This is a genomic window from Myxococcus sp. MH1 (assembly GCF_059738865.1).
On sequence record NZ_AP026947.1, the window covers coordinates 2,512,062 to 2,569,732 of the forward strand.

The window sequence follows — 57,671 nt, forward strand, 5'->3', positions numbered from 1 at the left end:
GGGGCTCGTGGTGCTGGTGCTCGAGCGGTTCGACTCGCCGCCCACGTCGCTCAAGCGCCGCATGGAGCTGGAGGCGGAGGGGAAGACGTGCACGTTGGACCTGGAGTTCGAGGACTGGCGGCCGCTGAGCCAGTCCCTGGCGGCGCAGGAGGACTCGCGGCGGCTGCGCTGGTTCCTCTCGAAGGGGCTCACCCGGGGCATCCACGTCGGAGGCGCGCGGCTGCCCGTGGAGACGTGCGCGCTGCCCGCGACGGGCACGGCGTCACTGAAGGCGGGGCAGGGCAGCGGTGAGAACCTGGAGCGCATCGAGGTGTCGCTCAAGGACGTGCGGGACGCCCGCGACACGTGGAACCGCAACCCCACGGGCATCCAGCGCTGGGAGCGCGAGCGCTTCAAGCAGCGGCTGGTGGGGACGCAGTCGCGCGAGGAGGAGGAGCGGTGGCGCACGTCCTTCGGCAAGGCCCGGGCGCGCGTCGCCCGCTTCGAGGAGGAGCGCACGCGCCTGCGGCAGGACGAGGCCTCGGGCAAGCCCGTGGCCCGGCGCCAGCAGGAGGTGGAGGCGGAGCTGAAGCTGGCGAGCCAGCAGCTCTCCGAGCTGGAGCGCTACGCCACCGAGAAGAACGTGCCCGCGGAATGGCGGCGTTAGCGCGCCGCTCCGCGCGGGGGGCCGCGGAAACCTGACACAGGGCTGTCGGCGCCGAGGACCATGAATACGGTGACTCCGACACATCGACGTGTCGGCCATTCCAGGAGGTGGAGCGTGGAGAGTCCCGTGGAGGTGGTGGAGGCGTACTTCGAGGCCTGGACGACGAAGGACGAGGCGAAGCTGCGTGGGACGCTCGCCTCCGAGGTGAGCTTCGTCGGCGCGCTCGGCACGGCGCAGGGTGCCGAGGCCTGTGTGAAGGGGCTCGTCAACGGCATGTGGAAGGTGTCCCCCCGCATGCGCGTGCTGCACCGCTTCGTGGACGGCCCGGAGGTGCTGACCTGGTTCGAGATTCATCCGTACGACGGAGCGCCCACGCCCGTGGCCAACTGGTGCCACGTGGAGGAGGGACGCATCACCCACATCCGCGTCACGTTCGATCCACGCTCGATTCTCGAGAAGCGTTGACGCGAAGGTCTGGCGGGATGGGAATTCCCGGTGGCTGTCTTCCGGGGCCCTGGGAGGCCATGGTTTGCGGGAACCCATCCATGGGATAAGGGCCCTGCTTCCCACAGACCATGGCCACGACCTCTTCCGTCTCCGGTGTCCTGCGCGGTTATGTCTTGCCCGCGCTCCTGCTGTTCGCCCTTCCCGTGTTCGGGCTCTGGTTCACGGGCTACGCCAGCAACTGGTTCGACGAGCGCATCCGCTCCGCCATCTCGCAGCAGGTGATGCAGGACCGGGAGCTCGACGAGGTCCAGCGCAAGGAGGTGTTGGAGGCGTACAGCACCTTCTCCGCGGTGGAGGCGTGCATGAGCACGGACGAGGAGCGGGCGGGGTTTCGCGCGAGCTTCGGTGACGGGTGCACGGACGCGATGCAGTTCGGCTGGGCGTACCGCGGGGCGTTGGGGTTGGTGTTGTTGGGGCTCGCCTCCGCGTTGATTGCGCTGATGTGCGGGCTGGCGGCTTTCATCTCCCGGCCCATCCAGTACCTGAGCTTCGTGGTGGGCTGGAACCTGCTGCGCATCGCGACCGCGCTCCAGGTCATCGGCCAGGGGGCGCTGGCGGTGTGGCTGTCGTACTGGGTGACGGCGGTGCTGACGCAGCGCTACTCGGTGAAGCTCATCCTGGCGGTGGGGCTGATGGCGGCGGGTGCGGCGTTCCTGGTGGTGGTGGCCATCTTCAAGCGTCCGCCGATGGACTTCGAGGTGGAGGCGGAGGTCGTCGAGGAGTCGAAGGCGCCGGAGCTCTGGGCGCACGTGCGAAAGCTGTGTCAGCGACTGCAGACGCTGCCGCCGGACCACCTGCTGGCGGGCATCGACGCGAACTTCTTCGTCACCGAGGGCGACATCCGCGTGGGAGAGCGGACGCTGCGGGGGCGCACGCTGTTCGTGAGCCTGTCGCTGCTGCGGCAGCTGGAGCGGCGCGAGGCGGAGGCGGTGCTGGCGCACGAGATGGGGCACCTGCTGGGCGGCGACACGGGACATGGCAAGCGGTTGGCGCCGATGCTGGCGCGGTTCGGCCAGTACCTGGAGGCGCTCCACGAGGGCGGGCTGACCCGGCCGGTCTACTACTTCATGCTGTCCTATCGGGGGCTGTTCGAACTGTCGTTGGGGCGCAGCCGGCGCGCCAGTGAGTTCGCGGCGGACCGGCTCGCGGCGAGCGTCACCTCGGGGCGGGACGTGGCGCACTCGCTGGTGAAGGTGGTCGCGTACGCCAACTTCCGGGACCGCGTGGAGGCGGCGCTGTTCAACCGTGACGAGCAGCACCAGAGCGTGGCCATCGCGCAGCGGGTGGCGCATGGCTTCGCGGAGTACGCGCAGTCGGAGGCGCTGCAGGGCGATTTGAATGGCTCGGTGACGCCGCACCCGTTCGATTCGCACCCGCCGCTGTCGGCGCGGCTGGAGAACGTGGGCGTGAAGCTGTCGCCGGAGGACATGGGGCAGATGCTGGTGGAGCCGGTGACGTCCTCGTGGGCGGAGGCGTTCGAGGACGCGGACGGCATCGAGGCGCGGCTGTGGCGCGCGTACGAGTCGCGCTTCTCGAAGGCGCATGACGTGGCGCTGGCGTACCGGTACGCGCCGTCCAACGACGAGGAGCGGGAGCACGTGGAGCGGTACTTCCCGCCGATGACGTTCGAGGCGAAGGAGGAGGGCCACGAGGTCCGGCTGAGCTTCGCGGAGGTGTACTGCGAGGAGTGGGCGGCGCCGGTGCACCTGGACGAGGTGACAACGGCGACCACCGAGGACCGCATGTTCAAGAAGTACCTGGACCTGCTCCTGAACGGGACGGGGGCCACGCAGGGCAAGGTGTCCATCTGCTTGAACAAGCTGAAGGACTCGGAGGCCCTGCTCGCCGCGTTCGGTCACTACCTGGGCCGCCACCGCGCCAGCAAGGACCACCAACAGAGCGCCGAGCGCGACGCGGCGTGAGGTCCCAGGGCGCCCGCCGTCGCGGCGCCAGGGTGTCAGTTCCGGAGGGGGATTTTCGTCCCATCGCGGCCTCGATGTCCGCAGGCCGCGATGCGGGGGCTCGGTGGGCTCGAAGCCCATGAACCTGGCGGCGATTCCCTTCGAGGTAGACCTTGGCCACTCAGCAGCGCCCGCGGTTGTCACTGGAGCAGCGTGACGCCGCGCTCGCGGACCTCCTCGCCTCCGAGCGGGCGCGCATCATCCCCGCGGCGAACCTCCTCGCGTCGGATCCATCCACCCTGCCCCGACTGCTCGAGTTTCTTGCGCTCGAGCGACGCGCGGACAATCGCCAGGGGATTCTCTTCGCGCTCACCTGGCATGCGGAGCCCGACGCCCTGTGGGACCTCATGATTCGGGTCCTGTCCGACCCGACGGAGGGCGAGAAGGTTCGAGGACATGCCTCGGAGGGGCTCGCCTACATGTTCCCGCAGGTCGAGGTGGGCTCCTCGCGGTTCGAGGCCGGAGTCCAGACCCTGCTGGCGGCACTGAAGGACTCATCGCCTGAGGTCCGCTACTGCGCGCTCTTCGCGCTCGGCGCGACAGCGCATCCGCCGCTCGTCCCCGCGATGGAAGCGATGCTCGTGGACGAGACGCCCGTGCCCGGTTGGGTCGGCACGGTGGCCACCTCGGCGGCGAATGCGCTCGAACACCTCAAGGGCAAGTCCGCGTCCCCGCACCGCGAGGGGCCGTAGGCGGAAGGCTCCTGCTGACCTTGGCGGCTCGGCTCCTCCACCTTCGCATCGCGGCGACTTCAGCGCGGAGGACGGCCGAGCTGCTGGCGCAGGTGCCCCTCCTCCACCAGCCCCCAGCGCTCGACCAACCTCCCCTCGGGGGAGAAGCGCAGCAGGTCCAGCAGCGTGTAGCTCACCGGCAGCCCGGTCGCGGCGAAGCCCATGAAAGGCCCCCGGTGGGTGGCCCGGGCGGTGATTCGACAGGCGACCTTGTCCCCCTCGGCGACCAGGTCCTCGAGCTCGAAGCGGATGTCCGGGAACGCGGCCCGCAGGCCGGCGAAGCCCTGCTTGATGCCCTCGCGCCCCGGCATCATGTCCGGGTCCGGATGGTGGTCGACGGCGTCCTGCTGGATGACGTCATCGACGACGTCGAAGTCGCCGGAGTGGATGGCCTCTTCGAGTCGGCGATAGAGCCTGCGCGCGGCGTCCTTGATGGAGAAGGTCATGGGCTGAGGATGGGCACGTCTCCGCCGCGCGCCTTGAACGAATCGGACATCGGCCGCGTGGCATGCTCCGTCCGATGACCCCTCCATTCCGCATCGAGTGTGGCCCCTGTGTCCTGCGTCCCTGGCGGCGCGGGGACGAGGCCTCCCTGGTCCATCACGCCAACGACCGCGAGGTGTGGCGCAACCTCCGCGACCGGTTTCCCCACCCCTACACCGCCCAGGACGCGGCGGGCTGGGTGGGCTGCGCGGGCGCGGTGTCCCCGCCTCGTGACTTCGCCATCGAGGTGGCCGGCGAGGCCGTGGGCTCCATGGGGATGATTCCCGGCACCGACATCGAGCGCCATTCCGCGGAGGTGGGGTACTGGCTCGGCCGCTCGCTGTGGGGGCGGGGCATCGTCAGCGCGGGCCTCGACGCCTTCTGCGGCTGGACCTTCGCGAACACGGACCTCCTTCGGCTCTTCGCGCTGCCCTTCGCCGACAACGCGGCGTCCTGTCGGGTGCTGGAGAAGGCGGGCTTCCAGCGCGAGGGCGTGCTGCGGCGCAGCGCCGTCAAGGACGGCGTCGTGCACGACCAGGCGCTCTATGCACGCCTGCGTCCCTCAGGGCCTTGAGCCACCGTGCGAGGCAGGGGGAATGGCATACGTCCCCACCGCGTGGGCCACGGGCTCCGGCAGGCCCTCCGAGTACAGCGACACCTCGCCCACCGCGAGGCTCCGCCCCACCTTGAGCAACGTGCACACGCCGATGATGCGGCGGTCCGCGGAGGGCTTGCGCATGAAGTTGAAGCTCAGGCTCGTCGTCACGGCGAGCGGGACGAGGCCAATCTCGCCCAGCAGGGCCACGTAGAGCGCCACGTCCGCGGTGGCCATCAGCACCGGGCCGGACACCGTGCCGCCGGGCCGAAGCTCACCGGGGCCCACCTCGTGCGCGACGGTGGCGCTCCGGTGGCCCACCTCCAGGATTCGCACGCGCGTCTGGGGGAATTCGGCGGTGATGAAGTCCGACAGCTCACGCAGGGTCGCCATGTCGCGAGTGTGAGCGAAACCCGCGCGCGTGAGTAGCGGTGCTGACGTGGCCGCACGGCGCGTGGCGCACGGGGCCTTATGCTTGGCCCATGTTCGACGAATTCCTGCGCCGCTGGTCCCTGACACCGGAGGGCGGGCCCATCGTCACCCCGGGTGCGCGGCTGCTCCCGGTGCGCTGGCGGCAAACGCCCGCGATGCTCAAGCTCGCGCTGGACGCGGAGGAGCAACACGGCGCCCGGGTGATGACGTGGTGGGCGGGAGACGGCGCCGCGCGCGTGTTCGCGGCGGAGGGCCACGCGCTGCTGCTGGAGCGCGCGGAGGGCGCCCGTTCACTCACCCAGATGGCGCGGGGTGGCGAGGATGACGAGGCGTGCCGCATCCTCTGCGCGGTCGCGGACAGGCTGCATGCGCCTCGTTCGACGCCGCCTCCGGAGGACCTGGTTCCGCTGCCGCGCTGGTTCGAACCCCTGGCGCTCGCCGCTGCCACGCACGGGGGTGCGTTCACCCGCTCGGCCCAGGCCGCGCGCGAGGTGCTCGCGACGCCGGCGCCATCCGTCGTGCTGCATGGCGACCTGCACCACGACAACGTCCTGGACTTCGGCGCACGAGGCTGGCTGGCCATCGACCCGAAGCGGCTGCTGGGTGCGCGAGGCTTCGACTTCGCCAACATCTTCACCAACCCGGACATGGCCAACCCCGAGCTGCCCCTGGCGGTCCTCCCGGAGGTCTTCCAGCGCCGCGTCCAGGGGGTGTCCGAGGCCTCGGGGATGGAGCGCGGGCTGTTGCTGCGCTGGGTGCTCGCGTGGACGGGGCTGTCCGCGGCCTGGCTGGTGGAGGAGGGAGCGGACGCGACCGTGGACCTGCGCGTCGCGGCGCTGGCGGCGGCCGCGCTGGGGCGTTGACGGCGTGGTATGTCATTGCGCCATGAACCTCTCACGGTGGTTGTTGGCGGGCATGGGCATGGCGGTCCTGGCGTCCGGCTGCGGCGGGCGTCGCAGCCACCCCAAGGTGGACTTCGCCCAGATGGGGCCGTCCCTGAACGCGAAGCGCTACGCGAACCTGGAGAAGCTCGCGGCGAAGGACCTCAAGTGCGCCGAGGAGCTGACGCCCACCTACCTCGGGGAGAACCAGTACCAGATGTCCGGCTGCAACGCGGAGGGCGTCTACGAGCTGCGCTGCCGCGTCGGGCAGTGCGGCTGGGTTCCCGACGTGCGGGCCCGCGCGGAGTTCGACCTGGGCTGTCCGCGCTCGCAGCTGAGCGCCACGAGAATCGACGACGCCACCGCGGGCGTCACGGGCTGTGGCAAGCGCGCCACCTACAGGGCCCTGGGAAGGACATATGGCGTCAACTGGGTGTTGAACTCGGCGGTGACCGAGGACTCGAGCCCCGCCGCGGACACCGCGGGCGCCGCCGCGCCGCTCTGATTCACAGCGCCGCCCAGGACCGCTCGGCCCTGGCGACGACGTTGTCCTCGTCGAACTGCGCGGTGAAGTACCCCAGCCAGCGCGCCCGCTCGGACGCGTCGCCGCCTTCGCCCAGGAGCAGGTCGCTCAGCTCCAGCAGGTCGACGACGATTCGCTCGTGGCGACAGGCGCACAGCCGCCGCCGGTCCACCGGGACGTCCCCGTAGCCGGCCATGAACGCGGCCACCTCCTCGTCGCGGGTGCCAATCCCTCCCACACCCGCGCCGATGAACATGAGGTCCACCTCCCGGGGCCCTCGCGTCGCGGAGTCCCAGTCGACGACGGTGAGCGCGTCATCGCCCACGAGCAGGTTCCCCGCGTGCAGGTCCGCGTGGCACGGCACGGCCTGCTCCGCGGAGCCGCGGACGCTCCCCGCGAGCACGGCCGCGCGCTGGAGCACCGTCGCGATGCGGCCCGCGTGTCGGGTCCACGCGTCGACCAGCGGCGCCGTGGCCGCCGTGGTGAGCGCACCGCGGAGCATCGCCTCGTGCCGGGCCCGCGCGGCCTCGAGCGGCGGGGCGTCCGGCTCCGGGAGCGCCGCGTGCAGCTCCGGCGGCAGGCGCGCCTCGTGGACGCGCCGCAGGGCCTGGCCCAGGCGCTGCCAGTGCTCGGTGGTGGGCGGCCGCTCGAAGCCGCTCGGCGCGTCGATGAAGGGGTAGAGCGTCCAGCCCACGTCCTCGGCGCGCGGCGCGAGCTCCCCGCTCAGCGAGGACATCGGGGCGGACACCTCCCGCACGCCTTCCCGATGGTGGAGATGCCACGCCAGTCGGAGCCGCGCGTCCGACCACCTCCGCCGCAGCTTGAGGAGCCAGGGCGCGCCCCGCCGGGTGGTGACCTTCAGCACCCGCGCGTCCGAATCCAGGCCCGCCGTGAGCGGCTCGAGCGCCGAGATTTCCAGGCCGTGGTGCTCGTGGAGCACCCGGGCGCAGCGTTCCTCGTCGGGCCAGGCGGTCATCGGATGAGTGTCGCAAAGCCCCGCGAGCCGCCGTGGCCTCATCGCAACCAGTGTTCATCAGCACGCCCGTGGACAGGGGAGGGGACCGCCCGCGCGCGGACTTTTCCAGCCCGCCTGGACGCCCTGGGAGCACTGTTGGAAGGGCCCGAAGAGACCGAAGCCCCCACCCCACCCCGGAGGAAGAGATGAACACGCCCGTCGTCCACAAGAGCTTCCCCCCTCGAGCGCATGTACCCCGCCAACGCCGCGCGCGTCTTCAATGAGGGCACCCGCGAGCTGCCGAGGCGCTGGCCCGCGAGCTCGGGCAGCACGACTGATTTGACGTGGCGTTCAGGTCACCGGGCCTCGAGCTCGACCTCGCTCGGCCCGAGTCATGACTCCAGGTCAGGAACACGCGTGGCCTTTCGCGGCGCCTTGTTGCCTGCCCGCCAAATACTGCTCATGCGCAATCACATCCAATCGGAGGTCGAGAGTCAGTTGTAGCTTGCGAGGCTACAGCGCTGGAACTGCTCCAGAATGGCTCGGTTCGAGCCCTCCGGGATGGCTCGCCGGACCCACCTGGAGAGTCCCGTCCACGGGGGCTTGTCAGAGGGGCGTTGCATGGTGTCGCCCTCGAGGATGGCGACCGGGTGCTCGCGGGAAATCTCAGGGGGTCCTGAGGAAGAAAAGGGCCCTCGTGCGTTCAGGGTGGCGCGGAATTCATGCGTGAATTTCTCGCAACGAGGACTCCCTGATTCCTTCGGAAGATTCGCCCAATCCGCTGTCACTGGAAGATCTGAAAGCATGATTTGAATCCGAATAGGACATGCTACTGTGTGTTTGGGGAACACGCGCTTCATCAGGGGCTGAAGTCGATGGATACAGGGGGCCAGGAGTTGCAAGGCATTGCCTTGATTGGCATGGCAGGGCGCTTTCCGGGGGCAGAGAGCGCTCTTCAACTGTGGGAGAATCTCATCGGTGGTGTCGACTCCATCTCGCGGTTTCGCGATGAGGAGTTGTTGGCCGCGGGCGTGCCGGCGGAGGTGTTGCGCAATCCGGCCTACGTGCGCGCCAAGGGCGTCATCGCGGACGCGGACTGCTTCGACGCGGGCTTCTTCGACTTCAGCCCGAGGGAGGCGCAGCTGCTGGACCCGCAGCAGCGGGTGTTCCTGGAGAGTGCGTGGGCCGCGTTCGAGGACGCGGGCTATGACCCGACCCGTCTGACGGGGATGCCGGTGGGCGTCTTCGGTGGGGTGGGGCTCAACAGCTACCTCTATACGCACCTGGCGCGTCCTGGCGTGCCGGTGCCGCTCGAGGAGTTCTTCGCGGCCTTCATCTCCAACGACAAGGACTTCCTGTCCACGCGGGTCTCCTACAAGTTGAACCTGCGGGGTCCGAGCCTCACGGTGCAGACGGCGTGCTCCACGTCGCTGGTGGCCGTGCACCTGGCGTGTCAGAGCCTGTTGAGCTTCGAGTCGGACATGGCGCTCGCGGGCGGGGCGGCCGTCACGCTGCCCTTGCGCACCGGCTACCTGCACAACCCGAACTTCATCCTGTCCAAGGACGGCGCCACGCGGACGTTCGACGCGCGGGCGGGCGGCACCGTCTTCAGCCATGGCGTGGGCTGTGTGGTGCTCAAGCGGCTGGAGGACGCCGTGCGGGACGGCGACGCCATCTACGCGGTCATCAAGGGCAGCGCCGTCAACAACGATGGCGCCTCGAAGGTGGGCTACACCGCGCCGAGCGTGGACTCGCAGGCGGAGGTGATTCGCACCGCGTACACGCTGGCGGACGTGGACCCCGCGAGCGTGGCGTACGTGGAGGCGCACGGCACCGCCACGCCCATGGGAGACCCCATCGAGGTCGCCGCGCTGACGCGGGCCTTCGCCTCGGAGGGGCCCCGAGAGACGCCGTTCCTGTTGGGCTCGGTGAAGTCGAACCTGGGCCACACCGACGCGGCGGCGGGGGTCGCCGGGTTGATGAAGGTGGCGCTCTCGCTGCGCCACGGCGCCATCCCTCCGTCGCTGCACTTCGAGAAGCCCAACCCGCACCTGGACCTGGAGTCGGGCAACTTCCGCGTCGTCACCCAGCCCACGCCCTGGCCCGAGCTGGGCGCGCCCCGGCGCGCCGGCGTGAGCGCGTTCGGCATCGGCGGCACCAACGCCCACGTGGTGCTGGAGGAGGCTCCGGCCCAGGAGTCCATGCCGGCGAGCCAGGGCGAGCAGTTGCTGGTGTTGTCCGCGCGGACGCCCGAGGCGCTGGAGCGCGCCCGGCTGCGGCTGGCCGAGCACCTGCGCCGGGAGCCCTCGGTGGACCTGGGGGACGTGGCCTTCACGCTGGCGATGGGGCGCAAGCTCCTGCCATACCGCGCCTCGCTGGTCGCGGCGGACGTGGCCCAGGCGGCCGGGGCGCTGGAGGCGAGGCTCCCGGTGGAGCCGGTGGCGGCCCGACAGACGCCGGTGGCGTTCCTGTTCCCGGGGCAGGGCTCGCAGTACGCGTCCATGGGGCGCGGGTTGTACGAGACGGAGCCGGAGTACCGCGACACGGTGGACCGTTGCGCGGCGCTGCTCCGGCCGCACCTGGGGCTGGATCTGCGCGAGGTGCTCCACGCGGAGGCCAGCGACGCGGCGACGGAGCGGCTGGCGCGCACGGAGCTGACGCAGCCCTCGCTCTTCGTCGTCGAGTACGCGCTGGCGCGGCTGCTCATGTCCCGGGGCGTGGAGCCCTCGGCGATGCTCGGCCACAGCGTGGGGGAGTGGGTGGCCGCGTGCCTCGCGGGCGTCTTCCCGCTGGAGGACGGGCTGCGGCTCATCGCGCTGCGCGGCAAGCTGATGCAGGCGCTGCCGCCGGGGAAGATGCTCTCGGTGCCGCTGCCTCGCGAGGAGGTGCGGAGCCTGCTGAACGAGCGGCTGTCGCTGGCCGCGGTGAACGGCCCGGCCTCCTGCGTGGTGGCGGGTCATCCCGAGGCGGTGGACGCGCTGGCGGCGACGCTGTCGGGCCGGGGCGTCCAGGCGCGCGCGCTGCGCACCTCGCACGCGTTCCACTCGTACATGGTGGATGACGCGCTGGCGGCGTTCCGCCGGGTGGTGGAGCAGGTGACGCTGTCCGCGCCGCGCATCCCGTTCGTCTCCAACCTCACCGGGCGCTTCATCACCCCCGCGGAGGCCACGTCACCCGACTACTGGGTGCGCCACATGCGCGAGGCGGTGGAGTTCGCCCGGGGCGTGGGCACGCTCTTGCGCGAGGAGCGCGTGTTGCTGGAGGTGGGGCCGGGCAACGGGCTCGGCGCGCTGGCGCGGATGCTCCCCGAGAAGGGCGCCACGGCCACCATCCTGTCGACGATGCGCCACCCGAAGGCCGCGGCCCATGACGGCCGGGTGCTGCTGGAGACGCTGGGGCGGCTGTGGGAGGCCGGTGGCGCGCTGGACCTCGCGGCCCTGTGGCGCGAGGCGCCTCGTCGCCGCGTCCACCTGCCGACCTATCCCTTCGAGCGTCAGCGCCACTGGGTGGAGGCTCCCACGGAGGCGCCCGTCGCCGCCGCGCGCGATGCGCACGAGGGCCTGTTCCACGTCACCACGTGGGCCCCGCTGCCGCGTCCGTCGCCGCGCGCTCGCGTCGAGGGGGAGCGGTGGCTCTGGTTCCTGGACGACTCGGAGCTGGCGCGGGAGGCGCTCGCGAAGCTGGGCGTCGCGGCGGCCCTCGTCACGCGCGTGGAGTCGGGGGACGTGTTCGAGCGGCGGGAGGACGGGCTCTATCGCCTGCGCCCCGGCAGCCGCGAGGACCACCAGCGATTGGTGGAGGCGCTGGCGAAGGAAGGCCGGCTCCCGGACCGCGTGGTGCATGCCTGGAGCGTGACGGGGCCCTCGGAGGTCTCCCTCACGCCCTCGACGCTGGGACCCGCGCAGGAGCGGGGGCTCTACAGCCTGTTGTGGCTGGCGCAGGCGCTCGGTGAGCGTGGCGGTGGACGGCCCGTGGCGCTGGTGGCCGTGGCCGACGGTGTCCACGCGGTGGTGGAGGGTGAGCGCGAGCGGCCGGAGAAGGCGACGCTGCTGGGCGCGTGCCGGGGCATCTCGCTGGAGGTGCCGGGGCTGACGTGCCGGCTGGTGGATGTGGCCGCGACGCCCTCGGAGGGCCTGGCGCGGGCGCTCGTGGACGAGCTCTCCGCCGAGGAGACGGCGGGCGTGGTGGCCCTGCGTGGAGCGCAGCGCTGGGGGCCGCGCGTCTCGCCCGTGGCGTTGCCGGCGACGGAGGCCTCCGGAGCGGAGTCGCCGCTCCCCGGGCGCACGTGGCTCATCACCGGTGGGCTCGGCGGCATGGGGCTCGTCTTCGCGGAGCACCTGGCGCGCACGCGGCAGGCCCGGTTGGTGCTGCTGGGGCGCTCGGTGCCCCGGCGGGACTCGGGGGAGCTCCACGGTGAGGACCGGGAGCGGCTGGAGAAGCTCGAGGCCCTGGAGCGGCTGGGGGCCGAGGTGCTGCCCCTGGCGGTGGACGTGGGCGACGAGGCCCAGCTCGCCTCGGCGCTGGCGAGGGCCCGGGAGTGCTTCGGTCGCATCGAGGGCGTCCTCCACGCGGCGGGCGTGCCGGGGGGCGGCGCGCTCCAGCTCCAGACGCGCGAGCAGGTGGAGGCCGTGTTCCGGCCGAAGGTGCTCGGGGCGCTGCACCTGGGGCGGCTGTTGGCGGCCGACCCTCCGGACACCTTCGTCCTGTGCTCCTCCGTGACGAGCCTGCGCGGCGAGCCGGGGCAGGTGGCCTACGCGGCCGCGAACGCCTTCCTGGACGGCTACGCCCACCTGCTGCGCTCGACAGGGCTGCGCGCCGTGTCCGTCGGCTGGGACACGTGGGGCGAGGCGGGCATGGCCGTGGCGGCGCTGCGCGGCGCGGGCGCCCGTTCGACGCGGGGCCTGCTGCCGGGGCACCCGCTGCTGGGCATGCGCCGCGTGGAGGGCGAGGACCTCGTCTACACGCAGGTGATGGCGCCCGAGCTGCAGTGGGTGCTCGATGAGCACCGGGTGCTCGGTCAGCCGTTGATGCCCGGCACGGGCTACCTGGAGATGGTCGTCTCCGCGCTGACGGCGGAGCGGCCGGGCATGGCGGTGGAGCTGAGCGACGTCGTCTTCGTGACGCCGCTCACGGTGATGCCGGGAGAGCGCCGCGAGGTGCGGCTGGTGCTGAGTCCTTCGGGCGAGCGCCTTCGCTTCCGCGTCCAGAGCCGCCCCGCCTCTTCGCGCGAGGACGTGTGGCAGGAGCACGTGCTGGGCACCGCGCGCTGGACGGAGGGCGCCGCTCGGGCCCACCCGCTGGCGCAGGCGGAGTCTCGGTGCACCGATGCCCTGGAGTCCGCGCAGTCGCTGATGGGGGACGCCGACGAGCACCACATCTTCTTCGGCCCGCGCTGGACGACGGTGGACTCGCGGCTGTTCTTCGGCGGGCGGGAGCTGCTGGCGACCTTCTCCCTGTCGGAGGCGTACCGGGAGGAGCTGGGCGTCTACCGGTTCCACCCCGCGCTGCTCGACGTGGTGACGGGGTACTCGCGGCTCCTGGAGCTGCGCGAGAAGGGCACGGCGGGCGCGGCGGCCCAGGGGCTCTTCCTGCCGCTGACCTACCGTCGGCTGACCGTGCACGGGCCCGTCCCCGCGCGCGTGCGGGTGCACACGCGGTGGCGGCATGACACCGAGGACGCGGCGTCGCTGCGCGTGTTCGACATCACCCTGATGGACGAGCAGGGCGGGGTGGTGGTGGACGTGGAGGGCTTCACCCTCAAGCGGCTCGACGACATGCACCAGACGTTCTCCGCGCCGACGGCGGAGGGGACTCCGGGTGTCGCTACGCCCGGGCGCCTCACGCTGCCCGGCGCGCTGAGCAACCAGGAGGGCGTGGAGGCCCTCACGCGCATCCTCGCGGGCTTCGAGGGCGCGCACGTCTACGTGTCCCGCGCGCCCCTCCAGGCCCGCGCCGCCCAGCGCCCCGAGAGCACCGCCTCCCGGAAGCAGGGCGCGAAGGCGCCGCGTCCCGCGCAGCGCACGGCCTACGTGGCGCCGCGCGACGAGGTGGAGACGCAGGTGTGCGAGGCGCTGGCGGAGCTGTTGGGCGTGGAGGCCGTGGGCATCCACGACAACTTCTACGACCTGGGCCTCAACTCGCTCCTGATGGTGCAGCTGAGCGCGCGGCTGCGGGAGCGGCTCGACGTGCAGCTGTCGCTCAACGCGCTGTTGGAGCACTCCTCCGCGGCGCAGATTGGGGCGCAGGTGTCCGCCACCCGGCCCTCGTCGACCTCCGCTCCGGCGGCGCCGAGCGAGCCCTCGCTGCCCGCTGGCGTGGTGCGCTTGCAGCGGGGCGTGCCCGGACGCACGCCGCTGTTCTGCATCCACCCCGCGGGCGGCTCGGTGTTCGGCTTCCTGCCCCTGGTGCGCCACCTGGACAAGGAGCAGCCGGTGTACGGCATCCAGGCGCGCGGCGTGGAGGGCGAGGTGCCGCCCGACACCCGCATCGAGGACATGGCGCTGCACTACCTGGAGCTGGTGCGGGGCCTCCAGCCCGAGGGCCCCTACCTGTTCTGCGGCTCCTCCATGGGCGGCACCGTGGCCTTCGACATGGCCCGCAGGCTGACGGCGCTGGGCCAGCGCGTGGACCTCCTGGCGATGCTCGACACGCCCTCGGATGACGGGGGCACGGTGCGCCACTCGGAGCCGGTGACGGACGACTTCGTCCTCGACTACGTGAAGAAGCTCTCGCCGGAGATGTCCGACGCCTTCGTCCGGATGAACCAGGAGAACGGCGGCAGCTTCCTGCGCCTGTGGCGCGCGCACAACGAGGCCCTGCTGCGCTACGCGGCCCAGCCGGTCGACACCCGCATCCTCTACTTCCGGGCCAGTGTCCGGGACCACCTCATCCCCCACCATCCGGAGTACGGCTGGATTGGGAAGGCCCGAGGCGGCATCGAAATCCACGAGGTGGAAGGCAATCACCTCACCATGAGTCTGGAGCCTCACGTCGCGAGACTCGCCTCGCTGCTTCGCGAGCGCCTCGCGTCCTGAGCGTCCACAGCCTCCCGAATCCATTGCTCGCCGTCGGCGAGGAGAGCCGAGTCATGTCTCGAGACACCGAATCGATGTCCCTGGAGGAGAAGAAGCAGCTGCTGAAGCGCCTCTTGGCGCGACAGGACGCGGCCCCGCGGGTGGCGGCGGTGCAGGAGCCCTTCGCCCTCTCCTACGGCCAGGCCGCGCTGTTCCACCTGCACCAGTCCGACCCGGACAACCACGCGTACCACACGCTGTTCTCCTTCCGCGTGCACGGCCCGCTGGACGTGGAGGCCCTGCGCCGCGCGGCCGAGGCGCTGGTGGAGCGGCACGAGGTGCTGCGCACCACCTACGGCGTCAGCGATGACGGACGGCTGCTCCAGCGCGTCCAGGAGAAGGGCACGCTCCCCTTCACCCTGAATGACTCGCGCGGCGTGTCCCCGGCGGAGGTGCGCCGCCGCCTCATCGAGGAGGTGCGCAAGCCCTTCGACTTGACGACGGGGCCGGTGGCCCGGCTGAGCGTCACCCGCGTGGACGGCGGCGAGCACCTGGTGGTCTTCACCCAGCACCACGTCTCCAACGACGCGCGGGCGCTGCAGGTGCTCCAGCGGGAGCTGCTCGAGCTCTACGGTCAGCTCGTCACCGGGGGCACGGCGAGCCTGCCGGCGCCTCGCGCGCAGTACCGCCAGTTCGTGGAGTGGGAGCAGGCGCTGCTCGGCGGTCCTCGGGGCGAGGTGCTGGAGCGATACTGGACGGAGCGCCTCGCGGGCGCGCCTCCCGCGCTGGAGCTGCCCACGGACAAGCCCCGGCCCGCGGAGCAGGGCTGCCACGGTGACACCGTCATCCACGAGCTGGACCGGGGGCTGGTGCGCCGCGCGGAGGCCCGGGCGCGTGAGCAGGGCGTGACGCTGTACACCTTCCTGCTCGCGTGCTTCCACGTGCTGCTGTCGCGGCACACCGGCCAGCGCGACGTGCTGGTGGGGACGCCCACCAACACGCTCATGTCCGCGGAGGACGCGGCGCTGCAGGAGGTCGTCGGCTACGCCGTCAACCCCGTGGTGGTGCGCTCCTCGGTGGACGAGGGGCTGGGCTTCGGCGCCTTCGCGCGCGAGCTGCAGAAGCGGGTGCTGGAGGCGCTGGAGCACCAGGCGTACCCGTTCCCGCAGCTGGTGGCGAAGCTGGGCGGGCCCCGGGACGCGTCGCGCCCGCCGGTCTTCCAGGTGATGTTCAACTACCTGCCGGTCAGCGACCGCGACCCGCTGGCGATGCTCGGCCTGTCCGTGGACGAGGGCCGCACGTTCCAGGTGCACGGGCTGACGGTGTCGCCGTACGTGCTGCCGCAGCAGGAGGCCCAGTTCGACGTGGGCATGGAGTGCCTGAAGCTGGGCGAGCGGCTGGTTCTGGCGCTGCACTACAACGCGGACCTCTTCCTGGCGCGGACCGCGCGCCGGCTGCTGGAGCGCTTCGAGTGCCTGCTGGCGGACGCGGTGGAGCGCCCGTCGGCCACGTGTGACGCGCTGGAGGTGGTGTCCGCGTCCGAGCGCGAGGAGCTGCTGCTGGGCTTGAACCCCCGGCCGATGGACTGGGTGGACGGGCCTTCCATGGTGGACCTGGTGGAGGAGCAGGTGCGCCGCACGCCGGACGCCGTGGCGCTGTCGGTGGGGGACACGCACCTGACGTACCGCGAGCTGAACGCGCGGGCCAACCGGCTGGCGCACTACCTGCGCGCGCACCATGGGGCCGGCCCGGACGTGCTGGTGGGGCTGATGGTGGACCGCACCGAGTGGCTGCTCATCGGCACGCTCGGCATCCTCAAGTCCGGCGCGGCCTACGTGCCCATCGACCCGGCGTACCCGGCCGAGCGCGTGCGCTACCTGCTGCAGGACAGCAGCAGCCGCGTCCTGCTCACCGAGCCGCAGCTCCTGGAGACGGCGCGCCAGGGCTCGCCCGCGGGGTGCGTGGACATCACCACCGCGCGGGGGGACTCGGACGAGGACATGGCGCACCGTCCCGGCTGCGAGGACCTGGCGTACGTCATCTACACGTCCGGCTCCACGGGCCGGCCCAAGGGGACGCTCATCGAGCACCACAGCGCGGTGTCCTTCCTGCGCTGGTGCCAGACAGAGTTCCGCGCCACGGACTTCGACGTCACCTTCTTCGGCACGTCGTACTGCTTCGACCTGTCCATCTTCGAGATGTTCTACACGCTGTCGGTGGGGCGGCGGGTCCGCCTGCTGCGCAACAGCCTGCAGATCTCCGAGTACCTGGACAGCGAGTCGCGCATCCTCGTGAACACGGTGCCCTCCGTGGTGAAGGAGCTGCTCGCGGCGGGTGCGGACCTGGGCAACGTCACCGTGCTGAACATGGCGGGCGAGCCCATCCCGCAGAGCGTGATGTCCCAGCTGGAGGGCCTGCCCATCCAGGTGCGCAACCTGTACGGCCCCAGCGAGGACACGACGTACAGCACCTGCTACCGCTTCCCGGGCGACGACCCGAAGGTGCTCATCGGCAAGCCGCTGGCGAACACGCGCGTCTACATCCTCGACAAGGACCTGCGGCTGGTGCCCCGGGGCGTGCCCGGCGAGCTGTGCCTGTCGGGGGATGGCCTGGCGCGTGGGTACCTGGACCGGCCGGACCTGACGGCCGAGCGCTTCGTGCCGGACCCGTTCATGCCCGGTCGGCGCATGTACCGCACGGGTGACGTGGCGCAGTGGCGCGCGGATGGGAACCTCGACTACCTGGGCCGGCGCGATGACCAGGTGAAGCTCAACGGCTACCGCATCGAGCTGGGTGAAATCGAGGTGGCGCTGTCGAAGCACCCCGCCACGCGCGAGGTGCTGGTGCTGGCCAGGCCCGGGCCCTCGCGGGACATGGAGCTGGTGGCCTGGCTGGTGTGCTCCGAGAAGGTGGAGCCGCGCGAGCTGCGGGCGTTCCTGGAGCAGCGCCTGCCGCGCTTCATGGTGCCGGGGCACTTCGTGTTCCTGGACGCGTTCCCGCTCACGCCGAACGGGAAGATCGACAAGAAGGCGCTGGCGGCGCCGGTGGCCGCGGCCTCCCGGAGCGCGATGCCTCCCGTCGCGCCTCGCAGCGAGCTGGAGCGCGCGCTGCACGAGCTGTGGGGGCACGCGCTGCGCGGCGCGCACTTCGGCATCGACGACAACTTCTTCGACGTGGGCGGCAGCTCGCTGCACCTGACGCAGATCCACATGTCGTTGCAGCGGCGGCTGGGCCGGAAGATGCCGATGACGGAGCTGTACCGCTTCCCGACCATCCGCGCGCTGGCCGAGTACCTGGACCGGGGTCCCGAGAAGCAGGCCGAGCCGTCGAACGACGAGCGGGCCGAGCGCCTGCGCAAGCAGGAGCAGTTCTTCCGGGCGCGCAAGGCGCGTCGGAGCTGAGTCACCCCGAGGCACGGGCCGACGAGGCCCGACGTGAAGGTTCATGGCCCCGGCGTGGGCGGAAGAGGCGTGGAGATGACGGCTGAAAGTTCGATGTCGGAGCAGGCCATCCAGGCGTGGCTCGTCGCGCGAGTCACCGCGCTGCTGGGCCTGGAGACGCTGGACCCCCAGGAGCGGCTGAGCCGCTACGGGCTGGACTCCGTGAAGGTCGTGGCCTTGATGACGGAGCTGTCCGGCGTGCTGGGCCGCCCCGTGTCGCCCCTGCTGTTCTGGCGGCACCCGTCGATTCACGCGCTGGCGGCGGCGCTGTCGGGCCGCGCGGAGACGGAGGCCCGGCCGGTGGCGACGACGTCGGCCTCGCGTCCGGTGGATGAGCCCATCGCGGTGGTGGGCCTTGCGTGCCGCATGCCGGGGGCGCCGGACGTGGCCTCGTTCTGGCGACGGCTGTGCGAGGGCTACGACGCCATGCGCGAGGTGCCGGCGGAGCGCTGGGACATCGACGCGTACCACGACACCGAGCTCCAGGCCCCGGGGAAGATGGTGGCGCGCCGGGCGTCCTTCGTGGACGGCGTGCAGGGCTTCGACCCGCTCTTCTTCGGCATCTCCCCGCGCGAGGCGGCGGAGATGGACCCGCAGCAGCGGCTGATGCTGGAGCTGGCGTGGGAGGTGTTGGAGGACGCGGGCGTGCCGGCGACGGGGCTGCGTGACTCGAGCACCGGCGTCTTCGTGGGCGCCATCTGGCACGACTACGCGGTGCTGCACCAGAACGCCTGCGCGGCCGTCACGCCGCACACCGCGACGGGACAGGCGCTCAACATCGTGGCCAACCGCATCTCCTACGCGCTGGGCCTGCGCGGGCCGAGCGTCACGCTGGACACGGCGTGCTCGTCGTCGCTGGTGGCCGCGCACCTGGCCTGTCAGAGCCTGCGTGCGGGGGAGTGCCGGCTGGCGCTGGTGGGCGGCGTCAACCTGCTGCTCGCGCCGGAGACCAGCGTGGCGCTCACCAAGTTCGGTGGGCTGTCGCCGGATGGCGCGAGCAAGGCCTTCGCCGCGGACGCCAACGGCTTCGCGCGCGGCGAGGGCGCGGGCATGGTGGCGCTGATGCCGCTGTCGACGGCGCAGGCGGCCGGTGTTCCCATCTACTGCGTCATCCGCGGTGGCGCGGTGAACAACAACGGCTTCGGCAACGGCCTGACGGCGCCCAGCGCGGCGGCCCAGGAGTCGCTGCTGCGTGACGCGTACGCGCGCGCCGGGGTGACGCCCAGCCGCGTGCACTACGTGGAGACGCACGGCCCCGGCACGGCGCTGGGCGACCCCATCGAGGCGGGGGCCCTGGGCACGGTGCTGGGCGAGGGGCGGGACGCGGAGCGCGCGCTGCTCATCGGCTCGGTGAAGACGAACATCGGTCACCTGGAGGGCGCGGCGGGCATCGCCGGTCTGCTCAAGGTGGTGCTGGCGCTGTCGCACCGCCGCGTGCCGCCCAACCTGCACTTCGACGCGCCCAATCCGCTCATCGACTTCGGGACGCTGCGCCTGAAGGTCCCCGAGCGGCTGTCGCCCTGGCCCGCGGAGGACGAGAAGGCGCTCGCGGGCGTGAGCGCCTTCGGGTGGGGCGGGACGAACTGTCACCTGGTGCTGGAGGAGGCCCCGGGCTCGCGCGCGGAGCTCCTGCCGCTGGCGGCGTCGGATGCGGCGAGCCTGCGCGCCGAGGTCGAGAAGGTGGCGGCCCGCGCGTCTGACGCCGCGTCCCTCGAGACGCTGGCGGAGCTGTGCCAGCCGTGGGCGCGCGACGTGGGCGAGGGCTCGCACCGGGTGGCCTTCACGGCCCGCTCGCGCGCCGAGCTCGTGGAAGAGGCCCGGGCCTTCCTGGCGGGACAGGAGCGCGTCGGGCTGGTGGTGGGCAGGGGGGAGCGGCCTTCGCCGCGCATCGCCTTCGTGTGCACGCCCCAGGGCTCCCAGTGGGACGGCATGGGACGCGAACTGCTGCACCGCGAGCCGGTGTTCCGTGCGAAGGTGGAGGCGCTGGACGCGGCCTTCCGGCCCCTGGCGGGCTGGTCGCTGGTGGAGGCGCTGGTGACGCCGCATCCGCGCGCCGAGGACGCGGACGTGGTGCAGCCGCTGCTCTTCGCGGTGCAGGTGGGGCTCGCGGCCTTGTGGCGCTCGTGGGGCGTGGAGCCGGAGGTGGTGGTGGGCCACAGCCTGGGCGAGGTGGTGGCCGCCTGCATCACCGGCGCGCTCGGCACCGAGGACTCCGTCTGGCTGGTGCACCACTACAGCCGGTTGCAGCAGCGCACCGCGGGCCGCAGCGGCATGGCGCTGGTGGGCCTGCCGGGCGTCGAGGTGGAGGTGCTGCTGACGCCCCTGGAGGGGCGGGTGGTGGTGGCGGGCTTCAACGACCCGTCGACGACGGTGGTGTCCGGTGAGGCGGGGGCGCTCGACGCGCTGCTCGCGGACCTGTCCTCGCACGGCGTGTTCTGCTCGCGCATCCCCGTCAACGTGGCCGCGCACAGCCCGGAGATGGACGCCATCCGAGAGGACCTGGACGCGGCCTTCGCGCGGATGAAGCCCCGGATGAGCGCTCCGCGCTGGGTGTCCACGGTGACGGGAGAGGACCTGGAGGGCGCGTCGCTGGAGGCGTCCTACTGGAGCCGCAACCTCCGTCAGCCGGTGCGCTTCACGCAGGCGGTGGAGAAGCTGGCGGCGGAGGGCATCGACACCTTCGTGGAGCTGAGCGCGCACCCGGTGATGCGTCGCTCGCTCGAGCAGGCGCTGGCCCGGACGGAGCGGAAGGCGCTGACGGTGGCCTCGATGCGGCGCGACGACGCGCGCGGGGGCCTGCTGGATGCGCTGGGCGCGCTGTACGCCTGGGGCGTGTCGGTCTGCTGGCCGGGGACGCCGACGGTGGACGGCGCGGTGCTGCTGCCGTTGTCCGCCCGGACGCCGCGGGCGCTGACGGACCTGGCGCGCTCGCTGGTGCCGCATTGCGACCCCGCGTCGTCGACGTCGCTCGCGGATATCGCCGCGACGCTGGCGCTGCACCGCTCCTCGCTGGACCAGCGACTGGCGCTCGTGGCGAGGGACCTGGCGGGCGCGCGCGAGGGACTGGAGGCCTTCCTGCGGCAGGAGCCGCGTCCGGGGCTCGTGGTGGGACAGGGGCCCGCGTCCTCGCGGACGCCCGTGGTGTTCGTGTTCCCCGGCCAGGGCTCCCAGTGGGTGGGCATGGGGCGTGAGCTGCTCCGGAGCGAGCCCGTCTTCCGCGCGGCGATGGAGGACTGCGACGCGGCGCTGAAGGCCTTCGTGGACTGGTCGCTGCTCGAGGTGCTGGCGTCGAGTGATGCGGGCTGGCTGGAGCGCATCGACGTGGTGCAGCCAGCGCTCTTCTCCATGCAGGTGGGGCTCGCGCGGCTGTGGCGCTCGTGGGGCATCACCCCGGACGCGGTGGTGGGGCACAGCATGGGCGAGGTGGCCGCGGCGCACGTGGCCGGCGCCCTGACGCTGGAGGACGCGGCGCGCATCATCTGCCGCCGCAGCCGGCTGCTCCTTCGCACCAGCGGCCAGGGCGCCATGGCGGTGACGGAGCTGTCGCTCGACGAGGCGCGCGAGGTGCTGCGCGGCGTGGAGGACCGGCTCTCGGTGGCCGCGAGCAACAGCCCTCGCTCCACGGTGCTCTCCGGAGACCCCCAGGCGCTCCAGCAGGTGATGGAGACGCTGACGCAGCGTCAGGTCTTCTGCCGGCCGGTGAAGGTCAACGTGGCCTCGCACAGCCCGCAGATGGAGCCGCTGCGCGCGGAGTTGTTGGAGCTGCTCGACGGGCTCTCCCCGCGCGCGAGCGAGGTGGCGCTGCACTCGACGGTGCTCGGGCGCGTGGCGGAGGGGACGGAGCTGACGCCCGCGTACTGGGTGCGCAACCTGAGAGAGCCGGTGCTGCTGTCGCAGGTGGTGGAGTCCCTGGTGGCCGCGGGCCACGGGCTGTTCGTCGAGGTGAGCGCGCACCCGGTGCTGCTGCCCTCCATCGAGCAGACGCTCGCGCACCTGGGCAAGCCGGGCACGGTGCTGCCGACCTTGCGGCGCGAGCAGCCCGAGCGGGTGGTGATGCTGGAGTCGCTCGGCCGCCTCTACACCGAGGGGCGCGAGGTCTCCTGGCGCGCGGTGACACCCGCGGAGGGCCGTCAGGTGTCGCTGCCCACGTACCCGTGGCAGCGGGACCGGTACTGGTTCCAGCCGGGCGCGGCGGGGGCTTCGAGGAGCGCGGGACAGGGACACGCGGTGCTCGGGGTGTCGCGCCGCTCCTCGCTCCGGCCCGGGGCGCGGTTCTGGGACGTGGATGTGGCGGTGGAGAAGCTGCCGTACCTGAAGGACCACCGCGTGCAGGGCACCGTGGTGCTCCCGGCGGCGGCCTATCTGGACTGGGCGCTGGCCGCGGCGCGCGAGGGACTGGGCGAGGGGACGTGGGCCCTGGAGGACGTGCGCATCGACGAGGCGCTGGCGCTGCCCGAGGAGGGCTCGCGGCCGACCCAGCTCGTGCTGACGTCGGAGTCGGCGCAGGGCGCGTCGTTCAAGGTCTCCAGCTTCGTGCCCGTGTCGGGCGAGAGCGCGGAGGTGTGGACGGTGCACGCGTCCGGCACCGTGAGACCGCTGGCCATGGAGGCCACGCCGCCCGCTGTGTCGTTGGACGAGGTGCGACGTCGGTGCACGCAGGTCCGCGAGGGCTCCGCGCACTACGGCGAGATGGAGGAGCGCGGCCTGAGCTACGGCCCGACGTTCCAGGGGCTGCGCGAGGTGTGGCGTCGCGACGGTGAGGCGCTGGGGCGGCTGGAGGTGCCCGAGGCGCTGGGCGCCGTGCGAGGGCTGCACCCGGCGATGCTCGACGCGAGCCTGCAGGTGCTCCTGGAGGCGTTCCCGTCGGGAGGTGGCACCCACGTCCCGGTGCGCGTGCGCCGCTTCGCGGTGAGTCGCGCGGGCACGCCGGTGCGTTGGGCACACGCTCGCCTGTCGGAGCCCGCGGCAGGGGAGACGACTCGGCAGGGAGACGTGTGGCTCCTCGATGCGGAGGGCCTGCCGGTCGCCGAGGTGCGCGGCATGGTGCTGGCGCCCCTGGCGGGACAGCGGGACGCGCGTCTGGTGGCCCAGGACCGGGCGCTGTTCGAGATGGCGTGGCACCGCGTGGACGCGCCCGCGACGTCGCCGTCCGCCGAGGCGCCGTGGCTCGTGCTGATGGATGGCCAGGGGCATGGCGCCGCGCTCGTGAGCCAGCTCGAAGCGCGGGGCGGCACGTGCGTGAAGGTCGAGGCGGGGGCGGAGTTCCGCAAGCTCGGCGCCCGGCACTTCGCGGTGGCCCCCGGTTCGCGCGAGCACTTCCAGCGGCTGCTGACCGAGGCCTTCTCCGAGGGTGAGTCGTGCGGAGGCGTGGTGTACCTCTGGGCGCTCGAGGCCTCCGAGGTGGAGGTGTCCGGAGCGCGCGCCAGTGACGAGGCCGAGCGGCTGTGCGGCGGCGCGCTGCATCTGGTGCAGGAGCTGACCCGGGCGGGTTGGCGGACGGCGCCCCGGCTGTGGCTCGTGACGAAGGGCGCGCAGGCCGTGGGCGGAGAGCCCCGGGTGAACGCGGTGCAGGGCTCGCTGTGGGGCCTGGGCCGCGTGGTGTCGCACGAGCACCCGGAGCTGCGGTGCACCTGTGTCGATGTCGAGGCGCTGTCCCCGGACGCGGCGGCCTCGCTGCTGGCGGAGGAGGTGCTCGCGGGCGCGAAGGACGAGCAGGTCGCGCTGCGCACCCAGGGACGGCACGCGGCGCGACTGGCGCGGCGTCTCCCGGTGGATGCGTCGCGCGAGTCCGCCGAGCCGAGGCTCCCCGTCGAGGGACGGGCCTTCCGCGTGGAGATTCCCACGCCCGGTGTGCTGGACCGGCTGGTGGCGCGGGTGGCCGAGCGACGTCGTCCTGGCCAGGGCGAGGTGGAGGTCCAGGTGGAGGCGGCGGCCCTCAACTTCATCGACGTGATGAAGGCGATGGGCATCTATCCGGGCCTGCCTCCCGGGCCCGTCTCGCTGGGCGGTGAGTGCGCGGGCCGCGTGGTGTCCGTGGGTGAGGGCGTCACGGGGCTCTCTGTCGGACAGCGCGTGGTGGCGGTGGCCGGAGGCAGCCTGGGCTCGCACGTCATCGCGGACGCGCGCTTCGTGCGCCCGTGCCCCGAGGGCATGAGCGCCGAGGACGTGTCCACCGTGCCGCTCGTCTTCATGACGGCGTGGTACGCGCTGGAGCACCTGGGGCGGCTCCAGAAGGGGGAGCGAGTCCTCATCCACTCCGCGGCGGGCGGACTGGGACTCGCGGCGGTGCAGGTGGCCCAGGCCCGGGGCGCTGAAATCTTCGCCACCGCGGGCACGCCCGAGAAGCGCGAGTTCCTGCGCACCCTCGGCATCGCCCATGTCATGGACTCGCGCACGCTGGCCTTCGCCGACGAGGTGAAGCGCCTGACGAACGGCGAGGGCGTGGACGTGGTGCTCAACTCGCTCTCCGGTGACGCGATTCCGCGCGGCCTGGAGCTGCTCGGTCCGGAGGGGCGCTTCCTGGAGGTCGGCAAGCGCGACATCTACGACGGCCGCGCGCTGGAGCTCACGCCGTTCCGCAAGAGCATCTCGTACACGGCCATCGACCTGGCGGGACTCCAGGAGCGCAAGCCCGTGTTGTTCGCGCGGCTGCTCCAGGAGGTGATGGAGCAGGTGGAGTCGGGCGCGCTGCGGCCGCTGCCGTACCAGCGCTTCCCTGTCTCGCGGGTGGCGGACGCCTTCCGCGAGATGGCGCAGGGTCGGCACACCGGCAAGCTCGTCATCGGCATGGAGGACCCCACGCTGAAGGTGGCCCCCGCGCGCTCGGGCTTCCGCGTGCGAGCGGACGGCACGTATCTGGTGACGGGTGGTCTGGGCGGACTGGGCCTCTCCGCGGCGAAGTGGCTGGTGGAGCACGGCGCGCGGAACCTCCTCCTGATGGGTCGCTCGTCTCCGTCGGAGACCGCGCGCAAGACGCTGACGGAGCTGGAGACGCAGGGCGCGCGAGTCGTCGTGGCCCAGGCCGACGTCGCGGACGCGGAGCAGCTGCGCGCCGCGCTGGCCAGGACGCGTGACGGAGCGCTGCCGCCCCTGCGCGGCGTGCTGCACTGCGCGGGCGTGCTGGAGGACGCCACCCTGGCGCGACTGACGCCGTCGCACCTGCGCACGGTGATGGCGCCCAAGGTGCGTGGCGCGTGGAACCTGCACGAGCTGACGCGAGGCGAGGTCCTGGACTTCTTCGTCCTCTATTCGTCCGTGGCGTCGCTGCTGGGCCTGCCGGGCCAGGGCAACTACGCGGCGGCGAACGCGGCGATGGACTCGCTGGCGCATCACCGGCGCGCGGTGGGGCTGCCCGCGACGAGCGTCAACTGGGGTCCGTTCTCCGACGTGGGCCTGGCCGCCGCGCAGTCCAACCGCGGCGAGCGCCTGGCGTACCAGGGCATGGCGAGCTTCGTCGCACGTGAAGGAGAGGAGCTGCTCCAGCGGCTGCTCGACGAGGGCGCCACGCAGGCCGCCGCGGTGCGCCTGGACGTGCGCCAGTGGCTGGAGTTCTTCCCGTCCGTGGCGCCGCTGCGCGTCTGGTCCGAGCTGAGCGCGGAGGGACGCGGTGAGGTGGCCCGTCCCGGCTCGGACTTCCTGGGCACGCTGAAGCAGGCGGAGCCGGGCGCGCGCCTGGAGCTGTTGGAATCACACCTGCGCGAGCGGATTGCCCAGGTTCTGCGACTGGAGCCCTCGCGCTTGGGCCGGGCGGACCCGTTCCGGGCGCTGGGCCTGGACTCGCTGATGAGCCTGGAGCTTCGCAACCGTGTCGAGGCGTCCCTGGGGCTCAAGCTCTCCGCGACGCTCCTGTGGACGCACTCCACGCTCGGCGCGCTGAGCGTCCACCTGCTCGAAAGACTCGAGCTCGCGCCGGTGTGCGAGCCCTCAACCCCTTCGCCGTCGAAGGCGAACCAGGAGCGTCCATCCGACGAGTCCGCCGCGGAGCTCGCGGCCCTCTCGGATGAGCACCTGCTGGACCTCTTCGACGATGCGCTGACCGCGCTGGAGAACGAATCGTGAGTGACGCGACCAAGGAGAACGAACTGAAGCAGCGCATGGCTCGCGCCGTGCTCGCGATGCAGAAGGTGCAGGCGAAGCTCGACACGCTCGAGAAGGCGCGCACCGAGCCCATCGCCATCGTCGGCATGGGGTGCCGCTTCCCGGGGGGCGCGGACTCGCCCGAGGCCTACTGGAAGCTGCTCGACGAGGGCCGGGACGCCGTGCGCCGTGAGCCGGCGTCGCGCCGCACGGACGCCGACACGGGCACGCCGCGCTGGGGCGGGTACCTGGACGAGGTGGACGGCTTCGACGCGGACTTCTTCGGCATCTCCCCGCGCGAGGCGGCGAGCCTGGACCCGCAGCAGCGGCTCCTGTTGGAGGTGAGCTGGGAGGCGCTGGAGGACGCGGGGCAGAACCCGGAGAAGCTCCTGGGCTCGTCCACGGGCGTCTTCGTGGGCATCACCGGCAACGACTATGAGCGCGTGCTGCCCATGGGCGCGGACCAGCTCGACGCGTACTACATCACGGGCAACGGGCACTGCTTCCCGCCCGGTCGCATCTCCTACGTGCTGGGCCTCCAGGGGCCGAGCCTCGCGGTGGACACGGCGTGCTCGTCGTCGCTCGTCGCGGTGCATCTGGCCTGTCAGAGCCTGCGGCTGGGCGAGTGCAACCTGGCGCTCGCGGGCGGCGTCAACCTCATCCTGGACTCGCTCAGCACGGAGATGATTGCCCGCACGCAGTCGCTGTCTCCGAACGGGCGGTGCAGCACCTTCGATGCGTGGGCCAACGGCTTCGTGCGCGGTGAGGGCTGCGGCGTCATCGTGCTCAAGCGCCTGTCGGACGCGCAGGCGGACGGGGACACCATCCTCGCCGTGGTGCGGGGCTCGGCCATCAACCAGGATGGCCGCTCGACGGGGCTGACGGCGCCGAACGTGCTCGCGCAGCAGGCGCTCCTGCGCCAGGCGCTGGCGAACGCGCGCGTGGAGCCCTCGGCCATCGGCTACATCGAGGCGCACGGCACGGGCACGTCGCTGGGTGACCCCATCGAGGTGGAGGCCCTGGCCGACGTGGTGGGCGCGCCGAGGGCGGATGGGAGCCAGTGCGCGCTGGCGTCCGTGAAGACGAACATGGGCCACCTGGAGTCCGCGGCGGGCATCGCGGGCCTGATGAAGGTGGTGCTGTCGATGCGCAACGAGCGCATCCCCAAGCACCTGAACTTCACCCGGCTCAACCCGCGCATCCGCATGGACGGCACGGCCTTCGTCATCCCGGCGGAGAGCGCGCTGCCGTGGGCCCGCTCGCAGAAGCCGAGGCTCGCGGGCGTCAGCTCGTTCGGCATGAGCGGGACCAACGCGCACGTCGTGCTGGAGGAGGCGCCCGTGCGCGCGGTGCCTTCGGCGGCGCCGAGCCGGCCCCCCTCGAACCTGCTGCTCCTGACGGCGAAGTCGGAGGACGCGCTCGCCGAGCAGGTCCGCCAGTACGCGAGCCACCTGTCCGCGCACCCGGAGCTGGACGCGGCGGACGTGTGCTTCACCGCGAACACCACGCGAGCACGCTTTGCTCACCGTCTGGCGGTGGTGGGCGGCTCGACGCAGGCGCTGGCCGAGGCGCTGCAGGGCTTCTCGAAGGGGGACGTCTCGGACGCCGTGGCCTCGGCGGAGGCCGCGCCCCAGGCCCCGCGGGTGGCCTTCCTGTTCACGGGGCAGGGCAGCCAGTACGTGGGCATGGGCCGCGAGCTGTACGCGACGTCGCCCGTGTTCCGTGAGGCGCTGGACCGGTGCGCCGCGCTGCTGAAGCCCCGCATGGAGCTGCTGTCGGTGCTCTTCCCGGCGGAGGGCGCGACGTCGCCCATCGACCAGACGGAGTACAGCCAGCCGGCGCTGTTCGCGCTGGAGTACGCGCTGGCGCAGGTGTGGAAGAGCTGGGGCGTGGTGCCGCACGCGGTGATGGGTCACAGCGTGGGCGAGTTCGCCGCCGCCGTCGTCGCGGGCCACCTGTCCCTGGAGGATGGCCTCGCGCTCATCGCGGAGCGCGGCCGGCTGATGCAGGCGCTGCCCTCGGGAGGCGCGATGCTCAGCGTCTTCGCCACCGAGGCCCAGGTGCAGCCGCTGCTGGAGCCGCACCGGGGCCAGGTGTCGCTGGCCTGCCTGAACGCTCCTGGCCAGGTGGTGTTGTCCGGCGCGGGAGAGGTGATTGCGCGGCTCGACCAGGAGCTCCAGGCGAAGGGCGTGCGCACCAAGGCGCTCGTCGTCTCGCACGCGTTCCACTCGCCGCTGATGGACCCGATGCTGGAGGCGCTGGAGTCCCAGGCGGCTCGCGTCAAGGTGCTGCCGGGGACGATTCCGCTCGTGTCGAACGTGACGGGCCGGCCCGTGGGCGCTGGCGAGCTGGGGGCGCCGGGGTACTGGCGTCGCCACGCGCGTGAGGCCGTGCGCTTCCAGGAGGGCATGGAGTCGCTGCGCGAGCTGGGCATCGACGTGTTCGTCGAGGTGGGGCCCACGGCCACGCTGCTGGGCCTGGGACGCGCGTGTCTGGGAGAGCAGCCGGCGTGGATTGCCTCGCTGCGCAAGGGGCGTCCCGACGCGGAGCAGCTGCTCGGCGCGCTGGGACGGCTGTTCCTCCGGGGCCAGGATGTGAACTGGCGCGCGGTGGACGCGGAGCCCTCGCGACAGAAGGTGGCCCTGCCCACCTACCCGTGGCGTCGTCAGCGTCACTGGCCGTCGGAGGCGCCTCGCCTCGCGACGGGGCGCTCCGAAAGCGCCACGGTGCACGGCGCGGTGACGGAGCTGGACGCGGGCTCGCTCTTCCAGGTGCGTTGGGAGGAGTCGACGGCGAGCGGGCAGGGCGTCCCGGGTGCCTGGATGCTGCTGTGCGACCAGGGCGGCGTGGGTGAGGCGCTGGCCGCGCGCTTCGAGCAGCAGGGCGTTCCGCACGTGAAGGTCTACGCGGGGGCCGCCTCCGCTCCGGGGGCCCTGGCCGTGGACCCCGCGGACGGCGTGGCGCTGGCGAAGCTGTGGAAGGAGGCCTTCCCGGCGAACCTGCCGCGCGCGGGCGTGGTGCACCTGTGGGGCCTGGATGCGTCGGGCGTGGAGTCGCCGGGCGCGCTGAGGACCAGCACCCGGGAGCGCTGCATCAGCGTGGTCTCCGCGCTGCGGGCGCTCGAGTCCTCGTCGGAGCTGACCGGCCGACTGTGGGTGGTGACGCGCGGGGCCTGCGCGGTGGAGTCCTCGGAGGTCGACCCGTCGCAGGCGCTCTTGTGGGGGCTGGGCCGCGTGGCGGCGCTGGAGCATCCGGAGCGCTGGGGCGGGCTGGTGGACGTGGAGAAGGCGGAGGGCGAGCCGCTGGCGGACGTCCTCATGCGCGGTGCGGGTGAGGGCGAGGAGCAGGTCGCGCTCCGGAACGGGCGTCGGTTCGTCCCCCGGCTGGAGTCGAAGCCGCTCCCCGCGGCGAAGGCCACGACGCTGGCCTCGGCGGCGACGTACCTCGTCACGGGCGGCCAGGGAGAGCTCGGGCTGCAGGTGGCGCGCTGGATGGTGAAGCAGGGTGCGCGGCACCTGGTGCTCACGGCGCGCAGCGCCTTCCCCGAGCGCTCCGAGTGGGAGGCCCTGGAGGCTCGTGGTGGTGACGTGGCCGTGCGCATCGCGGCGGTGAGGGAGATGGAGGCCGCGGGAGCGACGGTGGTGCTCGCGCGCGCGGACGTCTCCCGTCGTGAGCAGATGGTGGCGCTGCTGGAGAACGTGCGCGCGACGATGCCCGCGCTCAAGGGCGTGGTCCACGCGGCGGGTGTCTCCACGCACGCGCGGCTGCGGGAGCTGGATGCCTCCGCGCTGGATGCCGTGCTGGCGCCGAAGGTCGAGGGCGCGTGGCACCTGCATGCGCTGACGCAAGGGGACTCGCTGGACTTCTTCGTCCTCTTCTCGTCCATCTCGGCGGTCTGGGGCTCGGTGGGCTCCGGACACTACGCGGCGGGCAATGCGTTCCTGGATGCGCTCGCGCAGCACCGGCGCGCACAGGGGCTTGTCGCGACGAGCATCAACTGGGGCCCGTGGGCGGGCCGGGGCATGGCGTCGCCGGATGCGCAGCGGTGGCTCGCGAACATGGGCGTGGACTCCCTGGAGACCGAGGAGGGGGTCGCGTGGTTCGAGCGGCTGCTCGGCGCGGACGTCACGCAGGCCACGGTGGCGCGCGTGCGGTGGGAGCGCTTCAAGCCCATCTATGAAGCCCGTGGTCCTCGGCCGTTCCTGGCGGCGCTGGGGACGAAGGCCGTGGAGACCGCCGCCGCGCCGATGGCGCCCACCGCGCCCATGCTGGGGCGGGACGAGCTGGAGGCGGCGGTGCGCCAGCAGGTCGCGGGGGTACTCGGGCTGGACCCGAAGCGGCCGATTCCCGCGGGACGCGGCTTCGCGGACCTGGGGATGGACTCGCTGATGGCGGTGGAGCTGAAGGAGCGGCTCCAGCGCGTGGTGGGGCAGTCGTTGCCGGCGACGCTGGCCTTCAATCATCCCAATGTGCAGGCGCTCACCGAGCACCTGCTGAGCCTCGTGGAGGAGAAGAAGCCTCGCGCGGAGGCCCCCAAGGCCGTCGCTCGCACGGACGAGCCCATCGCCATCATCGGCATGGCTTGCCGCTTCCCGGGGGACGCGAACACGCCCGAGGCGTACTGGCGCCTGTTGCGCGACGGCGTGGATGCCACCTCGGAGGTGCCGGCGGACCGCTGGGATGTGGATGCGCTGTTCGACTCGGACCCGGAGGCGCCGGGGAAGATGTACATGCGCAAGGGCGGCTTCCTGCGCGACGTGGCGGGCTTCGAGCCGCAGTTCTTCGGCATCTCCCCGCGCGAGGCCGAGAGCATGGACCCGCAGCAGCGGCTGTTGCTGGAGGTCGGCTGGGAGGCGTTGGAGCGCTCGGGAATCAACGCGGACTCGCTGCGAGAGACGAACACGGGCGTCTTCGTGGGCGTCACCGCGTCGGATTACTCGCGCGTCATCCTCAATCAGGACGCGGCGGCGGTGGATGCGTACTTCGCCTCGGGCACCTCGCTGAACGTGGTCGCTGGTCGCCTGTCGTTCGCGCTCGGGCTGCACGGTCCGAGCATGGCGGTGGACACGGCGTGCTCGTCGTCGCTGGTGGCGCTGCACCTGGCCTGCCAGAGCCTGCGCAACGGTGAGTCCACGCTCGCGCTGTCGGGCGGCGTGAACCTCATCCTCACGCCCGAGGCCACGCTGTCCATCTGCAAGGCGCACATGCTCTCGCCGGAGGGTCGGTGCAAGACGTTCGACGCCTCGGCCGACGGGTTCGCGCGCGGCGAGGGTTGCGGCGTGCTGGTGCTGAAGCGGTTGTCGGACGCGGTGGCGGACGGGAACGAAGTGCTGGCGGTGATTCGCGGCACGGCGGTGAACCACGACGGCCCGAGCAGCGGGCTGACGGTGCCGAACGGGCTGGCGCAGCAGGCGGTGATTCGCCAGGCGCTGGAGAACGGGGGAGTGAAGGCGACGGAGGTCAGCTACCTGGAGGCGCACGGGACAGGGACGTCGCTGGGAGACCCGATTGAAGTGGACGCGATGTGGGGAGCGCTGGGGGAGGGACGGAGCGGGGAGTCGCTGTGGCTGGGCTCGGCGAAGACGAACCTGGGGCACCTGGAGTCGGCGGCGGGAGTGGCGGCGGTGATGAAGGTGGTGCTGTCGCTGAAGAACAAGCAGTTGCCGCCACACCTGCACTTCAAGACGCCGAACCCGCACATCGGCTGGGACCAGATGGCGGTGGAGGTGCCGACGAAGCTGACGCAGTGGGACCCGAAGCAGGGACGCCGTCTGGCCGGTGTCAGCTCGTTCGGCTTCAGCGGAACCAACGCGCACGTGGTCATCGAGGAGGCTCCGGCTCCGCGTGAGCTGCCCGCCTTCCAGGAGCGCCCGAAGCACGTGCTGGTGCTGAGTGCGAGGAGCGCGAGCGCGCTGGAGGAGCAGGCGAAGCAGTACGCGGGAGCGCTGGGCGAGGCCGCGGTGGGAGACGTGTGCTTCACGGCGTCGGTGGGAAGGACGCACCTGGAGCAGAGGCTCGCGGTGGTGGGTGCTTCAGCGGAGGAGCTGAAGACGAAGCTGGAACGCACCGTGGCGGGAGAGTCCGTGGCCGGAGTGGTGAAAGGCCAGGCGGTGGGGAAGGAGAAGAGGAAGGTGGCCTTCCTCTTCACGGGCCAGGGAAGCCAGTACGTGGGGATGGGAGAGGAGTTGTACCGGACGCAGCCTGCCTTCAAGGAAGCGCTGGAGGAGTGCGCGAAGGTGCTGGAGGGGGTGCTGGAGAAGCCGCTGCTGGAGGTGATGTTCGGCCAGGGCAGCGAGCTGGACGAGACGAGGTACACGCAGCCGGCGCTGTTCGCGGTGGAGTACGCGCTGTGGAGGATGTGGAGGAGTTGGGGAGTGGAGGCGGACGCGGTGCTGGGGCACAGCGTGGGGGAGTACGTGGCGGCGGTGGTGGCCGGCGTCATGGGAGTGGAGGACGCGCTGAAGCTGGTGGCGGAGCGAGGCCGGCTGATGCAGGCGCTGGGGGGGGAGGGGGAGATGGTGGCGGTGGAGGCACCGGAGGAGTGGATTGCGGAGGCGGTGAAGGGACTGGAGGCGAGCGTCTCGATTGCGGCAAGGAACGGCCCGAAGCAGTGGGTGGTGGCGGGGTTGAAGGAGGGAGTGAAGGAGGCGGAGCGTCGGCTGGGGGAGAAGGGCGCGAAGACGAAGAAGCTGAAGGTGTCGCATGCGTTCCACTCGCCGCAGATGGAGCCGATGCTGGACGCCTTCGAAGCGCGGGTGGGTGCGGTGAAGTTGGAAGCCCCGAAGCGGGTGCTGATTTCGAATGTGAGCGGGAAGAAGGCGGGGGCGGAGGTGGCGAGCGCGAAGTACTGGCGCACGCACGTGAGGGAGGCGGTGCGCTTCGCGGAGGGGATGGAGGCGCTGAGGAAGGAGGGGGTGGGAATCTTCCTGGAGGTGGGCCCCGCGCCGGTGTTGGTGGGGATGGGGAGGCAGACGCTGGAGGAGGAGGGGCTGGAGTGGGTGGCGAGTTTGAGGAAGGGGAAGGGGGAGTGGGAGACGGCGCTGGAGGCGCTGGGGGCGCTGTACGTGAAGGGAGTGGAGGTGGCGTGGAGCGAGTACGAGAAGCCGTACGCGCGCCGCGCCGTGTCCCTGCCCACCTACCCGTTCCAGCGTCAGCGCTACTGGTGGACCCGCGAGCCGCGGGGACAGAGCGCGCTGCTCGCGCCGCGTGAGGCTCGGGCCATCAAGCCGCACCTCGGGACCCGGCTGTACTCACCCGCGTTCGACGACATCATCTACAGCACGACGCTCGGGGCGTTCCGTCCGGCGTACCTCGATGACCACCGTCTCTACGGCACGGTCGTCACGCCGGCGGCCTCTCACCTCTCGATGGTCCTCTCGGCCGTCGTGGAGACCTTCGGTCCCCAGGCCTGCACGCTGGAGAACCTCACGTTCCACCAGGCGCTGGTGCTCGCGGACGACGAGCTGCGCCCGCTCCAGCTCATCTTCTCGCCGCACGCGGAGGGCTACTCCCTCAAGCTGATGACGCAGGGCGAGTCCGGTGAATGGGTGCTGCACGGCACCGGTGAGCTGCGAGTGGACCCGTCGCGGGTCTCCACGCCGAGGACGCTGCCCGCGCGCGAGGCCGTGCTGGCGCGCTGCACCGAGTCGCGCTCGGGAGACGACTTCTACAAGTTCTTCCGAGCCATGGGCTACACGCTGGGCCCGAGCTTCCGCTGGATTGGTCCCTTCCAGCGCAGCCAGGACGAGGCGTTCGGCCAGATGCAGCAGCCGGAGCTGCCGGACTCCCCGGACAACTACCAGCTGTATCCGGGCCTCATCGACTCGTGCTTCCAGATGCTCGCCAACTGGATGGTGAGCGACGCGACGAGCCTGGCCGACGCGCTGGCGATTCCGTTCAGTGTCTCGAAGCTCAACTTCTTCCGCCGTCCGCAGGGCGCGCTGTGGTGCTACGCGAAGTCCACCGCGGGCGAGCGGGCCATCACGGAAGAAATCCTCAGCGGCGACGTGCAGCTCTTCGACGAGCACGGCCCGGTGGCGGAGATTCTCGGCTTCCACGCGCGTCGCGCCAGCCGTGAGGTCCTCCAGGCCAGCACGCACAAGAAGTCCGAGGAGCGCATCTACGAGGTGGCGTGGACCCCCGAGCCCCTGCCGCCCGCGCCGCTGCCCCAGGCCGAGTCCCACCCGTGGCTGCTGTTGCTGGACGCGCAAGGCGTCGGCGAGCAGCTGGCCACGCGGCTGGAGGAGCGCGGAGCCTCCGTCATCCGCGTGCGTCCTGGCGCTGGATTCCGGAACACGGCCCCGAAGCGCTTCGAGGTCGACGCGAGCGCTCCGGCCGACTTCACCCGACTGCTGCGCGAGGCCCTGAATGGAGCCTCGTGCGCGGGCGCTGTCTACCTGTGGGGCCTGGACCAGACCTCCTCCGAGGAGACTCGGTCCGCCGAGGCCCTGCATCAGGCGACGCTCCAGGCCACAGCGGGAGCGCTGCACCTGACGCAGGCGCTCGTGGCCAGCGGCACGCAGTCGCCGCTGTGGCTCGTCACGCAGGGCGCGCAGCCCGCCGATGGCGTGGCGGTGTCCTCGCCCGTGCAGGCGTCACTGTGGGGCCTGGGCCGGGTCATCGACCTGGAGCACGGTGAGCTGCGCTGCGGCCGCATCGACCTGGACCCTCGGGACGTGAAGGGCAGCGTGTCCTCGCTGCTCACCGAGCTGCTGCGCTCCAGCGACTCTCCGGGAGTCGAGGTGGCCCTCCGTCGGGAGCGGCGCCTGCGTCCCCAGCTCCAGCGGGCGAAGGGTGGCGCGGAGGTCACCTCCGTCCGCGCGGACGGCACGTACCTGATCACGGGAGGTCTGGGCGCGCTCGGCCTGTCGATGGCGCGGTGGCTGGTGGAGCGCGGCGCGCGTCACCTGGTCCTCGTGGGACGACGTGAGCCCACGGCGGAGGCTCGCGCGGTGCTCGCGGAGCTGGAGCAGGCGGGGGCGAGCGTCACGGTGGCCTCGGCGGATGTGGCGCGTGAGGCGGACGTCGCGGCGCTGCTGGCGCGCATCGACGCGGGGGCGGTGCCGCTGCTCGGCATCTTCCACGCGGCGGGCATCGTCGAGGACGGAGCACTGGTGCAGCAGGACGCCCAGCGCTTCGAGCGGGTGATGGCGCCCAAGGTGGCGGGTGCGTGGAACCTCCACCGCCTCACGGAGACCCGGCCGCTGGAGCACTTCGTCCTCTTCTCGTCGGCCGCGGCGCTGCTCGGCTCTCCGGGACAGAGTGGCTACGCGGCGGCGAACGCCTTCCTCGATGCGCTGGCGCACGTCCGTCGTTCCCGCGGGTTGCCCGCGCTGTCGCTGGACTGGGGCCCGTGGGCCGAGGTGGGCATGGCCACGGACGCGCAGGTGGCCAAGGCGTTGGAGCGCCGGGGCATCCGCGCGCTGCCGACGGCGCAGGGCCTGGAGCTGTTGGGCAAGGCGCTGGGGCACTCGCAGGCGCAGCTCGGGCTCATGCACATCCGGTGGCCGGCGTACCTGGAGGGCCTCGGACGACTGGGGCGCTCGGGCTTCTACGCGGCGGTGGCGCCGGCGCGGAAGGAAGAGTCTCGCGCGGCCGTGGCGACGACGAAGAAGCAGTGGTTGGCGGAGCTGCAGGGCGCGCTGCCGCACGAGCGGCGAGAGGTGCTCGTCCGCAGGCTCCAGGAGGCGGTGGGGCGCGTGCTCCGCCTGGACGTGGCGGGAGGAGTCGATTGGGGCCAGGGCTTCACGGACCTGGGCATGGACTCGCTGATGGCCATCGAGCTGCGCAACGCCCTGCAGGACGGGCTGGGGCACTCGCTGCCTTCGACCATCGCGATGAACCACCCCAATGTGGACTTCCTCGCCGACCACCTCATCGAGGCTGTCTTGAAGTTCAACGACGAGAGGAAGCCCGCCCCGGCGCGTGAGGTGCCGGGCGAGGGCGAGCTCGAGGTGGGCCTCGACGCACTCTCCGACGCGGAGCTGGCCCGTCTGGCGCTCGCGGACCTGGCAACGGATTCCTGAGGAATATCGAGATGACGACCGAGGACATCAACTACCGGCAGATCGTGCAGCAGCAGCTCGTGAAGATTCGCAAGCTGGAGGCCCGGCTGGAGAAGGCCGAGTCGACGCCCCGCGTGGAGCCCATCGCCATCGTCGGAATGGCGTGCCGCTTCCCGGGTGGCGTCACCACGCCGGAGGCGTACTGGGAGCTGTTGCGAGACGGCGTGGACGCCACGATGGAGGTGCCGGCGAACCGCTGGGATGTGGACGCGCTCTATGACCCGAAGCCGCAGGTGCCGGGGAAGATCAACACCCGCCGGGGTGGCTTCCTGAAGGACGTGGACCAGTTCGACGCCCAGTTCTTCGGCATCTCCCCGCGCGAGGCCGCGGCGATGGACCCGCAGCAGCGGCTGTTGCTGGAGGTCGGCTGGGAGGCGCTGGAGCGAGCGGGGTATCCAGTGGAGCGCCGGGGCCGGCAGCGCGTGGGCGTCTTCGTGGGCGTGATGAACACGGACTACAGCCAGCGCATGCTCGCGAACGCGGACCTGTCGCAGCTGGACCCGTACTTCGGCACGGCGAAGGGTGCGTGCTTCAGCGCGGGCCGCCTGTCGTACGCGCTGGGCTTCCAGGGCCCGAGCATGGCGGTGGACACGGCGTGCTCGTCGTCACTGGTGGCGATGCACCTGGCCATCCAGAGCCTGCGCCTGGGCGAGTGCCCCGTGGCGCTCGCGGGCGGTGTGAACCTCATCCTCTCCCCGGAAGTGAGCGTCTACCTGGCGAGCAGCGGCGCACTGTCTCCCGAGGGTCGCTGCAAGACGTTCGATGCCTCGGCGGATGGTTATGCGCGCGGCGAGGGCTGCGGCGTGCTGGTGCTGAAGCGGCTGTCGGACGCGGTGGCGGACGGGAACGAAGTGCTGGCGGTGATTCGCGGGACGGCGGTGAACCACGACGGTCCGAGCAGCGGGCTGACGGTGCCGAACGGGATGGCGCAGCAGGCGGTGATACGCCAGGCGCTGGAGAACGGAGGGGTGAAGGCGACGGAGGTCAGCTACCTGGAGGCGCACGGGACGGGGACGTCGCTGGGAGACCCGATTGAAGTGGACGCGATGTGGGGAGCGCTGGGTGAGGGGCGAAGCGGGGAGTCGCTGTGGCTGGGCTCGGCGAAGACGAACCTGGGACACCTGGAGTCGGCGGCGGGAGTGGCGGCGGTGATGAAGGTGGTGCTGTCGCTGAAGAACAAGCAGTTGCCGCCGCACCTGCACTTCAAGACGCCGAACCCGCACATCGGCTGGGACCAGATGGCGGTGGAGGTGCCGACGAAGCTGACGCAGTGGGAGCCCAAGCAGACGCGCCGGCTCGCCGGTGTCAGCTCCTTCGGTCTGAGCGGGACGAACGCGCACGTCATTCTGGAAGAGGCGCCCCCGAGGGCGGAGCCCGTCCAGAAGCAGGACGTGGTCGAGCGCCCGAAGCACGTGCTGGTGCTGAGTGCGAGGAGCGCGAGCGCGCTGGAGGAGCAGGCGAAGCAGTACGCGGGAGCGCTGGGCGAGGCTGCGGTGGGAGACGTGTGCTTCACGGCGTCGGTGGGCAGGACGCACCTGGAGCAGCGGCTCGCGGTGGTGGGCGCCAGCGCGGAAGAGCTGAAGGCGAAGTTGGAGCGAGTGGTGGCGGGAGAGTCCGTGGCGGGAGTGGTGAAGGGGCAGGCGGTGGGGAAGGAGAAGAGGAAGGTGGCCTTCCTCTTCACGGGCCAGGGAAGCCAGTACGTGGGGATGGGAGAGGAGCTGTACCGGACGCAGCCGGCCTTCAAGGAAGCGCTGGAGGAGTGCGCGAAGGTGCTGGAGGGGGTGCTGGAGAAGCCGCTGCTGGAGGTGATGTTCGGCCAGGGCAGCGAGCTGGACGAGACGAGGTACACGCAGCCGGCGCTGTTCGCGGTGGAGTACGCGCTGTGGAGGATGTGGAGGAGTTGGGGAGTGGAGGCGGACGCGGTGCTGGGGCACAGCGTGGGGGAGTACGTGGCGGCGGTGGTGGCCGGCGTCATGGGAGTGGAGGACGCGCTGAAGCTGGTGGCGGAGCGAGGCCGGCTGATGCAGGCGCTGGGGGGGGAGGGGGAGATGGTGGCGGTGGAGGCACCGGAGGAGTGGATTGCGGAGGCGGTGAAGGGACTGGAGGCGAGCGTCTCGATTGCGGCAAGGAACGGCCCGAAGCAGTGGGTGGTGGCGGGGTTGAAGGAGGGAGTGAAGGAGGCGGAGCGTCGGCTGGGGGAGAAGGGCGCGAAGACGAAGAAGCTGAAGGTGTCGCACGCGTTCCACTCGCCGCAGATGGAGCCGATGCTGGACGCCTTCGAAGCGCGGGTGGGTGCGGTGAAGTTGGAAGCCCCGAAGCGGGTGCTGATTTCGAATGTGAGCGGGAAGAAGGCGGGGGCGGAGGTGGCGAGCGCGAAGTACTGGCGCACGCACGTGAGGGAGGCGGTGCGCTTCGCGGAGGGGATGGAGGCGCTGAGGAAGGAGGGGGTGGGAATCTTCCTGGAGGTGGGCCCCGCGCCGGTGTTGGTGGGGATGGGGAGGCAGACGCTGGAGGAGGAGGGGCTGGAGTGGGTGGCGAGTCTGAGGAAGGGGAAGGGGGAGTGGGAGACGGCGCTGGAGGCGCTGGGGGCGCTGTACGTGAAGGGGGTGGAGGTGGCGTGGAGCGAGTACGAGAAGCCGTACGCGCGCCGCACCGTGTCCCTGCCCACCTACCCGTTCCAGCGGCGTCGCCACTGGCACGCCGAGCCCGTGCCCCAGCCGCGCGTGTCGTCGCCGTCCACCTCGTCGTCCGTGGTCCGCGTGGCCTCGCAGCTCCAGGCCTCGAGCGAGCTGGGCAGCGTGGGCGTGGCGGACGTGTACTCCGACTTCGGCCGCTCCTTCGAGCGCTTCAACACGCGAGGCCAGGAGCTGTACCTGCACTGGGCTCCGCTGCGTGAGGTGCCCAAGGGCTTCTCGTGGCTCAAGGTCTTCTACCCCGACCTCTTCCCCGAGGACGACCACGTCCACTTCGAGCACGTCTACGGCGAGGCGCTGCGCGAGCTGCGCTCCGTCACGTACCGCGCGGTGGACTTCTCCTCCATCCGGCGGGTGCTCGACATCGGCTGCGGCTACGCGTCGGACCTCATCGACCTGGCGAAGAACCACGCCCACCTCAAGCTGGACGGCTACAACATCACGCTCGCGCAGGTGGAGGCGGGCGGCAAAAAGGTGAAGGAGCGCGGCCTCCAGGACCGCGTGCGCCTGTTCAACCGCGACAGCTCGAAGGACGAGTTCCCGGACCAGTACGAGCTCATCCAGGCGTTCCAGGTCATCCATCACATCGAGGACAAGCGCGGCGTGCTGGCCAACATCCAGCGGCACCTGGCCAACGGAGGCCTGTTGGTCGCGTCGGACATCGTCTCCACGGTGGACGAGACGCTGCGCCACGAGGAGTCCGAGGCGCACCTGCTGCCGCGCAAGGAGTGGGCGCAGCTCTTCGCCGAGGCGGGGCTGCGCATCATCGGCTGCGTGGACCTGAGCCGCGAAATCAGCAACTTCTTCGATGACCGCGAGTACGACGCGTCCATGGCGCGGCTCAAGCAGAACATCACCGCCGCCGAGAGCGCCTTCATCGTGGGCCCGCACATGCTGGGCAAGCTGCTGGGCACGGGGCTCGCGCAGTACCTGGTGCTCACGCTCCAAAAGGAGCCCTTCCTCAGCCGCGACGTCCTGCTCTCCATGAACCAGCGCTACCTGGACGCGCCCCAGGCCTACGCGGACATCGTGGCCCACGCGGACGCGGAAGGTCGCTTCCCGCTCGAGGCGCCGCGCTCGGCCAGCACCGCCGCCGCCGTGCGCTCCGCGCAGTCCACGGGCGGCCTGTCGCTGTCCGCGGACCCGGCGCAGGCCCGGGGGCAGCTCAAGTCGTTCCTCGAGGAGCGCATCCGCAAGGTCCTACAGCTCGCGAAGGAGGACACCGTGGCGTTCGACTCGACGTTCATCTCGCTGGGCTTCGACTCCTTCACGGGCCTGCAGCTCAAGAACGTGCTGGAGAAGGAGCTGGGCGTGTCGCTGCCCATGTCCCAGCTCTTCGAGGACCTCAGCCTGGACGCGCACGTGGACCGGATGCTCGCGAGCGTGAAGCGCGCCGCGCCCGCCGCCGAGCCACAGCCGGCCGCAACCGAGCCCACCCTGGACGTGGACGCCATGTCCGAGGACGAGGTCAACGCCCGGCTCCAGGCCCTGCTCAAGTCCTAGTCGTCATCCCGCTTCCACTCCTTCCAAGGAAAGAACCATGAGCCTCAAAGACCTCCCCATCACCCTCGCCGGCAAGCTGCACGACATCGAAATCGTCCACTTCACCGTGGACCTGGAGGAGATGAAGCAGCACATCCCCTCGCAGCTGAAGGTGCGCTCGGTGGGCGGCAAGTCCGTCGTGTCCCTGGTGAACGTGACGCCGCACCGCATGGGGCCCCAGTTCCTGCCCCCCGTCATGCGCCCCACGTATCAGGCGTTCCTCTTCCGCACGCTGCTGGAGGACGCCGAGTACAACGAGGAGAAGAAGGACAAGGGCCTGTACTTCACCGCGGTGCGCTCGCCCAGCTTCATGGCGCGCACGGGCCTGAAGCTCTTCACCGACATCGTCATCGAGTCCTGTGTCACCACGCGCACCGGCAACCGCGTGGACCTGCGCACCGGCGACCGCTTCGTGCGCTACGAGCTGGATGACCACGCCCCGGTGACGGCGGACCCCGAAATCGAGGACATCGCCAACACGTTGGACCGCGCCTACACCGTCAACGCGGACGGCGTGGTGCGCCGCGTGGTCATCGAGCGCTACCGCTGGCCGCTCAAGCAGGTGGCCTGCAAGGACTTCGCGACCAACTTCTTCAAGTCCGCCGAGCCGCGCGCTTGCTACAAGGTGACGGAGATCATCGACTACATCTGGAAGCCCTTCGAGGTCATCGCGAGGCCCCGGGCGTGAGCGGCCCGCTGCCCTACTCGGGGTCCGAGTACTGGAAGAACTACCTGCTGCGCTGGTACGGCGGCGAGGAGACGCTGCGGCAGTGGACGCGGCACGTGCGGGAGAGCACGTACCGCGGACAGCACCGCACGCACGCGCTGGACATCTACCCGGGAGCCAGTCCCGAGCGGCCCGTCATCATCCTGGTGCCGGGCTCGGTGTCCTACGGGCGGCTCTTCGCCTACCCGGCGCTGCTGCTGCGCGAGCTGGGCTACAACGTCATCACCTTCGACTTCGAGGGCTGTGGCCTGGACCGTCAGGGCCTGGGCGACTACACGCTCGAGGCGCACGTGAAGAACCTGGTGGACGTCATCCAGCGCGCGCGCCAGGAGTTCAAGGGACCCGTCGTCACCTTCGGCCTGAGCTTCGGCGGCATGACGTCGTATCTCGCCGCCGAGCGCACGCCGGTGGACGTCATGGCCTGGTACGCCTGCGTGGACCCGAGCGACCGCGAGTTCATCCAGACGGAGTTCAGCCCCGGCAAGGCCATGCCGCTGGTGGTGAGCCTCTTCCGGGGGCTCGCGAAGCTGATGCCGAAGGTGCGCGTGCCGGTGAAGGCGTTCCTCCAGTACTCGCGGCTGTCGGACTCGGCCGACTTCAACGACGCCTACGGCAAGGACCCGCTGGTGGGGGGAAGCTGCACGCTGAGGGCGATGGTCAGCGTGATGTCCGACTACCGGAAGAGCGTTCCGTTCGGCGCCGCGCGGTTCCCGTTCCTGGTCATGCATGACCGGCAGGACCGGATGTTCCCCATGAAGTACAGCCGCAAGACGTACGAGCAGCTCGGGGACATCCCCAAGGCGTACGTGGAGCTGGCGGGGCAGGGCCACTGGCCCACGTCGCCCGAGGGGATGAAGGCGCTCATCGCCCCGCTCGACACCTTCCTCCAGGGCCTGCCCCTGGGCGCGAGGGCCGTGGGCACCTGACGCCCGCGGGAGGCCGAGGCCGGGGGCGTACATGCACCCGGCCTCGGTGTCTCACGCCAGGACGAGCACGCGAGCGCCGGGCTCGGAGGCGAACAGCTCCCGCACCAGTCCCGCGCGGTTCTCCCGGACGACGCGCTGGTTGATGGAGCCCTTGTCCGTCAGCTCGTGCGTGTCGAAGGACGGAGGCTCGGCCACCAGCAGCAGCCGGCGGATGGCGTGGGACGAGCCCGGGAAGGCGCGGTTGTGGCCCTCGAGCGACTCGCGCAGCCGGTTCAGCACGTCCTCGCGCGCGTGCGGCGGCGTGTCAGCCGGCGCGGGGCCGAGCAGGGCGGTGATGGCGTTGGGGTTGAGCCAGGCCATGACGCCGACGGCCTCTTCCCCGAGCCCGCAGATGACGCAGTCGGAGAGCAGCGGCGCGGCGGTGGTCAGCACCTGCTGCCTCAGGGCGCTCGCGGCCACGCGGGTGCCGGTGTTGAGCTTGAAGTCCTCGGCCAGTCGCCCCGCGAAGACGAGCCCCGCCTCGGGCCGCGCCGGGTCCAGGAAGCGCACCGCGTCGCCCAGCTCGTAGAAGCCCTCCTCGTCGAAGCCCTGTCGTCCCGTGGGCTCGGCGTCGTGTCCCGGCGTCACCGTGGGGCCCTTCACGCGCAGGGCGTGGCGGTCATCGGTGGGCACCAGCTTGAGCTGCACGCCGGGCAGGGGCAGGCCGACGAGGCCCGTCTCGTCGGTGGTCCAGTGCACCTGGGTGATGCACTGGGTCTCGGTGGCGCCGTAGATGGTGGTGAAGGGGATGCGGTGGCCCACCGTCCTCACCGCGAGCGCCTGCAGCTCGTTGGCGACGGGGGTGGGCAGGGCGGCGCCGCCGTAGGCCATCGTCTCCAGTCGGCGGAAGAAGGCCTGGCACAGCTCGGCGTCGGTGCGCAGCGCGTCCACGAGCATGCGGAACGCCACGGGGACGGAGGAGAACTCCGTGGGGGACACGCTCTTGATGTTGGCGATGGTCTTCTCGAAGAGGCCGGGCATGGGCCGGCCCTCGTCGAGGTAGACGGTGGCTCCGCGCAGGAGGTTGTGGTTGAAGCCGATGTTGCCGCCGCCCACGTGGCTCCAGGGCATCCAGTCGAGGATGACGGGCGCGGGGCGGTCCGAGGCGGGCATCTCCAGCGCCGCCCAGCTCGCGAGCTGGTGACACATCATCCCTTGAGTCTGCGCCACACAGCGGGGCTGCGCGGTGGAGCCGGAGGTGAACATCCACTTGGCCACGGTGTCGTGGTGGATGCGCTCGATGGAGTCGTCCACGGCGGACGTGGGCTGTGTGTCCAGCCACGAGGACAGCCGCGAGTGACGGGGCGCAGTGGGAGTGCCCGTGGCGGTGACGACCTCCACGTCGGAGAGGTCCAGGGCCTGGAGGGCCTTGGCGAAGCGGTCCGCGTCATCGGTGTAGACGATGGCGGGCCGGCACACGGCGAAGGCGTGGCGCAGCTTGCCGTGGTCCGCGCTCCAGAGTGAGAAGGGCACGCTGATGGGGGCCACGGGGACGCGGGCCATCATGGCCCCGAGCATCACCACGGCGAATTCGATGGAGCTGCCGGAGAGGATCATCACCGAGCGGCCCTCGGGCAGCGCGCGCGAGAGCAGGCCCTGCGCGAAGGCGCGCGCCTGCCGGTGGACGTCCGCGTACGTGTGCTGTCGCCACGAGCCCTCCGGCGCGCGCTGCGCCAGGAAGACGCGGTCGGGGATGGCGCGGGCCTGCCGGGCGAGGACGTGGACGATGCTGCGCTCGACGTTCTCGTACGAGTAGCCGCTCTCGAGCAGCAGCGAGCCATCCGGGCGGGACTGGACGCGCACGCTGGGGCCGCGCATGGCGAGGGGACGGTAGGGAGTGTTCGTCGTCATGGGTGTGGGCTCCAGGGGCTCTCAGCGACCGACGAAGCGCGCGGGGCGCTTCTCCAGGAATGCGCGGGGACCCTCGACGGCGTCCTGCGTCTGGTAGATGGGCTCGGCGATTTCGAGCTCCCGGCGCAGGGCGTCCTCGAGCGGCAGGCCCAGGCACTCGCGCACGGAGCGGCGGATGAGGCGCACGGCGACGGGGCCGTTGGCGGCGATCTGCTCGGCGAGCTGGAAGGCGGTGGGGAGCAGCTCCGCGCGCGACACGACGCGGTTGAGGAAGCCGAGCTCGAAGGCGCGGGAGGCGGGGATGAGCGCGCCGGTGAGGAGCATCTCCATCGCGTGGGCCTGGGGGAGCTGCCGGGGCAGCCGCACCGTGGAGCCGCCCGCGGGGAACAGGCCCCACTTCACCTCCTGGAGGCCGAACGAGGCCTCGTGACAGGCCACGCGCAGGTCGGTGGCCTGGGCCAGCTCCATGCCGCCGGCCACGGCGTGGCCGTTGATGGCTGCGATGACGGGCTTCTCGCAGTCGAAGTCGCGCAGGATGGCCTTCCACCCGAAGCTGCGGTCTGCGACGAGCGCCTCCTCGAAGCGGTCCTGCGGCTTGCGCGCGCCGGAGAGCAGCGGAATGGTCTTCACCAGGTCCGCGCCGGCGCAGAAGGCCTTCTCGCCCGCGCCGGTGACGATGCCCACGCGCAGGTGCTCATCCCGACGCAGCCGCTCCCAGGCCTCGGCCAGCTCATAGGCCATCTGCGCGTCGATGGCGTTGCGCGCCTCCGGCCTGTCCAGGGTGATGAGCGCCACATGGCCTTGCACGTCGAAGCGGACTGTCGCCATTCGGGATTCCTTGCACGAGGATGAGTCCCGAAGACTAGCTTCTCTCGCAGTGAAGTCGTGCGGCATGAGCGCACGAATTCATGGCGCGCCGTGGCAAGGCGCGTGGTGACAGGCATTGGGCCATGAGGTGGCGATGACCCCGACGAGGGCCTCGCGGCGAGGACTGCCCGGAGTGTGCCGGGCAGCCCCGCATCGCTACTTCGTTGAGGCGTCGGGTGCGGGGGCCGGAGGGGCGACGACGGAGACCTTGCCCTCATCCTGCTGGAGGGTGTGCGTGCTGCCCGGTGTGTAGCGCTGGAACTCCTCCAGCGTGGCCGGGACGTAGGTGATGGCGGGCCCGGCGTCGCCGTGGAAGCGCACGGTGTACTTCGCCTCGCGGGTGTCGCGCTCCTTCTCGCCAGTGCGCAGGGCCTTGGCGGGCTTGAGCTCGTCGGCGGTGGGCCAGTGCGTCTGCACGGTGGTGCCCTGGGCCTTCACGTCCCGCTCGTGCGTCCAGCGCCACGCCTTCCAGGTGTACCAGGTGGCATCGCGCGGCACGCTGCGGTAGCGCGGCTCCTTGCGGGTGCGGCGCTCGTCGACGTAGCGCGGCTCCTTGCGCGTCTTGGTCACGGAGCAGTAGCGCGTCTTGCAGCGCTTCTCGCCGCCGGTGCAGGTCGTCTTGCAGGTGGCGAAGCCGTTCTTGTTGCTGGTGCAGGTCTCCTTGCACTTCTCGGGCGTGGTGGTGCAGTCCTCGCCGCAGGCCTCCTTGTCGCGGTAGGTCTCGGTGGTGAAGCCCTTCTGGACGCGCTCCGTGTAGGAGACGGTCTGGTAGCCGTCGAGCACCTGGTCGTCGTGGTGATGGCGCTTGCCCTGGGCCTTCACCTGGAGGGCGTCCTCCGGTCGGTCCTCCTCGAAGCCCTCCTCGTCCACCAGGCGGTAGCGCTCCACGCTCACGGTGTGCTCCCAGGCGACGTCCTGGACCTGGAGCGCGCGAGTCCACTCGGGGCCCTTGGCGGCGGTGGTGGCGGCGGCGGCTTCCTTCGTCGTGGACGACGAGCCGCTCTGTCCGGCGATCATCGCGGGGCAGCAGCAGAAGAGCGCGAGGCCCAGGAGGATGTAACAGCCGATGCGGCGGGGCTTGCTCTTCCCGGTGGGCAGCTCGGGAGGAGGCGGCACGGAGTCGGCGGTGCTCGTGCCATCGACGGCGGAGGCGCCGCAGTTCTTGCAGCCACCGTCGAGGGCGCGCTGGTCGCTCTCGCAGTAGGCGCAGCGCCAGTTGGGGCCGGAGGTGGCCATCCTGAGCAGCGCTTCGTCTGTCACGGTGACGGCGGAGGCGGTGTCCTCCGGCATCTCGTACTGCTCGCTGCCGTCCTTGGCGTTCTTGCAGCGCTGGCACACCATGTGGCGGCCGAGGTTGCGGTGGTTGCAACTCGAACAACGCCAGAACATCTCAATATGCCGCTCCGACATCTTGGTGTTTTCCCCCTCGGGTGAATACAGCCGAGCGGAGCGGCCTATAACAGCTCTATCGCAGCGCCGCGAGCGCCGCGCTGACCTTCGCCACTGTCACTGACACGGGCGTCGTCACCTCCGGCGCGAAGATGGCCACGCGGAGCTCCTCGAAAGCCCACCGCAGCTCCTGCGCCGCCTCCTGGTCGCGCACGGTGGCGCTCTTGGTGAGGAAGTTCTCCCACAGGGGCGTGAACGGCGCGGCTTTCCCCGCGTCCTTGCCCGGGTTCGCCACCGCACGCGACAGCCGCGCCTGCACCGCGCGCAAATAGCGCGGGTAGTGCATCAGTCGCGAGAAGGGGATCCACTCGATGAGCTTCGCGGGGAACAGCTGCGCGAGCTGCGAGCGGATGTCCCGCACCGCCGCCGCGCCGCTCGGCCCCTTGGACGCCGTCTTGAGCGCCGCGAGCGTCTGCGCGAGCTCCCCAGACGTGACGATGACCGCGTTCGCCCAGTCCCGTGCCTCCTGCTCGATGCGCGGTGAGCCCTCCCGGAGCAGCGTGTCGAACGCCGCCTTCGTGCGAGGCAGCGGCGCGCCCGGCGCGAGCTTGAACGCATCATCGACGGCGCGTGCGAGGACGAGCGCCTTGAACGCCTCGGCCTGGCCCCTCGCGGGCGGTGCTCCGTCCAGCGACGGGAAGGGCTGCGGCATGCGCGAGGCACTGACGGCCACATGCCCGCGCGCGGCGAGCATCAAGAGCCGCCGGACCCCCGTGCGCGAAGCCGCGTCAGCGGCCGCGGACGTCTCCAGCAGCACCAGGTCCACCGTGGCCCCCCGGTCGACGAGCGCGGGATAGCTGCGGACCTCGAGCCCACCGACCCGCCGGGTGACCACGGAGGGCAGCTCCCCGAACGTCCACGCCGTCAGCCCCTTCTTCTCCCAATCCGAGGTCGGCGCCGTGCTGCGCAGCACCGCCCGGGCTTGACCTCCGTACTGCTTGAGCAGCGCGTCGACATCGCGTCCCCGCGCGAGTTCCTTCCCCTTCTCGTCAATCACCCGGAGCGTCAGGCGCAGATACGGCAACACGGCCTCCGCCCGGAAGGACTCCTCGGGCACGTCCATGCCGCTCAGCCGGGACACCGCGCGAGAGAGCGCTGGAATCAACGGCCCGCGGAAGGGCACCAGCTCCTTCGCGAGCAGTTCCACCAGGTCCGGCAACGACCCCAGCTGCTTGCGCTGGGCGCGGGGGAGCTGCTCGAGCAGGGCGGTCAGCTTCTCCCGATGCCATCCAGGGATGGTCCAGTCCAGTTCACCCGGGACCATCTGGGCGAGCAGCAGCAACGGCACACTCAATGTGATGCCATCGTCCTCGGCCGAGGGGTCGAAGGTGTACGTCACCGGCACGGACGCGCCGTGCAGACTGATGGCATCCGGGTAGTTCGCCGGAGACAGCCCCGGGTCGTACGCGAGTGCATCCTCCATCGTGAGCACGAGCACGTCAGGGTCGGCCGCCTCTGCCTTACGACGCCAGACCTCGAAGGCGGCGCCGTCCGTCACATCCTCCGGCAGGCGCTTGTCGAAGAACGTCAGCAGCGCCTCGTTGTCGAGCAGCTCGCTCTTGCGCGCCTTGTCCCGCAGGCTCGCCACGCGCTCGAGCACCCGGCGGTTCTTCTCCTGGAACGCCCCTCGCGAGCGGTACTCGCCCCGCACCAGGGCGTGCTCGATGAACATCAGGCGCGCCCGCTCGGGGTCCATGCCCGCCAGGGCCACGGGCCGCTCCTTGAAGACCGGGAGCCCGAACAGCGTCGCGCTCTCCTTCACGACGGCGCGCGCGGACTTCTCCGACCAGTGCGGTTCGGAGTAGCTGCGCTTGAGCAGGTGCGGCGCCGCCTCCGAGAGCCACTCCGGGTCCAACTTCGCCGCCGTGCGCGCGAACAGCTGGGACGTCTCCACCAGCTCGAACGCCATCACCCAGGCCGGGGGCTTCTTCGCGAGCGCCGACGAGGGGTGCACCATGAAGCGCGTCTGCTTCGCGCCCGTGTAGTGTCGCTGCTCCGGATTCCACTGGCCGATGCGCGACAGGAGCCCGGTGAGGAGCGCCTGGTGCAGCACGTCCCCGCGCACCGGCGCGCCCTTGCCCTTCTTCGGCAGGCGCAGGTCGCGGACCGTCTCCTCCAGCTGACGCTGGACGTCCCGCCACTCGCGGACCCGCAGGAAGGACAGGAAGTTGTCCCGGCACACGCGCCGCAGATGGGACGTCCCGCGGCTGTCCGCCTCGCGGATGAAGGCCCACAGCTTGAGCAGCCCCGTGAAGTCCGAGTGCTCGTCACGGAAGCGCGCGTGCAGCGCGTCAGCCTTCTGCGCCAGCTCCCGAGGCCGCTCGCGCGGGTCCTGCAGGTTGAGCGCCGCGGCGACGATGAGCACCTCGTCCTGACATCCGTACTCGGCGCCGGCGAGAATCATCCGCGCGATGCGCGGGTCCACCGGGAAGCGCGCGAGCTGGTGCCCCAGGGGCGTCAGCGTGCGCTCCTTGCCCTCGATGGCCCCGAGCTCCTCCAGCACCCGCCAGCCCTCGGCGATGGCCTTCGGCTGGGGCGGGTCGAGGAAGGGGTAGTCCTCGACGTCACCCAGGCCCAGGGACTTCATCCGCAGGATGACGCCCGCCAGCCCCGTGCGCTTGATTTCGGGGTCGGTGAAGGCGGGCCGCGACGTGAAGCTCGCCTCGTCGTACAGGCGCACGCAGATGCCCTCGCGCACGCGGCCACAGCGCCCCTTGCGCTGGTCGGCGCTGGCCTGGGAGACCGGCTCGATGTGCAGCCGCGTGACGCCCGAGCGCGAGTCGTAGCGGGACAGGCGCGCCACCCCCGTGTCCACGACGTACACGATTCCCGGGATGGTGATGGACGTCTCCGCGACGTTGGTGGCGAGGATGACGCGGCGCTCGGGGATGGAGGCGAAGACCCGCGACTGCTCGGAGGCGGACAGGCGCGAGTACAGGGGCTGCACCACCGTGCCGCGGAGGTTGCGCGCGTTCAGCGCGCTCTCGGCCTCGCGAATCTCCCGCTCACCCGGGAGGAACACGAGCACGTCCCCGTCCGGGTCGAGCGAGAGGACGTTCGCCACCGAGTCGGCGACGGCGTCCGCCAGCTCGTCGTCCTCGGGGGGCGGCTCGTAGAGCACGTCCACCGGGAAGGTGCGGCCCTCCACCTGGATGACCGGAGCGCCGCCGAAGAACTGCGAGAAGCGCTCGGTCTCGATGGTGGCCGAGCTCACCACCACCTTGAGGTCGGGGCGCCGGGGCAGGAGGCGCTTGAGCCACCCGAGCAGGAAGTCGATGGTGAGGCTGCGCTCGTGGGCCTCGTCGAGCACGATGGTGTCGTAGCGGCGCAGGAGCGGGTCGCTGTGGATCTGCGCGAGCAGGACGCCGTCGGTCATGAACTTCACGGCCGTGCTCCGGGACGAGCGGTCCTCGAAGCGGATCTGGTAGCCGACGTCCGTGCCCAGCTCCGTGCCGAGCTCGCGCGCCACGCGCGCCGCCACGCTGGTCGCGGCGATGCGCCGGGGCTGGGTGACGGCGATCTGCCGAGGGCGGCCACGCCCCATGGCGAGCAGTATCTTCGGCAGCTGCGTCGTCTTCCCCGAGCCGGTGGCCCCCGCGACGATGACCACCTGATGGGCGGAGATGGCCTTCGTGATGTCCTCCACCCGGCTCGAGATGGGGAGCTCGGGGGGGAAGCGCAGGGTGGGCTGGCCGCCAGGGGGCGGAACGGGTGATTCGCCGGACATGGCCCCATGGACTAGCACTGAAGCGCCCGCGGTGCCCCTGACGAATCGTGTGGGAGCCTGCTCGGCCGGCGCTCCAGGATGCATCCCGCCCGCGCCATCCCGTATCGTCGTCGGATGACCCCGGGGCGAACCCTCACCGACCTGATGGCCGAGGTGTCCAGCCGCGCCCGTGACTGGGGCTCGGTGCAGGAGCTTGGCGTCGCGCCGGAGACGGTCGTGGCCGCCTGGCTGGAAAGCGACGACCCGGTGGCGATGCTGCACCTGCTCGTCGCGCTGCACCCCCAACGCGAAAAAGAGAAGTGCCTCGAGCTGGCGACCGCGCTGTCGTTCTTCGAACCCATGCGGGAGCTGGCACACGTGATTCGTCGCTGGAGCAGCGGCGCCGTGCCGACGAACGGTCAGTCCCCGTTCTACTTCATGCGGCTCTTCCAGCGGCTGAACAGCTCCTTCCGGTGGATGGAGGAAACGACGCGGTCAGACCTCGAGCCCAAGCTCGTCGCGGCGATCCGCGCCGCGTTCCCGGACCCGTACACGCTCGACGGGCCCGCCGCTTCGGGTCCAGGGTGAACACCTCAGACCGCGAGAGGGCCCGTGCAACAGGCCCTCCCGCGAGAGTTTTCACCTACCAGATGCAGGAGAGCCCGGAGGACATGGTGGGGAACGCGGAGAGGGCCCCATCCGGGACCACGCCGTGCGTCGGATGGGAGGTGGCGTGCTTGCGCAGGCCGGGGGTGCTGCTGTTGATGTAGCCCACCGCGTAGAGGGTGCTGCTGGAGCGCTCGCGCAGCACGGCGCCGCAGAACGGCTCGTTCGAGACGCTCGCCAGCGTGCCGAGCGGAACCGTCTTCACGCTGCCGTAGCCACCGAAGTAGGCGATGTCGGAGGGGTCGGTGAGCAGATACTTGGAACCGGCGACGAACAGGTAGACCTGGCTCGTCGTGCGCTCCTGGACCAGCAGGCTCTTGACGTAGGTGAAGTCGATGAAGGGGTCGGTCCAGTTGCTGTTCGGGATGTTGTGGACTTCCTTCCAGTCATCCCAGACGTCCAGCTCCGTGGGGTTGGGAATCCACCAGTGCTGCTGACCCACGACGACGTAGATGGGCGTGGTGCCAATCTGACGGAAGAGGGTGCCGTCCATGGGCACCTGTGTATACGAGTCGATGGTGGCCTGGGGCAGGGGCACCAACGAGCGGCCCGAGTAGAGGCTGTGCTGCGCCGGCGGGATGAAGAAGCGCGCCCCGCCCGCCACGTAGTAGCGGTTCGAGGTCTCGATTCCGAGCAGGACGGTGCCATCCGGAGCGGCCACGTAGCCGGCGAAGGCCTTCGCTCCGAAGAGGCTCAGGCTCAACACGAGCCAGCGGGTGATGCAGGCGAGGGAGGATGTGACACGCACGGATTTTTCTCCTGACATGAGGGGGGACCTTCTGATGGGTTCCGCCGCGCCCACTCGGGGCGGCAGGGGGACTACGAAGGCGGCCCTCCTGTCTGGTCATGCCTCCGGGCTTCGCGGGAGATACTTGCGCCATGACGACCATCCCCGACACGTCGCGAATCGACCGGGGCGACCTGTACTGGCTCGCGCCCGATGACTCGCGAGGCCCCGCGCCGGCCTACTCGCATCCGTACGTGGTGGTGCAGGAGGACGTCTTCAACCACTCGCGAATCACCACGGTGGTGGTCTGCGCGCTCACCTCCAACCTGCACCGCGCCGCCGAGCCCGGCAACGTCCTGCTGGAGCCCGGCGAGGGCGGCCTCCCCCGCCAGAGCGTCGTCGTGGTGTCGCAGATCGAGTCGGTGGAGAAGTCCCGCCTCGGCGCGCGCATCGGCGCGCTGTCCGAGGCGAGGGTGGAGCAGGTCCTCGCCGGCCTGCGCTTCCAGCAGGCGTCGTTCTTCCGGCGCTAGCTCAGGGCTCGTTGAAGATGAGCAGGCCGCGCGCGGTGTCCACCACGTAGACGTGGCCGTCGCCCGGCACGCGGATGCCGATGGCGCCCTCGAGCAGGTTGTCGGTGCGCTCCGGGTCGTCCTCGCGGAAGGTGTTGAAGTGGGCGATCTGCTTCGGCTGGGGAGGAATGGAGACGTCCAGCACGCGCAGGCCCTCGTGGTAGTAGGCGATGTACAGACGCTTGTCCTTGAGGACCATGTTGTGGATGGACGTCTGGTTGCGCAGCTTGTACCGGCCGATGAGCGGGATGTTCGTGGGGTCGGTGACGTCCAGCACGCGCAGGTGGGTGCCCTGGTATTCGCCGCCCTCGAACGCGATGGTCCTCCCGCCGAACGTCCCCACCGCGCCCGCGTGGCTCATCGACGTGCTGTTGTCCGATGCGAAGGTGTACGCGCCCAGCTCCTTCGGGTTCATCGCGTCCTTCACGTCGAAGACGACATAGCCCGAGCTGAAGTGGTTGACGTAGAGCCGGTCCTGATAGGCGAAGCTGTCGTGCGCCGAGGGCAGGTAGGACGTCGTGTCGGACACGACGATGCGGTTGAGCAGGGTCGGCTCGAGCGGCCGGGAGATGTCGAACAGCAGCGTCTCCCCGTGGGCCGAGGGACCGGGTGACACCGCGTACAGCCGGTCCCCATCGACGAAGAGCGTGTGGACGTTGAGGGGCGGGCCGCCGGGCACGTTGCGCACGAAGGTGGGGTTTGAGCGCTCGGTGATGTCGAAGACGAGGACGCCCGTGTCCTTGCTCGCGACGTAGAGCGCGTCACCGCGCGTCCAGGCCGCGTTCCAGTAGGAGTCTCCGGAGAGGGATATCTTCTTCGTCAGCACGGGGCGGGCGCGGTCGCGGATGTCGAAGACGGTGAGGCCCCCCGGCGTCCGGGAGCCCCAGGGGACGGACACGACATAGGCGTGGTGCCCGTCGACGTAGACATCCACCGGCTGTCCGGGCGTCACGAAGGTCTCGGAGAGCAGCCGCAGCCCGCCCGAGGACTCGGCCTCACCCCGTCCCCACGTCATCCGCGCGGCCTCGAAGGTCCCGGTGCCGCCCACCTTGCCGTTGGTGCAGCGGGCATAGCAGCCCGTCACATAGCCGGGGCGGGAGACCTGACAGCCCAGGAGCGCCACCTGCCGCTGGGCGTTCGCGAGCTCGAAGCGGCTGGTGAAGTGGAAGCGGCCCGTCAGCTCCTGTCGGGTGAGGGGCCGCTCGTCCATCGTCCCCGCCCCACCGCCCCGGGGCACCCTCACGCTGACGAAGTCCGGGTACGCGTCCTGGTTGCGCAGGTCCACCAGGTAGATGCCCTGCGGGTCCAGGGTGGCGAGCGAGGCCGTGTCGCACTTCGACACGTCGAACAGCGCGGGCGAATCACAGTCGAACGTCGTGCCGCGGGCGACGGTGGCGGTGCAGGGCGCGTACTCGCCCGGGTCCTCCCAGTCCGTGGGGTCCACCAGCGGCGTATAGGTGCCGTCCCACGGGTCCACCGGCGGAGGCGGAGGAGGTGGCTCGGGCTGTCTGGGTTTGTCGTCCGAGCAGGCGAAGCCCAGCAGCATGAGTCCAACGAAGATGGTGCGGACGGCGGGTGACTCGAGGGCCATGAGGGTGAGGCTCCTGTCGAGAGGCGACGTCCGGGGTGGACGCCCGCGCCCGTGGGGAAGCGGGCGCGGGCGGGATTACAAGCCACGCGAGGCGAAGAACGACCATGCCCCGAGGAGCATCCTCCACGGGGCAACGACAGGTTGGTCGACGAGGCCCGCCGGACTACGCTGGCGGGTTGGTCTCCTTCACGTCTGTCTTCAGAGCCGCTCGAGGAAGCGCAGCAGGTCCTGCTTCTGGGCGGGGCTGAGCGACTCGGGCGGTGCGCCGGGGAGCTCCGGGGGATGCACGGGAGGCAGCTCGAGCGCGGACGTGAAGGGGATGACGAACTGGCTGTAGAGGTCGACCACGCCCTTCAGCGTCTCGATGCTGTTGTCGTGGAAGTACGGCGCCGTCCGCGCGGCCCCTCGGAGCGTGGGGATGTCGAAGGCCTCGAAGTCCAGCGGGTTGCCGGTGACGAGCGCGCGACCGGGGTCCGTGGTGAAGGCCTGGGGAAAGAGGTTGGGGCCGACGATGGGCGCTCCGTTCTCGTCCACGGCGGGGTTCGGGTCGTACGGGTCTCCGCTCGCGGTGACGGGGATGGGTGGCAGGTCCGTCACCTGCTGTGTCCGGGTGCCGTCCGTGTAGAAGCGGAACCGGTAGCGCGGCAGCTCCAGCGAGGCGTTGTACAGCGTGGGGAACTGGCCAATCTGTCCCAGGTACGTGAAGCCTCCGACGGCGATGTTCAGGATGTCGGGTGTCTGGCGTTGGCCCTGCACGGGGACGGGGCCCGTGCCCGGGACGTTCGTGAAGACGACGTTGCCGTCGGGCTTCGTCACCGGGAAGCCGGAGGCGAGCTCCAGCATCGCCGGCTGGGAGATGTGGCTCAGCGTGGGGCTGCCGTGGCACGGCTCGCAGCCGACCTTGAAGACCTCGCGTCCGCGCGTCTCGGCGGGCGTGAGCCAGAGGAAGTCCTCGGGCGACGGGATGCGCGAGAGCGGGACGCCCGCGTCGAGCAGGCTCGCGACGAAGCGCGGGCGGGACGAGGTGAACGCATCACGCTGGAAGCTCGCCAGCTGGCGCAGCTGTGAGCGGGGGACGGCGCCACCCTGGCTGTGGCTGGTGATGGCGGCCTGGGCCTGGTCCTCCAGGTTGGATTCACGCCCGTCGAGCTGGAAGAAGGGGCCGGTGAGGGCCACGTCCTGGATGCTCGGCACGCCTCGCCAGACGAAGACCTTCCTGTCCGCGGGGGTGATGACCTGCCCCTGGGCGTCGATGACATCCATGTTGTCGGGAAGGGGCAGGACGACGCGGACCAGTCCCTTCTTCAGGTGCTCGTACGTGGGCACCGCCGCGTTCGGGTCGTCCGCGTCGATGGGATGGAAGAGCACGTCCCGCGGGTTGGAGGCATGCAGCGCCTGGACGTGCGCGGGCTTGAGCGCGGTGCTGTCGTCGAGCACGTGACAGGTCGCGCACGAGCGGCCGTTCGTGTTCGGGAACGCGTGGGTGAACAGTCGCTTGCCGGGAGCGGAGCTGCTCAGCGCCGCCTCGGCGGTCGCGGTGGGCTCCGCCGCGGTGGCCTCGGGGACGTCCCGCTCCGGCTCGGCGGGGGTGCAATGCGTCAGTCCGCCCAGCGCGAGCACGCCGGCGATGCGCAGGAAGATGCGCGTGGGAATCATGGAGTCTCCAGGGTGTGGACTCCCTGGAACACCGGGTTCATCCCGAACTGTCACCTGTCGGTCCGCAGGCAATGGATGTTGGACTCGAGCGAAGGGGGATGCTGAGTTGCCTGCACCGAGACCTCCATGCGCCTTCGCCTGCTCCTGTCCGTCGCCGTGCTCGTGTCGCTCCCCGCCTTCGCCCAGCTTCCGGTGTCTCCCGTGGGGCCGGTGTCGCCCACGACGGGCCTGGTGCTGAGGGACGACGTGGTGCGCGCCCTCATCTCGGAGAGCTCTGGGGACCGCATCCATGACGGTGTGCAGCGACTGTCGCTGCTGGCCCGGGACAACGCGGAGGGCTACGGGCAGGCGGCGGAGTGGGTCGCCGCGAGCGCGAAGGCCGTGGGGCTGCAGGACGTGCGCGTGGAGCCGATGAAGCAGGAGCCCCAGTGGCGCGCCACCCGGGGCGAGCTGTGGGTGTCCGGGCCGCACCGCTACAAGGTGACGTCGCACGCGGACCAGCCCATGGCGCTGGCGCTGCGCAGCGGCAGCTTCGAGGGCAAGGCGCTGGAGCTGGTCGACGTGGGGCAGGGCAACCAGGACTCGGACTACGCGGGCAAGGACTTCCAGGGCAAGGTGGTGCTCACGCGGGGACACCCTGTCGCGGTCCTGCGCCGGGCGGTCGGGAAGCTCGGCGCGGTGGGCGTGCTCTCCTCGTACTCGACGCCGCCCTGGAACCAGCCGCATCGCATGGATGGGGACTTCCCCGACCAGATTGGCTGGGCGGTGGTGCCGCCGGGGATTCGGCCGGAAGGGCAGCCGGCGCCCTTCCTGTTCATGCTCACCGACCGCCAGGCGCGCGAGCTGCGAGCGCAGCTCCTGACGGGCCCGATGAAGGTGGACGTGAGCATCGCCACCGAGACGAAGCCGGGGCACTACTCCGTCGTCAGCGGCGTCATCCCCGGCCAGCGCTCGGACGAGGAGATTGTCCTCACCGCGCACCTGGACCATTACAAGCCGGGGGCCAATGACAACGCCTCGGGCGCGGCCACGGTGCTGGAGATGGTGCGCACGTACACCACGCTCATCCGGGACGGCGTGCTGCCGCCTCCGGTGCGCACCGTGCGGGTGCTGTGGCTGCCGGAGTTCGAGGGGACGCGCGAGTGGTTCGAGCGCCACGGCGCCGAGCCGGTGCGGCGGGTGGCGCACTACAACTTCGACATGCTCGGCGCGAGCCTGACGAAGGTGCACTCGCGCTTCTCCGCGTCGTACACGCCGGACTGGCTGGGCAGCTTCGTGAACGCGGTGACGGAGTCCACGGTGGCGTTCATGAACCGCTTCAACGCGGTGACGTATCCGTCCCGCAAGGACTTCCGCATCGGCTCCGTCACCGGCTCGCGCGAGCCGATGGACATGCACCTGGAGCGCTATGGCCGGGGCTCGGACCACCAGCTCTTCAATGACCACGGCATCCCCGGCGTGGCGTTCTCCACCTGGCCGGACGACGCGTATCACACGAGCGGGGACCGGCCGGAGAACGTGGACCCCACGCAGCTGCACCGCGCGGCGTTCGCGGGGCTGGCCTCCATCACCGTGGCCGCCTGGGCGGAGGGCCCGGGGGCCCTGGAGCTGGCGCGGCTGGTGTCGGTGCACGGCGCCCGGCGCGTGGCGGAGGACGAGTTCCGGGCGCGCAAGGACCTGGCCGCGGCGCCCGCCGAGCAGGTCGCGGACACCTACCGGCTCGCGCGCGCGGTGGTGCGCGCCGCCTACGCGCGGGAGCGCGAGGCCTTGCGCTCGTGCCAGCCGTTGGGCGCGCCGGCCGCGTCGGTGAAGACGCTGACGAAGCAACTGGACCGCGCCGAGGAGCAGGCCCTGGAGCGCGTGGAGGCGGATGGCAAGGCGCGAGGTGTCTCGCTCAAGGAGCCCGCCGTGACGGAGGCGGAGCGCCGCGCCCGTGCCTTCGTCCCGCGACGGGTGAAGGGCAAGGAGCTGGCCTCCTTCGATGAGCTGGCGGGCAAGGTGGCTCCAGCGGACCAGCCCCGGGTGGACGCGGTGCGGGCCGCGTTCCGGGATGCCGCGTCGGCGCTGCGGGAGCAGGGGGAGGGCGAGCTGCGCTTCTACCAACTGCCCGATGCCATCGCGAGCTACGCGGACGGCCGTCGCTCCGTGGCGGACATCCGCGACGCGGCCTATGCGGAGTACGGGTACGTCTTCCCGGTGGAGGCGCTCGTGGACCTCTTCGCGCTGCTCGAGCAGGGCGGCATCATGACGAGCACGCGCTGAGGCACGAAGGCCCCCGCGACTCGGGGGCCGTGGCGCCGGACTACAGCGACAGGCGCTTGTCGGCGAAGGTCATCCCGGGAGCGCCCACGTCCT

Annotated in this window: 28 protein-coding genes (2 of these 28 cut by a window edge); 17 read left to right on the forward strand and 11 right to left on the reverse strand. The window is 71.2% G+C overall.

Annotated elements, in window-relative coordinates; translation table 11 throughout:
• From AC6JA9_RS10365 to AC6JA9_RS10380, 4 genes are all read left to right on the forward strand, one after another.
• Window positions 1–646, forward strand: partial view of a S1C family serine protease gene (locus AC6JA9_RS10365; RefSeq protein WP_426747657.1) — the end only. It extends 1,184 nt beyond the left edge of the window; 646 of the gene's 1,830 nt are visible here — the last part of the coding sequence; the start codon falls outside the window, past its left edge; it ends in the stop codon at window positions 644–646.
• Between the two features lie 114 nt (window positions 647–760).
• Window positions 761–1,111, forward strand: a complete 351-nt coding sequence (locus AC6JA9_RS10370; RefSeq protein ID WP_223748016.1) for a nuclear transport factor 2 family protein — start codon at window positions 761–763, stop codon at window positions 1,109–1,111.
• A gap of 110 nt (window positions 1,112–1,221) precedes the next feature.
• On the forward strand, window positions 1,222–3,075 hold the full coding sequence (locus tag AC6JA9_RS10375) for a M48 family metallopeptidase (protein ID WP_483577286.1): 1,854 nt from the start codon (window positions 1,222–1,224) through the stop codon (window positions 3,073–3,075).
• A gap of 152 nt (window positions 3,076–3,227) precedes the next feature.
• Window positions 3,228–3,806, forward strand: coding sequence for a HEAT repeat domain-containing protein (locus AC6JA9_RS10380; protein ID WP_483577287.1), 579 nt, complete (start codon window positions 3,228–3,230; stop codon window positions 3,804–3,806).
• Between the two features lie 59 nt (window positions 3,807–3,865).
• On the opposite strand, the gene AC6JA9_RS10385 is transcribed toward AC6JA9_RS10380, so the two are convergent.
• Entirely contained in the window at window positions 3,866–4,291 is a 426-nt protein-coding gene (locus AC6JA9_RS10385) for an ester cyclase (protein WP_483577288.1), read from the reverse strand.
• A 74-nt stretch (window positions 4,292–4,365) separates the two neighbouring features.
• Between AC6JA9_RS10385 and AC6JA9_RS10390 the strand changes: the two genes are divergently transcribed.
• The gene (locus tag AC6JA9_RS10390) at window positions 4,366–4,902 is read left to right on the forward strand and encodes a GNAT family N-acetyltransferase (RefSeq protein ID WP_223784628.1); all 537 of its coding nucleotides are present in this window, start codon (window positions 4,366–4,368) and stop codon (window positions 4,900–4,902) included.
• On the opposite strand, the gene AC6JA9_RS10395 is transcribed toward AC6JA9_RS10390, so the two are convergent.
• Window positions 4,891–5,316 carry a PaaI family thioesterase gene (locus tag AC6JA9_RS10395; RefSeq protein WP_223748021.1) on the reverse strand — a complete coding sequence of 142 codons (426 nt, stop codon included), beginning with the start codon at window positions 5,314–5,316 and terminating at the stop codon, window positions 4,891–4,893. The genes AC6JA9_RS10390 and AC6JA9_RS10395 overlap by 12 nt on opposite strands.
• Before the next feature lie 89 nt (window positions 5,317–5,405).
• Here AC6JA9_RS10395 and AC6JA9_RS10400 point away from each other — a divergent pair, with 89 nt between their 5' ends.
• The gene (locus tag AC6JA9_RS10400; RefSeq protein ID WP_426747653.1) at window positions 5,406–6,218 is read left to right on the forward strand and encodes an aminoglycoside phosphotransferase family protein; all 813 of its coding nucleotides are present in this window, start codon (window positions 5,406–5,408) and stop codon (window positions 6,216–6,218) included.
• 22 nt (window positions 6,219–6,240) lie between these two features.
• Complete coding sequence (locus AC6JA9_RS10405; RefSeq protein ID WP_223784630.1) at window positions 6,241–6,741, forward strand: hypothetical protein; 501 nt, start codon at window positions 6,241–6,243, stop codon at window positions 6,739–6,741.
• A gap of 1 nt (window position 6,742) precedes the next feature.
• Here AC6JA9_RS10405 and AC6JA9_RS10410 read toward each other — a convergent pair whose 3' ends face one another.
• Window positions 6,743–7,735: a phosphotransferase enzyme family protein gene (locus AC6JA9_RS10410; RefSeq protein ID WP_426747652.1), complete on the reverse strand. Its 993-nt coding sequence runs from the start codon at window positions 7,733–7,735 to the stop codon at window positions 6,743–6,745.
• Between the two features lie 854 nt (window positions 7,736–8,589).
• Between AC6JA9_RS10410 and AC6JA9_RS10415 the strand changes: the two genes are divergently transcribed.
• The 7 genes from AC6JA9_RS10415 (at window position 8,590) to AC6JA9_RS10445 (ending at window position 42,195) form a co-directional block, all read left to right on the forward strand.
• Window positions 8,590–14,748: a type I polyketide synthase gene (locus AC6JA9_RS10415; RefSeq protein ID WP_497959599.1), complete on the forward strand. Its 6,159-nt coding sequence runs from the start codon at window positions 8,590–8,592 to the stop codon at window positions 14,746–14,748.
• Between the two features lie 53 nt (window positions 14,749–14,801).
• A complete protein-coding gene (locus AC6JA9_RS10420; RefSeq protein WP_483577289.1) occupies window positions 14,802–18,128 on the forward strand; it encodes a non-ribosomal peptide synthetase in 3,327 nt (1,108 codons plus the stop codon).
• Between the two features lie 75 nt (window positions 18,129–18,203).
• Entirely contained in the window at window positions 18,204–26,225 is an 8,022-nt protein-coding gene (locus AC6JA9_RS10425; protein WP_497959600.1) for an SDR family NAD(P)-dependent oxidoreductase, read from the forward strand.
• Window positions 26,222–36,268, forward strand: coding sequence for an SDR family NAD(P)-dependent oxidoreductase (locus tag AC6JA9_RS10430; RefSeq protein ID WP_497959601.1), 10,047 nt, complete (start codon window positions 26,222–26,224; stop codon window positions 36,266–36,268). Before AC6JA9_RS10425 ends, AC6JA9_RS10430 begins: the two co-directional genes overlap by 4 nt.
• 11 nt (window positions 36,269–36,279) lie before the next feature.
• A complete protein-coding gene (locus AC6JA9_RS10435) occupies window positions 36,280–40,503 on the forward strand; it encodes a type I polyketide synthase (protein WP_497959602.1) in 4,224 nt (1,407 codons plus the stop codon).
• A 37-nt stretch (window positions 40,504–40,540) separates the two neighbouring features.
• Window positions 40,541–41,230, forward strand: a complete 690-nt coding sequence (locus tag AC6JA9_RS10440) for a DUF2071 domain-containing protein (protein WP_223752066.1) — start codon at window positions 40,541–40,543, stop codon at window positions 41,228–41,230.
• The gene (locus tag AC6JA9_RS10445; protein ID WP_223752065.1) at window positions 41,227–42,195 is read left to right on the forward strand and encodes an alpha/beta fold hydrolase; all 969 of its coding nucleotides are present in this window, start codon (window positions 41,227–41,229) and stop codon (window positions 42,193–42,195) included. Before AC6JA9_RS10440 ends, AC6JA9_RS10445 begins: the two co-directional genes overlap by 4 nt.
• A 51-nt stretch (window positions 42,196–42,246) precedes the next feature.
• Here the strand turns inward: AC6JA9_RS10445 and AC6JA9_RS10450 are convergent, their stop codons facing one another.
• The 4 genes from AC6JA9_RS10450 to hrpA form a co-directional block, all read right to left on the reverse strand.
• Entirely contained in the window at window positions 42,247–44,085 is a 1,839-nt protein-coding gene (locus AC6JA9_RS10450) for an AMP-binding protein (protein ID WP_497959603.1), read from the reverse strand.
• Between the two features lie 21 nt (window positions 44,086–44,106).
• Window positions 44,107–44,913 carry an enoyl-CoA hydratase-related protein gene (locus AC6JA9_RS10455; protein WP_223785425.1) on the reverse strand — a complete coding sequence of 269 codons (807 nt, stop codon included), beginning with the start codon at window positions 44,911–44,913 and terminating at the stop codon, window positions 44,107–44,109.
• 195 nt (window positions 44,914–45,108) lie between these two features.
• On the reverse strand, window positions 45,109–46,362 hold the full coding sequence (locus AC6JA9_RS10460) for a hypothetical protein (RefSeq protein WP_426747643.1): 1,254 nt from the start codon (window positions 46,360–46,362) through the stop codon (window positions 45,109–45,111).
• Between the two features lie 55 nt (window positions 46,363–46,417).
• Window positions 46,418–50,128: an ATP-dependent RNA helicase HrpA gene (hrpA, locus tag AC6JA9_RS10465; protein WP_497959604.1), complete on the reverse strand. Its 3,711-nt coding sequence runs from the start codon at window positions 50,126–50,128 to the stop codon at window positions 46,418–46,420.
• A 78-nt stretch (window positions 50,129–50,206) separates the two neighbouring features.
• Here hrpA and AC6JA9_RS10470 point away from each other — a divergent pair, with 78 nt between their 5' ends.
• The gene (locus AC6JA9_RS10470) at window positions 50,207–50,695 is read left to right on the forward strand and encodes a hypothetical protein (RefSeq protein ID WP_223752061.1); all 489 of its coding nucleotides are present in this window, start codon (window positions 50,207–50,209) and stop codon (window positions 50,693–50,695) included.
• A gap of 55 nt (window positions 50,696–50,750) precedes the next feature.
• Here the strand turns inward: AC6JA9_RS10470 and AC6JA9_RS10475 are convergent, their stop codons facing one another.
• A complete protein-coding gene (locus tag AC6JA9_RS10475; RefSeq protein WP_497959605.1) occupies window positions 50,751–51,266 on the reverse strand; it encodes a hypothetical protein in 516 nt (171 codons plus the stop codon).
• A 386-nt stretch (window positions 51,267–51,652) separates the two neighbouring features.
• Between AC6JA9_RS10475 and AC6JA9_RS10480 the strand changes: the two genes are divergently transcribed.
• On the forward strand, window positions 51,653–52,030 hold the full coding sequence (locus tag AC6JA9_RS10480) for a type II toxin-antitoxin system PemK/MazF family toxin (protein WP_141331646.1): 378 nt from the start codon (window positions 51,653–51,655) through the stop codon (window positions 52,028–52,030).
• A 1-nt stretch (window position 52,031) separates the two neighbouring features.
• Here the strand turns inward: AC6JA9_RS10480 and AC6JA9_RS10485 are convergent, their stop codons facing one another.
• Entirely contained in the window at window positions 52,032–53,660 is a 1,629-nt protein-coding gene (locus tag AC6JA9_RS10485) for an LVIVD repeat-containing protein (protein ID WP_497959606.1), read from the reverse strand.
• A gap of 198 nt (window positions 53,661–53,858) precedes the next feature.
• Window positions 53,859–55,316, reverse strand: a complete 1,458-nt coding sequence (locus AC6JA9_RS10490; RefSeq protein ID WP_141331650.1) for a cytochrome-c peroxidase — start codon at window positions 55,314–55,316, stop codon at window positions 53,859–53,861.
• Window positions 55,317–55,442: 126 nt separating this feature from the next.
• On the opposite strand from AC6JA9_RS10490, the gene AC6JA9_RS10495 reads away from it, so the two are divergent.
• On the forward strand, window positions 55,443–57,578 hold the full coding sequence (locus AC6JA9_RS10495; protein ID WP_497959607.1) for a M28 family peptidase: 2,136 nt from the start codon (window positions 55,443–55,445) through the stop codon (window positions 57,576–57,578).
• Window positions 57,579–57,618: 40 nt separating this feature from the next.
• On the opposite strand, the gene AC6JA9_RS10500 is transcribed toward AC6JA9_RS10495, so the two are convergent.
• Window positions 57,619–57,671: the 3' end of an SMI1/KNR4 family protein gene (locus AC6JA9_RS10500; protein WP_497959608.1), read on the reverse strand. It continues 559 nt past the right edge of the window; 53 of the gene's 612 nt are visible here — the last part of the coding sequence; the start codon falls outside the window, past its right edge; it ends in the stop codon at window positions 57,619–57,621.

Excerpts from the sequence above, each read along its gene's own strand:
- AC6JA9_RS10375 (WP_483577286.1), top strand. The coding sequence starts at position 1,222 with ATGGCCACGACCTCTTCCGTCTCCGGTGTCCTGCGCGGTTATGTCTTG.
- AC6JA9_RS10385 (WP_483577288.1), bottom strand. The coding sequence starts at position 4,291 with ATGACCTTCTCCATCAAGGACGCCGCGCGCAGGCTCTATCGCCGACTC.
- AC6JA9_RS10390 (WP_223784628.1), top strand. The coding sequence starts at position 4,366 with ATGACCCCTCCATTCCGCATCGAGTGTGGCCCCTGTGTCCTGCGTCCC.
- AC6JA9_RS10395 (WP_223748021.1), bottom strand. The coding sequence starts at position 5,316 with ATGGCGACCCTGCGTGAGCTGTCGGACTTCATCACCGCCGAATTCCCC.
- AC6JA9_RS10400 (WP_426747653.1), top strand. The coding sequence starts at position 5,406 with ATGTTCGACGAATTCCTGCGCCGCTGGTCCCTGACACCGGAGGGCGGG.
- AC6JA9_RS10405 (WP_223784630.1), top strand. The coding sequence starts at position 6,241 with ATGAACCTCTCACGGTGGTTGTTGGCGGGCATGGGCATGGCGGTCCTG.
- AC6JA9_RS10410 (WP_426747652.1), bottom strand. The coding sequence starts at position 7,735 with ATGACCGCCTGGCCCGACGAGGAACGCTGCGCCCGGGTGCTCCACGAG.
- AC6JA9_RS10415 (WP_497959599.1), top strand. The coding sequence starts at position 8,590 with ATGGATACAGGGGGCCAGGAGTTGCAAGGCATTGCCTTGATTGGCATG.
- AC6JA9_RS10420 (WP_483577289.1), top strand. The coding sequence starts at position 14,802 with ATGTCTCGAGACACCGAATCGATGTCCCTGGAGGAGAAGAAGCAGCTG.
- AC6JA9_RS10425 (WP_497959600.1), top strand. The coding sequence starts at position 18,204 with ATGACGGCTGAAAGTTCGATGTCGGAGCAGGCCATCCAGGCGTGGCTC.
- AC6JA9_RS10435 (WP_497959602.1), top strand. The coding sequence starts at position 36,280 with ATGACGACCGAGGACATCAACTACCGGCAGATCGTGCAGCAGCAGCTC.
- AC6JA9_RS10440 (WP_223752066.1), top strand. The coding sequence starts at position 40,541 with ATGAGCCTCAAAGACCTCCCCATCACCCTCGCCGGCAAGCTGCACGAC.
- AC6JA9_RS10450 (WP_497959603.1), bottom strand. The coding sequence starts at position 44,085 with ATGACGACGAACACTCCCTACCGTCCCCTCGCCATGCGCGGCCCCAGC.
- AC6JA9_RS10455 (WP_223785425.1), bottom strand. The coding sequence starts at position 44,913 with ATGGCGACAGTCCGCTTCGACGTGCAAGGCCATGTGGCGCTCATCACC.
- AC6JA9_RS10460 (WP_426747643.1), bottom strand. The coding sequence starts at position 46,362 with ATGTCGGAGCGGCATATTGAGATGTTCTGGCGTTGTTCGAGTTGCAAC.
- hrpA (WP_497959604.1), bottom strand. The coding sequence starts at position 50,128 with ATGTCCGGCGAATCACCCGTTCCGCCCCCTGGCGGCCAGCCCACCCTG.
- AC6JA9_RS10470 (WP_223752061.1), top strand. The coding sequence starts at position 50,207 with ATGCATCCCGCCCGCGCCATCCCGTATCGTCGTCGGATGACCCCGGGG.
- AC6JA9_RS10475 (WP_497959605.1), bottom strand. The coding sequence starts at position 51,266 with ATGGACGGCACCCTCTTCCGTCAGATTGGCACCACGCCCATCTACGTC.
- AC6JA9_RS10480 (WP_141331646.1), top strand. The coding sequence starts at position 51,653 with ATGACGACCATCCCCGACACGTCGCGAATCGACCGGGGCGACCTGTAC.
- AC6JA9_RS10485 (WP_497959606.1), bottom strand. The coding sequence starts at position 53,660 with ATGGCCCTCGAGTCACCCGCCGTCCGCACCATCTTCGTTGGACTCATG.
- AC6JA9_RS10490 (WP_141331650.1), bottom strand. The coding sequence starts at position 55,316 with ATGATTCCCACGCGCATCTTCCTGCGCATCGCCGGCGTGCTCGCGCTG.
- AC6JA9_RS10495 (WP_497959607.1), top strand. The coding sequence starts at position 55,443 with ATGCGCCTTCGCCTGCTCCTGTCCGTCGCCGTGCTCGTGTCGCTCCCC.